Source organism: Providencia sp. (assembly GCF_003533305.1).
GTDB lineage: Bacteria > Pseudomonadota > Gammaproteobacteria > Enterobacterales > Enterobacteriaceae > Providencia.
On record NZ_DOEH01000009.1, the window covers coordinates 229,399 to 287,069 of the forward strand.

The 57,671-nt window shown below is 35.7% G+C and carries 46 protein-coding genes (2 of these 46 only partly in view); 27 read left to right on the forward strand and 19 right to left on the reverse strand.

Annotated features, from left to right (window positions below; all coding sequences use genetic code 11):
* Both ydeE and DD649_RS03795 read right to left on the reverse strand, forming a co-directional pair.
* Positions 1–971, reverse strand: the 5' portion of a protein-coding gene (gene ydeE, locus DD649_RS03790) for an efflux MFS transporter YdeE (RefSeq protein WP_294103767.1). Its footprint begins 223 nt before the window's first position; only the first 971 of its 1,194 coding nucleotides appear in the window; its start codon is at positions 969–971; its stop codon lies beyond the left edge, outside the window.
* 274 nt (positions 972–1,245) lie between these two features.
* Positions 1,246–2,052, reverse strand: coding sequence for a helix-turn-helix transcriptional regulator (locus DD649_RS03795; protein WP_294103769.1), 807 nt, complete (start codon positions 2,050–2,052; stop codon positions 1,246–1,248).
* 100 nt (positions 2,053–2,152) lie between these two features.
* Between DD649_RS03795 and DD649_RS03800 the strand changes: the two genes are divergently transcribed.
* The 3 genes from DD649_RS03800 to DD649_RS03810 all read left to right on the forward strand — a co-directional run bounded on the left by DD649_RS03800 (position 2,153) and on the right by DD649_RS03810 (position 12,678).
* Positions 2,153–3,547 (forward strand): MFS transporter, encoded by a 1,395-nt coding sequence (locus DD649_RS03800; protein WP_294103771.1) that lies wholly within the window; start codon positions 2,153–2,155, stop codon positions 3,545–3,547.
* 201 nt (positions 3,548–3,748) lie between these two features.
* On the forward strand, positions 3,749–5,935 hold the full coding sequence (locus tag DD649_RS03805; protein ID WP_294103773.1) for a C80 family cysteine peptidase: 2,187 nt from the start codon (positions 3,749–3,751) through the stop codon (positions 5,933–5,935).
* A 152-nt stretch (positions 5,936–6,087) separates the two neighbouring features.
* Entirely contained in the window at positions 6,088–12,678 is a 6,591-nt protein-coding gene (locus DD649_RS03810; protein ID WP_294103775.1) for a calcium-binding protein, read from the forward strand.
* An 84-nt stretch (positions 12,679–12,762) separates the two neighbouring features.
* Here DD649_RS03810 and DD649_RS03815 read toward each other — a convergent pair whose 3' ends face one another.
* Entirely contained in the window at positions 12,763–13,920 is a 1,158-nt protein-coding gene (locus DD649_RS03815; protein ID WP_294103776.1) for an iron-containing alcohol dehydrogenase, read from the reverse strand.
* Between the two features lie 327 nt (positions 13,921–14,247).
* Between DD649_RS03815 and DD649_RS03820 the strand changes: the two genes are divergently transcribed.
* From DD649_RS03820 to DD649_RS03830, 3 genes are all read left to right on the forward strand, one after another.
* A complete protein-coding gene (locus tag DD649_RS03820) occupies positions 14,248–15,513 on the forward strand; it encodes a M24 family metallopeptidase (RefSeq protein WP_294103778.1) in 1,266 nt (421 codons plus the stop codon).
* 22 nt (positions 15,514–15,535) lie between these two features.
* Entirely contained in the window at positions 15,536–16,198 is a 663-nt protein-coding gene (locus DD649_RS03825; protein WP_294103780.1) for a CerR family C-terminal domain-containing protein, read from the forward strand.
* Positions 16,199–16,376: 178 nt separating this feature from the next.
* On the forward strand, positions 16,377–17,261 hold the full coding sequence (locus tag DD649_RS03830; RefSeq protein WP_294103782.1) for a 4Fe-4S binding protein: 885 nt from the start codon (positions 16,377–16,379) through the stop codon (positions 17,259–17,261).
* 60 nt (positions 17,262–17,321) lie between these two features.
* On the opposite strand, the gene DD649_RS03835 is transcribed toward DD649_RS03830, so the two are convergent.
* Together DD649_RS03835 and DD649_RS03840 are read right to left on the reverse strand one after the other, a co-directional pair.
* Positions 17,322–18,215, reverse strand: coding sequence for an alpha/beta hydrolase (locus DD649_RS03835; protein WP_294103784.1), 894 nt, complete (start codon positions 18,213–18,215; stop codon positions 17,322–17,324).
* Between the two features lie 251 nt (positions 18,216–18,466).
* Positions 18,467–19,627 carry an MFS transporter gene (locus DD649_RS03840; RefSeq protein WP_294103786.1) on the reverse strand — a complete coding sequence of 387 codons (1,161 nt, stop codon included), beginning with the start codon at positions 19,625–19,627 and terminating at the stop codon, positions 18,467–18,469.
* A 94-nt stretch (positions 19,628–19,721) separates the two neighbouring features.
* Between DD649_RS03840 and DD649_RS03845 the strand changes: the two genes are divergently transcribed.
* The gene (locus DD649_RS03845) at positions 19,722–20,645 is read left to right on the forward strand and encodes a LysR family transcriptional regulator (protein WP_336429145.1); all 924 of its coding nucleotides are present in this window, start codon (positions 19,722–19,724) and stop codon (positions 20,643–20,645) included.
* Between the two features lie 11 nt (positions 20,646–20,656).
* Here DD649_RS03845 and DD649_RS03850 read toward each other — a convergent pair whose 3' ends face one another.
* The 3 genes from DD649_RS03850 to DD649_RS03860 all read right to left on the reverse strand — a co-directional run bounded on the left by DD649_RS03850 (position 20,657) and on the right by DD649_RS03860 (position 22,801).
* On the reverse strand, positions 20,657–21,286 hold the full coding sequence (locus DD649_RS03850; protein ID WP_294103791.1) for a helix-turn-helix transcriptional regulator: 630 nt from the start codon (positions 21,284–21,286) through the stop codon (positions 20,657–20,659).
* Between the two features lie 129 nt (positions 21,287–21,415).
* Entirely contained in the window at positions 21,416–22,384 is a 969-nt protein-coding gene (locus DD649_RS03855) for a threo-3-hydroxy-L-aspartate ammonia-lyase (protein ID WP_294103793.1), read from the reverse strand.
* Positions 22,385–22,411: 27 nt separating this feature from the next.
* Positions 22,412–22,801: a RidA family protein gene (locus tag DD649_RS03860; protein WP_294103795.1), complete on the reverse strand. Its 390-nt coding sequence runs from the start codon at positions 22,799–22,801 to the stop codon at positions 22,412–22,414.
* A gap of 396 nt (positions 22,802–23,197) precedes the next feature.
* On the opposite strand from DD649_RS03860, the gene DD649_RS03865 reads away from it, so the two are divergent.
* From DD649_RS03865 to DD649_RS03885, 5 genes are all read left to right on the forward strand, one after another.
* On the forward strand, positions 23,198–26,932 hold the full coding sequence (locus DD649_RS03865) for a DUF4132 domain-containing protein (protein ID WP_294103797.1): 3,735 nt from the start codon (positions 23,198–23,200) through the stop codon (positions 26,930–26,932).
* A 21-nt stretch (positions 26,933–26,953) separates the two neighbouring features.
* A complete protein-coding gene (locus DD649_RS03870) occupies positions 26,954–28,063 on the forward strand; it encodes an AAA family ATPase (protein WP_294103798.1) in 1,110 nt (369 codons plus the stop codon).
* A gap of 131 nt (positions 28,064–28,194) precedes the next feature.
* Positions 28,195–30,744, forward strand: a complete 2,550-nt coding sequence (locus tag DD649_RS03875) for a DUF5682 family protein (protein WP_336429149.1) — start codon at positions 28,195–28,197, stop codon at positions 30,742–30,744.
* Positions 30,741–31,904 carry a VWA domain-containing protein gene (locus tag DD649_RS03880; RefSeq protein WP_336429151.1) on the forward strand — a complete coding sequence of 388 codons (1,164 nt, stop codon included), beginning with the start codon at positions 30,741–30,743 and terminating at the stop codon, positions 31,902–31,904. The genes DD649_RS03875 and DD649_RS03880 overlap by 4 nt, the downstream gene beginning before the upstream one ends.
* A complete protein-coding gene (locus DD649_RS03885) occupies positions 31,901–33,970 on the forward strand; it encodes an SWIM zinc finger family protein (RefSeq protein WP_336429154.1) in 2,070 nt (689 codons plus the stop codon). The genes DD649_RS03880 and DD649_RS03885 overlap by 4 nt, the downstream gene beginning before the upstream one ends.
* A 45-nt stretch (positions 33,971–34,015) precedes the next feature.
* On the opposite strand, the gene DD649_RS03890 is transcribed toward DD649_RS03885, so the two are convergent.
* A complete protein-coding gene (locus DD649_RS03890) occupies positions 34,016–34,501 on the reverse strand; it encodes a MarR family transcriptional regulator (protein ID WP_294103803.1) in 486 nt (161 codons plus the stop codon).
* Positions 34,502–34,585: 84 nt separating this feature from the next.
* Here DD649_RS03890 and DD649_RS03895 point away from each other — a divergent pair, with 84 nt between their 5' ends.
* The 4 genes from DD649_RS03895 (at position 34,586) to DD649_RS03910 (ending at position 38,094) form a co-directional block, all read left to right on the forward strand.
* Entirely contained in the window at positions 34,586–35,476 is an 891-nt protein-coding gene (locus DD649_RS03895; RefSeq protein ID WP_294103805.1) for an EamA family transporter, read from the forward strand.
* 111 nt (positions 35,477–35,587) lie between these two features.
* On the forward strand, positions 35,588–36,175 hold the full coding sequence (locus tag DD649_RS03900) for a YiiX family permuted papain-like enzyme (RefSeq protein WP_294103907.1): 588 nt from the start codon (positions 35,588–35,590) through the stop codon (positions 36,173–36,175).
* Between the two features lie 100 nt (positions 36,176–36,275).
* The gene (alkB, locus tag DD649_RS03905) at positions 36,276–36,908 is read left to right on the forward strand and encodes a DNA oxidative demethylase AlkB (RefSeq protein ID WP_294103807.1); all 633 of its coding nucleotides are present in this window, start codon (positions 36,276–36,278) and stop codon (positions 36,906–36,908) included.
* A 160-nt stretch (positions 36,909–37,068) separates the two neighbouring features.
* Entirely contained in the window at positions 37,069–38,094 is a 1,026-nt protein-coding gene (locus DD649_RS03910) for an aminotransferase class I/II-fold pyridoxal phosphate-dependent enzyme (protein WP_294103809.1), read from the forward strand.
* Between the two features lie 62 nt (positions 38,095–38,156).
* Here DD649_RS03910 and DD649_RS03915 read toward each other — a convergent pair whose 3' ends face one another.
* A complete protein-coding gene (locus tag DD649_RS03915; protein ID WP_336429157.1) occupies positions 38,157–38,750 on the reverse strand; it encodes a TetR/AcrR family transcriptional regulator in 594 nt (197 codons plus the stop codon).
* 111 nt (positions 38,751–38,861) lie between these two features.
* On the opposite strand from DD649_RS03915, the gene DD649_RS03920 reads away from it, so the two are divergent.
* The 5 genes from DD649_RS03920 to DD649_RS03940 all read left to right on the forward strand — a co-directional run bounded on the left by DD649_RS03920 (position 38,862) and on the right by DD649_RS03940 (position 42,938).
* The gene (locus DD649_RS03920; protein WP_294103818.1) at positions 38,862–40,073 is read left to right on the forward strand and encodes an MFS transporter; all 1,212 of its coding nucleotides are present in this window, start codon (positions 38,862–38,864) and stop codon (positions 40,071–40,073) included.
* A 115-nt stretch (positions 40,074–40,188) separates the two neighbouring features.
* A complete protein-coding gene (locus DD649_RS03925; protein ID WP_294103820.1) occupies positions 40,189–40,680 on the forward strand; it encodes a GNAT family N-acetyltransferase in 492 nt (163 codons plus the stop codon).
* A gap of 176 nt (positions 40,681–40,856) precedes the next feature.
* Positions 40,857–41,609 (forward strand): DUF4184 family protein, encoded by a 753-nt coding sequence (locus tag DD649_RS03930; RefSeq protein WP_294103821.1) that lies wholly within the window; start codon positions 40,857–40,859, stop codon positions 41,607–41,609.
* 105 nt (positions 41,610–41,714) lie between these two features.
* A complete protein-coding gene (locus DD649_RS03935) occupies positions 41,715–42,176 on the forward strand; it encodes a YaiI/YqxD family protein (RefSeq protein WP_294103823.1) in 462 nt (153 codons plus the stop codon).
* 117 nt (positions 42,177–42,293) lie between these two features.
* On the forward strand, positions 42,294–42,938 hold the full coding sequence (locus DD649_RS03940) for a LysE family transporter (protein ID WP_294103825.1): 645 nt from the start codon (positions 42,294–42,296) through the stop codon (positions 42,936–42,938).
* 366 nt (positions 42,939–43,304) lie between these two features.
* Here DD649_RS03940 and DD649_RS03945 read toward each other — a convergent pair whose 3' ends face one another.
* Together DD649_RS03945 and mnmH are read right to left on the reverse strand one after the other, a co-directional pair.
* The gene (locus DD649_RS03945; RefSeq protein ID WP_294103826.1) at positions 43,305–44,432 is read right to left on the reverse strand and encodes an ElyC/SanA/YdcF family protein; all 1,128 of its coding nucleotides are present in this window, start codon (positions 44,430–44,432) and stop codon (positions 43,305–43,307) included.
* 344 nt (positions 44,433–44,776) lie between these two features.
* On the reverse strand, positions 44,777–45,865 hold the full coding sequence (mnmH, locus tag DD649_RS03950; protein WP_294103827.1) for a tRNA 2-selenouridine(34) synthase MnmH: 1,089 nt from the start codon (positions 45,863–45,865) through the stop codon (positions 44,777–44,779).
* Between the two features lie 258 nt (positions 45,866–46,123).
* On the opposite strand from mnmH, the gene DD649_RS03955 reads away from it, so the two are divergent.
* On the forward strand, positions 46,124–46,387 hold the full coding sequence (locus DD649_RS03955) for a DUF3811 domain-containing protein (protein WP_294103829.1): 264 nt from the start codon (positions 46,124–46,126) through the stop codon (positions 46,385–46,387).
* 164 nt (positions 46,388–46,551) lie between these two features.
* Here DD649_RS03955 and DD649_RS03960 read toward each other — a convergent pair whose 3' ends face one another.
* From DD649_RS03960 to DD649_RS03985, 6 genes are all read right to left on the reverse strand, one after another.
* Entirely contained in the window at positions 46,552–46,830 is a 279-nt protein-coding gene (locus tag DD649_RS03960; RefSeq protein ID WP_294103831.1) for a VF530 family protein, read from the reverse strand.
* A 333-nt stretch (positions 46,831–47,163) separates the two neighbouring features.
* Entirely contained in the window at positions 47,164–48,066 is a 903-nt protein-coding gene (locus tag DD649_RS03965; RefSeq protein WP_294103834.1) for a manganese-dependent inorganic pyrophosphatase, read from the reverse strand.
* Between the two features lie 12 nt (positions 48,067–48,078).
* On the reverse strand, positions 48,079–49,659 hold the full coding sequence (locus DD649_RS03970; protein WP_294103836.1) for an NAD(P)/FAD-dependent oxidoreductase: 1,581 nt from the start codon (positions 49,657–49,659) through the stop codon (positions 48,079–48,081).
* A 375-nt stretch (positions 49,660–50,034) separates the two neighbouring features.
* Complete coding sequence (gap, locus tag DD649_RS03975; protein WP_294103838.1) at positions 50,035–51,045, reverse strand: type I glyceraldehyde-3-phosphate dehydrogenase; 1,011 nt, start codon at positions 51,043–51,045, stop codon at positions 50,035–50,037.
* 80 nt (positions 51,046–51,125) lie between these two features.
* Positions 51,126–52,103, reverse strand: coding sequence for a helix-turn-helix domain-containing protein (locus DD649_RS03980; RefSeq protein WP_294103840.1), 978 nt, complete (start codon positions 52,101–52,103; stop codon positions 51,126–51,128).
* Positions 52,104–52,744: 641 nt separating this feature from the next.
* A complete protein-coding gene (locus DD649_RS03985; protein ID WP_294103842.1) occupies positions 52,745–53,665 on the reverse strand; it encodes a zinc-binding dehydrogenase in 921 nt (306 codons plus the stop codon).
* Between the two features lie 91 nt (positions 53,666–53,756).
* Between DD649_RS03985 and DD649_RS03990 the strand changes: the two genes are divergently transcribed.
* The 5 genes from DD649_RS03990 to DD649_RS04010 all read left to right on the forward strand — a co-directional run bounded on the left by DD649_RS03990 (position 53,757) and on the right by DD649_RS04010 (position 57,134).
* The gene (locus DD649_RS03990; RefSeq protein ID WP_294103844.1) at positions 53,757–54,140 is read left to right on the forward strand and encodes a helix-turn-helix domain-containing protein; all 384 of its coding nucleotides are present in this window, start codon (positions 53,757–53,759) and stop codon (positions 54,138–54,140) included.
* Between the two features lie 170 nt (positions 54,141–54,310).
* On the forward strand, positions 54,311–55,165 hold the full coding sequence (bla, locus tag DD649_RS03995; RefSeq protein ID WP_294103846.1) for a class A beta-lactamase: 855 nt from the start codon (positions 54,311–54,313) through the stop codon (positions 55,163–55,165).
* A gap of 499 nt (positions 55,166–55,664) precedes the next feature.
* Positions 55,665–56,414 carry a bifunctional NADP-dependent 3-hydroxy acid dehydrogenase/3-hydroxypropionate dehydrogenase YdfG gene (gene ydfG / locus DD649_RS04000; protein ID WP_294103847.1) on the forward strand — a complete coding sequence of 250 codons (750 nt, stop codon included), beginning with the start codon at positions 55,665–55,667 and terminating at the stop codon, positions 56,412–56,414.
* Between the two features lie 81 nt (positions 56,415–56,495).
* The gene (locus DD649_RS04005) at positions 56,496–56,861 is read left to right on the forward strand and encodes a DUF1283 family protein (RefSeq protein ID WP_294103848.1); all 366 of its coding nucleotides are present in this window, start codon (positions 56,496–56,498) and stop codon (positions 56,859–56,861) included.
* 39 nt (positions 56,862–56,900) lie between these two features.
* Positions 56,901–57,134: a DUF1161 domain-containing protein gene (locus DD649_RS04010; RefSeq protein ID WP_294103849.1), complete on the forward strand. Its 234-nt coding sequence runs from the start codon at positions 56,901–56,903 to the stop codon at positions 57,132–57,134.
* Between the two features lie 59 nt (positions 57,135–57,193).
* On the opposite strand, the gene bioD is transcribed toward DD649_RS04010, so the two are convergent.
* Positions 57,194–57,671: the 3' portion of a dethiobiotin synthase gene (bioD, locus tag DD649_RS04015; RefSeq protein WP_294103850.1), read on the reverse strand. The gene runs 200 nt beyond the window's last position; only the last 478 of its 678 coding nucleotides appear in the window; its start codon lies off the right edge, out of view — the gene reads right to left on this strand; it ends in the stop codon at positions 57,194–57,196.

The following is a 57,671-nucleotide window of genomic DNA, read 5'->3' on the forward strand; positions in this document are numbered from 1 at the left end:
ATTAGCATATATTCACCCGGCGCGTAAATGAGTTCTCCTAAGGTGAAAATAAAGGAAGCTAACGCCCATAAATATAAGTTTTCACCTGCATTCATAAACACCACTAAGCTAACAACAAAAAATAAACTGCCTAACGTCATCAACTTTCTAAGATTATCAGGATTAATACGTTTACCGACAGTATATTGTAAGGTAACAACAACAATCGCATTAACAGGCAATACGACTCCGATAACGGCTTGTGCAAATTCGCTATTTGCTACTGTGATGACATATTGAGAAATCCAAGTAATAAAGGAGCCAAAGACTAAAGAACCAAGAAAAGTCGATAAAATAAACCATGCTAAAACGCGATCATGCAGCATTGCTGCGGGATTCCATACTCTTACTTTACCATCTTCATGTTGTGCAGGTTTGATGCTTTGCACAAAGCGTTGAATAAAAAAGATCGGTATGGTCGCTGAAATTGCAGCAAGCCAGAAAGGTAAGTTGATGCTATACATCAATAACCAGGTTCCAAGTGGCGGACCAATTGTCCACCCGATATTAATAAAAGTATAATTGAGAGAGAAGATTTTGGCCTTAAGCGCGACGGAAAGTGTATCTGCAAAGTAGCCTTTTAAGACAGTTGAGAAAACAGAATAAGAACAATTAACCAAGGAAAAAAATACGACCACTAGCATTGCATTACTCATCAGAGGGATAGCAATAAAACCACTAATAAAAGCCATTATCGCTAATAACATGCAGCGTTTCTTATCAACGCGATCGGCTAAAATACCGAACCCCATACTAAATAAAATACCAATAGTTAAGGCAATACTCATAGCTATGCCAACAATATCAATTGCCATATGATATTCACGGGTAAGATAAATGGCCATAAAAGGCAAAGTAGCACCACGTCCTATCGTTAAAAGAAGAGAGGACACTAGCAATGCACTATTAGATATATTGGACTTTGACCACATAACTCACGACCTAAAATTATAATAGTTGTTATAGAATTAATAAATGCTACTCAAGGAATTTACTGCGGGTAGATATGATAAAATACATAAAAATAATGTCGCAAGAAATGGCTTATTGCCCTTAAAAATAAAAACAATATTTTGATTATGCCAATGTCCCATTAGCCACCAAATATCTGGTTATTGGAGGTCGTCTAAATTTAATTAGCGTAATCTGCTGTCACTATCTGTTTGATTTTTAGTTAAATAAGATGAAAATTAAAAACTAAGCCAATTATTCTATTGTTTCATGTCCTTTCACTGGTATATAAACTATTAAGCGATTACCTTTTTCAATATCAAAGGTGAGCGAACTGTAATCATAGATTTGCTGTTGATTTTGATAGTTGATTTCACGTATGCCAGTACAGGGCTGGTAAATTTCATGTCGATGCCATAAATCGTTAAAAAGAGTTGATTCAGAATTTAGGGTATTAATAAGTTTTTTAATATTAGGGTTATTTTTTGTTCGTGCATAATCTCTACGAAAACTCGCAAGTAATTGCTGAGCAACTAATGGCCATTGGTTAAATCGTGCACGGTAACGTTCATCAATAAACAATAAATAGAGAAAATTACATCGGTGAGATTTTGCTTGTGAAAAATGGAAATAATGATCTGCTTGTGTGTTAAATGCTAATACGTCCCAATGTAAATTTAAGACATAGCAAAGATAATCGTTAGGAAAATCTTTAATCATTCGTGATATTGCAGAGGGAACATTGCTTTCCGTATTTTCAGTCGCAATAGGTTCACGATTTTGTGTTAATAGATATAAGTGTTGGCGCTCAGCACTATTTAAATGTAACGCAGTTGCTAAGCTATCAAGAAATTGGGTTGATACACCAATATCTCGTCCTTGTTCTAACCATGTATACCAAGTTAACCCGACGCCAGCGAGAGTTGCGACTTCTTCACGACGTAACCCTGGCGTTCTTCTACGAGTTGTTCGAGGTAATCCCATAAGTTCAGGGGATAAACTTTCACGCTTATTTTTCAAGAAATCAGCAAGTTCAGGACGAGTTCTTTGTCTATCTTTCATATAGCCTATTGTATTTAGTAATAGTATAAGTAGTTAAATTGTAGCAGGATAATTAATTTATTATAGTCTTCATTTATTGGGCTGTCTAAATGAGAATTATATGAATAAACATCAAGGAATTGCCTTGTTTGTATTGCTGCTTGCAGGTTTCGTGACAATTTTTGATTTATTTGTCGTTAATGTTGCCATTGTGAGCATAGAAAAATCTTTAAATGCTAGTCTTACTGAATTGACATTAATTATTGTAGGATATGAATTAGCTTTTGGCTTATTACTAATCACAGGGGGAAGATTAGGCGATATTTTTGGTAAAAAAACATTGTATCAGGCCGGTATGCTATTTTTTATTCTCTCATCGGTACTTTGTGCTTTAGCACCTACGGCAATGCTATTAGTGATAGCACGATTTATTCAAGGGTTATCATCTGCTATTTTATTTCCACAGGTTTATTCAAGTATCCGCATTAATTTTGATCAGCAGCAAGCCAAAAAGGCTTTTGGTTATTTAGGTATGATGTTAGGGCTTGCCGCGATTGCAGGACAAGCTTTCGGTGGATGGTTAATAACCTTAAATTTGTTTGGATTAAGTTGGAGAACTATTTTTTTAATTAATATTCCAATTGGTATTTTAGCTATCGCTTTATCTCATTACTTATCTGAAGGAGATAAAATTAAGGTCAATTTAGATTGGGTAGGTGTTATTTTATCTAGCAGTGGGATTGGTGTAACACTATTACCTTTTTTAATGCTACCTATTTGGGGGTGGGCTTTAAGTAGTTCTTCCATATTAATTATGGGATTATTGTTGATAGCATTATTTGTTTATTATGAAATTAAATTAGAACAAAAAAGAAAAGTGCCTTTATTGAGCATAAGAATATTGAATAATCGTCCATTTGTGATTGGTCTGTTCATCGTTATGTGCGTTTATGCTACCTCGTCAGCGTTCCCATTGTTGCTATCAATACTATTACAAAATGGGTTAGGGCTGACGCCATTACAGTCAGGTTTAATGTTTGTTCCTGCCAGTATTGGTTTTGTTATTTCCTCTTTCATAACCCCAAGTTGGGTAAACCGATATGGCGATAAAGTTTTATTATGGGGGGCTGTATTATATGGTATTAGTTATATCGTTTTGATGATGAATATAAACGTTACATCATCTTTAATTCATTTCAATAAATTGATATTGAGTTTATTTTTTATCGGATTCACGCAAGGGATGATTATGACTCCAATGCTAAATTTAGTGCTATCAACCGTTCAGATGGAGTCTGCAGGCATGGCTTCTGGTTTTACGGCAACGTTACAACAAATTGGTGCGGCTATTGGTGCAACGGCAGCTTTAGTTATTTTACAATATAAACTACAACATACAGTAAGCAAAATGGCATTTGAGCAACTTAGTAATGCTGTAAGTTTTAGTCTTTTATTTAATGTCATTATGGCATTGTGTGCTGCGGGGCTTCTTTGGTTATTGATAAGGTTAAAATAAAAAATTTAATTAGCTTTAGATATACCTATATTAGCTACTCATAGAGCTAATAATTCGTACAATTTATATTATTAATGATTTTATTTACTTACAATGATAATAAGTCTCAATCTTTATTGTTTTATTTTAATTTAAATAGTTATATGTTATTTTTATTCTAAATGTGAACCATTAGTTATTTAAAATAAAAAGGACTTTTATATGCACAAGGTGAATTTAAAACAAAGTAAAATTAATTTTCAACAGCGAGATATTATCACATATATTCAAAGAAATATGTTTAATAAAGAAATAAAAGAAATATTAGCTAAGGAGGGAGAAAGGAGAGGGATTTCAAATGAAGGTTATTGCTATGGTTTTGTTAAATCATTCCTTCGATATTCTGCCAGTGGTCAAGGGGGAGAATATTTAAATAAGCTAAATACATATATGGATATAATAAATTCTAAAAATAATTCTTCAAATAAAATGACTGAAATCGAGATAGATGCTCAAAAGTATCATGCGAGAGAATCGTTACATAAGTTGATAAAAAATATTGTAAGTGACCAGCAGAGTATTGATAAGTTAGTTAGTATATCTATATTTTATTCGGAAAACGAATATCCAAAAATAACACCCGGAGGAAAATTTAATGAATACATTATAGAAACAATTAATTATAATAAAAAAAATAGTGAATATAGGTTTGATCGTCTTTATGATGATATTAGCAAAAAGCAAATTGATTTAGTAGAGCGTTATTATAGTGCTCTCTTTGAGAGTAAGGATTTTTTTAATACGCCAAAAGGAAAAATGATAGAGTTAGAACCCCAATTCATTACATTAAAAGAATATTTTTCGGATAGGTTGCCAGCATTAAATTACCAATTTTCAGATGATGATGCTGCTATTTTTATAGAAGCTATAATGCTAAAAATAATGGATGATATATCATTGCGTGAAAATGATATGGATAAAAACCATGGTATTATTTACAATGAAGGCTATAGTTCAGATGTAAAGAATAAAAGCTATTCTATTTCACTAGAAAAATTCATGTCCGAAATGAAACTATCAAAAAAAAATAAAAAAACTGTTTTTTATCAATTTAATAGTGAAGCTCATGCGATGGCTATCACAGTAAAATACGAGCCAGTATCGAATAGTTGGGTATATTCATTTTTTGATCCAAATACTGGACTGATGAAATTTCATGATCAAGATGATTTTTTCAATTATCTCAAAGAAAAGGTTAAAACTAACAGTAAAAACTATGAATTTTCTGTTTTAGATAATGGTGACTATGAAGTTAACATAACAGAATTTACAATTGATAAAAATGCTGTAAAGGGTGGTTATTTAACTGATTCATCTACGGAAGATATAGCAAGAACTAAAAATAGATTACTAAGTGAAAGAGCGGTATCCATTTTTTTGGATGTAAATAAAAAATATAAGCTCAGTTATGAAAGCTATGATCCTCAAAATCAGATAATGAGTTTAAAGTTGAATTTTGATGGTAAATTTATAAAGATACACACAAATTGTATTGATGGGGCTGACCTTTATGTGAAATTAAAAAATAATCTTTCATTGCTAAGTAAATTAGAAAATGACATTTTTATAAGTGAAGATAACTACCAATTATTTAATATAGATAATAATGTCGATCTAAGTAAACTTTCTACTGAAACTCGAATAATAGATAAATTATTAGGCAAGCCATTTGATAGGCTAGATGTTGGTTTTAATGATGTCTACCAGAGTTATATTAAAGAGCCACACCCCAAACCTGCAGTTGGGGAGCAAACACCTTTAACGAATTATATTGATAACTGGACAAATCCTTTTGATTCACAAAAAGAATTAAGTGCATTCCCAAAAGAGAATACTAAACTGGTTAATGCCTCAGAATTTGATCATAATGTTGTTATTCAAATTGGCTATGATGATACTATTGGTAGAACAACCGCTAATGCAATGTCGAAACACCCAAATAAAACTACAGTTATACAATTTGATGTTGCAAGCCAACAATGGAAAGTTTTACAGGGTGACTTGGATGCTAAAATATCAGGGAAAATTCGTTGGATTGTAACGGGTCATGGTCAGTATACATATACACAGAAAGAAACTTTGTATGAAGGTAGTACCTCAAAACAATTCTCTGAAGGAATGATTTATTTAAAAAATAGTGTATTAACACAATATCAACCAGATAAAGTCGTATTAATTGGTTGTAATTTAGCACGTGGGGGCGTTAATCAAAATTTCGCATTAAAAACGAGTATTGAATTATCGAAAAATGATTTTAACGTGCCTTTAGTTGCCTATAACCGATTAGTTGGAAATACCATTTCTGGAAAAAAAGTTTTCTGGCCTATTGGACGAGAGGGACATTATTAGAAACGAAAGATCATCGCCTACTTTTTGTTGTTGATAAATTAACTCAACAAGTATTCATTAATGATAAACCTGCTGTTGTCTATTTTATTGAACAATTACACAAAGGAGAATTATTTCTTTGGCAGTTACTGAATGAAAGTGAGTCTGATTTCATGCAGATCTTCAAAAATCCAAACAATAATAAAATAGATATTGAATTAATAAGGAAAGTTGCATTTAATCATGATGCTTATAAGTTATTTATTGATGAAGTTAAATTTAGCGATAAACTAGGTGATAGCACTTTTTACCAACGCTTTACAAAAATCTTAGATAGTTATGATATAAAAGAAGCTCCATTATGGTTAATGGTTGATAGCTCAAAAATTGAGAATAAAGTAGCTCATAGTAGTATTGACAGTGATATTGATAGCAATAATCTCATGGTAATTATCCGGTCTGGTTATGGCGATTTTGGTAAGTTACAAGCAGAGAAGTTAGCATCAACTAACCCAAATAACACACTAATTATTCAATTAAATCCTAATTCTCAAAGAATGATGGTAGAGTATGGAGATGTAGAAAAGCTATCTAAATATTCTAATCAAAACTGGGTTTTAATTGATAATATTACTGAAGACTTGAATTTTAAACAAAACTTAGCAAGTGGGCTAATAAAATTAAAACAACGCTATAAACTTAATGATCCAGGAAAAATTGAATTACATTTAACAGATAAAAAAGAAAAACTAACATTACTAATGAAAACCGAATTTCATTCTGAGTTATCTAGATTTTTAAAATTAAATGGTTTAGATTCAGATGTTAGATTAAATAAAGGTATAGGTAATGAAGTAATAGTGAGTGATAAACCATTATTACCACCTAAAAGAATAAGGCTTGATGTTACATCAATTGAATCTAGGGAGACAATAGAAACCAAAAATAATATTAGCGTTTTTCTAGAGGAAGTAGCAATAGGGAAATTAGTGCTTTCAGATTTAACTCTATCTGAGCATCCTTATTTAACTCAATATTTTTGTAAGGAAAATGGTGAGTTAGATATTAATAAAATAAACATTGCAGTTTATGACCCTATTGTAAATAGAAAGGTACAAGATTTTCTTAATATGGCAAGTCCATCTAATTCTTTTGATAAGTGGAATGATTTATTTCTTGATAATCAAGATATCACATTAAAACAACAGGCAATAGAAACTAAATATGTTTTGGATTTTTTAAGCTTACAACCTGAGAAAATAATACATTTAAGCCAGATTTCAGAAAAGCGATTGTATTCATTATTTCCTGCTGAGTATGGTTTTCATCGAGGAGATGTCCTCTCTCTAGTTAACGATCCACAAAGTCTAAATTTATATAATGAGCAAATTGATCGCTTTTTGGTGAGTTATAATGAAAGTAAAGTTATATTTAAAGGGCATTCACTAAAGCAAGCGTTACAGAAAATTGCCGATATCAGTAATAACCAACAGAACAATTTAATTCAATTATCAAGAGTTACCGAAAATATCGTATCGCACACAGATATAAGTGCGACCACTATTTTTTCAGTTGATCATAAATCAATTCATCACATTTATAGTCTACTTCATCAATCAGATAATCTCGATGGTAATGAACTGAGTTTTCAACAATTTATAATGACAATAAATGATTTAAAAAATAAGTATGTATATAATCGATTATCACCTGAAGAGCATGAGTTATTAGTAAGTTATAATGATTTTTATCAGCGAAAACTATCTGTCCTAGATACAATGGGAATAACTTATAAAGATCAATCTATAGCTAATGTTTTACAAAATTTACAGAATAATCAAATTACGTATTTAAAGAATGAATCAGCTATTTATACCATAACAAGCTATTCGAGTGATGGGAAATATTACTTAAGTTTACTCGATAGTACAGGAATGGAATTTAAAGTTTCGAGTCATCACTTTAATGATGTACGATCACAGTTTTCGTCTATTTTTCAAAAGCATATAATGCAGACGATTAAACAACCAGATGGTTCTAAAATTTCAATTGCTCAAAAAGTGGGTTTTCAGCATGATAGTGTAAGCGATTGTAGGGCGACCGTTCAACAAATAGATACTGATAGTCCTATTTATCGTGAATTTAAACAAATAAGACAAAATGAATTACAGCATATTAATCATATAAATGAACGATTATTACTGTCTTCAAGTATGAAGATTAGCTTTGGAAATACAATAATTACGGTTGAGCAATTAAATAAATTAGGAGCAACCATCGATGGGGTACCATTAAATGGTGAACATATAAAGCAAGTTGACTGGAAAAATAACATTCAGTTCGACGCAAACCAATTAGCTAGTAGACTTACTATTTTGGGAGGCAATCAAGAGGATATTAATCTTATTTTAGTGCTGAAAAATATTATTTCAGATAATGAAATTCAAACTTTAATTGCCAAAGGAGCGACATTTCAAGAACGTGCTGTATTGAAGAAGCAACTCAAATTAATTCAACATAGTAATATTATTAAAGATAATGCAGTGCCAGAGATAGTTAAATCGTTAAATAAAGCCGGGACTAAATTACCGGTTTATTCTCGTATCGCTAATCGTTTTGGACAAGGAATGGGGGCTGCTGGTATATTAATGACGATAAATAGTATTTATCAATTAATAGATATGCTCCATGACCCTAATTTAAGTGAATATGAGCGGTTAGAGGCTCAAAAAAATCTATATATGGCATGTTCTAATGCTTTCTTTAATTACGGTGATATGGTTTTACAACCAATCTTACTTAAAATAGCCTATGGTAAAGCTGGTTCTTTTCATGCGGCAAATCAATTAGCTGCCCGATTAACTATTATTTTTAACCTTATTGGGATGGGGTTAGATGTTTATCAAGCTTATGAAACTTTTAAACAGTTAGATAAAATAACTGATCCTAAAATACGGCAAGATTTAATTGTGGCAGGCTCATTATCAATTGCAAATATCGTAGTTGCTGGATTGACAATAGTTGGAATTATTCTTAGTTCATCTGTTATTCCTGTTATAGGCTTAGTCATTGGTGCAACATTACTAGTTGGTGGGTTAATCTACAATGGTGTGCGAAATGTTGAAAGAATTGAAGAAGAGTTGGGTGAGGAATTAGTTTTGTATGATAGGTTAGAGGAAGGTCTAAGAGGTGCCTTCGGAATATCTCCATCTAATAATATTTTAAATCGTTTTAGTTATAAACAGCATATTACTTACTTTAAAAACAGAAATTGGCAACAAGACTTAGATGCATTTAAAGCATCTCAATTATTTTCTGGTTTTCAAGAACATTTACAGTTTGTTGAAAATCCAATTCTAGAGGTTGAGCATAAATATTATATTTATTCAAAGGATAGTGGGCGGATTATTACTGATACCAAATTTACCAAAAAAATAAAATCAAATATTTTTTCTCATATTGATATGGATGATAAAGGCCCAGTTTATACTCAAAAACAAATTGATTTTATTAGCACAAACTTAAATTATGATGAAAAAGCAAATCGATGGCGTACAGTTACAGGAAATTATGATTTTTTATTTCATTTTCATTTTAAGCTTAAATTTAAGTTAATTAAAAAAGTCGCACCTCTATCTTTTAAACAAGTTGGAAGTGAGAGTATGAATGAAGTTTTAATTTTAAATTCTAGTTATGAGAACCAAACACTCTCTGTTTTTTCTCGAGAGTTCTTACTTGATGATATGTATCGTTCACAAAAAAATAAAAATTTAGTTTCACAACTTACTGACTTACCAACAAGTGAAGTACGTTTTTTTAGACTAAGAAATAGTCATTCAAATATATATCACCCTGACATTACTGGGGAAGTTGATATCAATGATATGGGCGACGAATACATAAATGAAAGTGAAGAAATTAGTAAGAGAATATTAAGTGAAAAGCCAGAAATTATTTATGAAGGTATGATAAATATTGGCTATAAGTATGAGGAAAAACCGAGGTCTAAAGATATAAGTTTTAACGCTGGTGGCGGCAATGACATCATCATAGGAAAGAATAATTCGAGCAACCATTTTAGCTACGTTTCTGGTAATAAGTTTTTTGTAGGTGGCGCTAAAAATGATATTTTCAATATTTCATTAATCGATAATCAATCAAAATTCGGAGTAGCGAAGTTATATTTTGATGGTAATGGTGGAAACGATACCCTAAATATAACAAATATCCCAATAAACAGTCTTATAGAGATTGATTTAAATAAAGAAAAATCAAAGTTAGTATTGAACTATGGTGCTTCTAAAGAGCTCTATTTAAGTGATATTCATAATGTCATGCTAAGTAACTCGCGCTCAACTAAATTTTTTATTACAGGAAATAATTCAGATAATGTGATTGATGCCGGTTCGAGTAACGCCTTTATCAATGGTGGGCGAGGTAATGACCAGTTGATATTTGAGTCTGGTATTATTAATGGTGGTGATGGAAATGACAATTACTACATGCGCCGATTTGATTGGAGTACTTATCTTAATGAGACTAAAGGTCCAACAGATTTTATTTATTTAACTGCGAATATTTCAGAAAATGATATCGGTTTTAGTGAGGTTAATTTAGGCTATTCTCTTGACGAAATTAAAGATATTCAATTTTCTGGCAATAACTTAGTTGTCACTATTTATTCTCAATATACTGCGAAAAATAGCGAAGTTGTAAAGTATAATTTACAAGCTAATTTAACATTGGGAAATGTTTATCGTGAGGTGAATGGAACATTAAAAGTTAATCATCAATATAGACTACGTACACTAGATGGGTTTATCTTAAATAGCCAATTAAAAGATATAGAAAAAGGTAAGTTTATAGATAACAAACAAATTTATGAAGTCACATATCACCAAGACAGTGATTCCTTACATAAGAAGACAGGTAAATCGACACGAATTAATATGCCTGAAAATATAATCGCTATTGGGGATGAGCGATTATACAGTGCTCCCCATTGGGGGAAATTCAACTTTATTGGTTTGATCAATAAGTTAGATTATGAAGGCAGTAACACGAATGACCAATTATTAATGGTAGACAGAAATAGTCAAATCATGGTGAGTAAAGGCAGTGATCTTTATCAAATTAGCCCCGAGCAGTTTGTGCAAGGAAATCTTACATTCGACTTTTCTAATGTACAGGGTAATTATACCGAAAATGATCGTGTTATTATTGCATTACCCTTTGAGAATGGCTATGAACTGCAATCTGACCGGCAATCTTTATATCTAAAGAACCGTTTCGGTGATAAAAAGTTGACGCTTAATTTTATTAATTATGATGAATCAATGTCAAAAAGTGTTGTTATTCAAGATAGTAACAGTAATCTATTTCAACTAGAACTAAATAAAGGTGGTCACAGCATTGTATCTGTATTAAATGTTTCTTCAGCTACTGATAATGACGACTACCTTCGTATTCCTACTGGCTTTAAAATACCAAATTCTATTATTGCTGGGCTTAATGGCCATGATGTTATTGAAGTAAATAATAGTGATGGCGTTATTGTCGATGGTGGTGAAGGGAATGATATTATTAAGGTAACTCAAGGTTACAATGTACTTTATGGTGGTGGAGGTAATAATTTCGTTTATGGTGGGATTCAAAGTGATCTCATGTTATCAGATATTGGTAATGATGTATTGGTAGGTGGGGAAGGTGATGACAATTACCTTATCGATGGTAGCCGTGGTGATGGGATGACGACAATTGTCGATGAAATCGGCAATAATCATGTACATTTATGTCATTTTTCAACTCAATATCAAGAAATTATTGAGGATGGGGTAAGTTTCCGTGTATATAGTGCGATATCATCACCGCGTAAAGTTAGAATAAAGTATTCTAAACAAACTGATAGCATTCAAATGAGTATTAATCACTATCAATCATTACCTAGCCATATTCCCATCTCAGCGCAGTCTAATATGGATAAGTTAGTAAAACATTTAAGTATACAAAAACAGAAAATAGAACAATTAGATCCATTGATTATTTGGCGGCCAATGGATGAATTTAAAAATACGCTTGTTGGTAGTGATTTTACACCTATAGATCAAAGCTCGGAAAAAGTTTATGTTAATGAGCATTCACCGTTCAGACAATTAGTATTAAAAAATACAGGGAAAACCCAAAGGTTGTGGGATAAAAGTGGTCATGGCCGTGTATTGATGGCACAAGCTCAAGAAGGAAGTGTTTCAGTAAAAGATGGCAATAATGTTCTTTACAGTGACCGGGGGGAAAACAATCTATACGGCGGGAAAGGGAACGACATATTGATTTCCAATGGCACTGATGGAATGCTAAATGATGAGGGAGGGAAAAATATTTTTATTATTAATGGTGATAAAAAAGGTGGTGCATATATTAGTAATTTTGGTGGGCAAAATACGATTCACCTTATTAATTTTAAACCATCCTGTTATCGAGAGGCTCCTAATAATATCGAAAATAGTACGACGTATACCTATGAGTCAGAAAATGGCAATAGAGTGAAAATTTATCAATATCCAAACATGCAAGCGCCGACAGTCGTTCACCATAAAATATTAACTGATATCAATGACAATTCTGTAGAACAACAATTAGATTATTTAGTTAATTCTTTAGCATCAATACGTATGCAGGATGAATATAGTAGCGTTGAGGTGGGGGAAACGAAAATATCTTGGGACCCTATAAATTATGTTGAAAATTTTATGCAAAAAGTCAGTTAGTGTTAGGTGGGGATAGTTAAATTTTAATTTAAAATAAAGGGCCAAATTAATTACAGTCTGATGTTGGCCCTTATTTACGTTTAACTATAATGCAGCCATATAAACTCGGCGGCTAACTTCTGGTGTAATATCCTGATGTTCACCTAAGGTGACCATGTTGTGTACTTCTAAGCTTTTTACCAATGGTTCAATAACATCTTGCGTTAAATTATAGTCAATAAAGCGGGTTCCAACCTGCATTTTTTCGAAGAACTCACGCGTTAACTCAATAGCTTTGAGAGCTTTTTCTTTTTCAGTGCCTTGTGATATTCCCCAAACTTGTTCAGCATATTGAGCAAGTTTGGCTTGTTTTTGCGGCAATTTTTCAATCAACATCGAAGGCAATACAATCGCTAATGTTTGAGCATGGTCTAAGCCATAAAGTACGGTAATTTCATGGCCTAGCATATGTGTTGACCAATCTTGCGGTACACCAGCACCAATTAAACCATTGAGCGCTAATGTTGCTGTCCACATCAAATTTGCTCGAATATCATAATCTTTTGGCGTTTCTAATGCTTTGGGACCAATTTCAATTAATGTCTTGAGTAAGCCTTCAGCAAAAACATCTTGCACATTAGCATTTACTGGATAGGTTAAATACTGTTCTACGATGTGAACAAAAGCATCGACTACACCATTGCTTATTTGGCTTGGTGGTAATGTATAAGTTTTGACTGGGTCTAAAATTGAAAATTGAGGGAAAACTTTATCACTCATAAATGCTAATTTTGACTGTAATTCTGTACGAGTGATCACTGAACCTTTATTCATTTCAGAACCGGTAGCGGGTAGAGTTAATACCGTACCAAAAGGAAGTGCTGTTTTAATTGTTGTGCCGCCACTGGTAACAACTTCCCATTTATCACCTGGGTAATTAACTGCTGCCGCAACAAATTTAGTGCCATCAATAACCGAACCTCCACCTACAGCCAGTAAAAAATCAAATCCTTCCTGTTCTATTTTATCGACAGTCTTTATCAGGGTTTCATAGCGGGGGTTAGCTTCAATACCGCCAAATAGCCCAAATTCTCTATCACCAAGGGCATGCTCAACCTCATCTAATGTACCTGTTTTTCTTGCACTTTCACCACCAAATAAAATAAGAACTTTGGCATTTTTAGGCACCAATCGATTCAATTCTGCGACTTTACCTTCACCAAAAACGATACGTGTTGGGTTGTAAAACTCAAAATTATTCATATACAGACCTTCGTTTAATGTGGAAATTGAAGAATTCAGTTACACCGTTTAATAACAGGCATTGAAGTGATAATAGATTATTGAATAATTATAAGGGAAATAATTGATTCTATATACTATAGAGTTTTATATTGAATTTTTTGAGGGATTAAAAGCAAAGTATCTTACTGATTAATATAAATTACTTCTTGATTTTTGTTATTTTAAAAAATAATCGGGGTAAATTTATGAAGTAAGATTCTATGAATATATTTGACATTCTTTTTTTTTGCGCCTAGATTTAATTCATTCAAATGAATTAAATTCAATAAACACGTAGAGGTAACCATGAAAAATATATCGATTCCTGCGGCATTTACATTAAGTGAACGTGATAGACGATGGGCGTTAGCAAGGCAAATCATGCGAGAAAATAATCTCGAAACTTTGATGATTTATGGAGATAGAGAATCAGCAGCACCTGCTCCATTTTGTATTGACCACTATTTTACTAACGACAGATTAGGTTCAGTTGTGTTGTTTCATCAAGAAAAAGACCCCATTGTTGTTACATTTGCGCCTATGATGGTCGCTGATCATATGCAAGCTTCAATAAGAGGGGATATGCAGTGGATATCTCCAGAGCAAATAATGGTTGGTAAAACAGGGCGAAATATTGGTCAAATTCTAATTGATTTAGGTGTATCTGCTCATGCAAATATTGGTGTTATTGGGTTAGAGCCTTACCCACCATTTTATTTCGATGGAGCTATGCCGTTCAATACACTTTCAGGCATTAAAGAAAAACTCCCTAATGTAAATTTCATTCCAGTTTATAAATCTTTTTTCCAACTCGCATCGATTAAAAGTGAAGAAGAAATCTTACATATTAAGCATGCCGCTATGATTGGTGAAGCAATGAGCGAGGCCATGAGGATCACTGCAATACCTGGAAATACAGAAGCTGATATAGCAGCAGCAGTGACCGCAACGTGCCTGTCAATGGGGGGATTTACTGCTGAAATATTAATGGGGTCAGGACCTGAATATATTGGTTGGGGGCAGCCCGCTTGGCAATATCGATCACAAAAACCTCGTGAAATACAATTGGGCGATATTGTTCTGACTGAAATATTTGCATTGTATGGCATGTATGAGACACAGCATCAAGCCGCAGTTGCTGTAGGAAAAATCCATCCAGAAATTGAGCGAGCTGCACAAGTATCTAGAGAATGCTATGAAATTGGCGTGGAAAATTTAAAAGAAGGGATCACATTCGGCGAATTGGTTGATAAAATGGAGAAACCGCTTTTACAGGCAAAAGGGTGGCATGTACATCCACTTATCCATAGTATTAATCCATATGGTCCTATTGGTTTTGGGACAGCACCGGGAATTGAGGTTTTACCATTAGCTCAAAAGTATGGTCATGTGAGTCGTCTTCCTAATCCTGGACGTGAGTTGATATTAAAAGCAGGGATGACATTTGCATTTGAACCTAATTGTGCTTTTGATTACCATTTGTGTAATCTAGGCGGTACTGTGATAGTCGGAAAAGACAAAGGTATTGAACTTAATAATAATTCAACTCATCTAATGCGTGCAGATGTGTAATTAAATAGGATAACGGCTGTATATGACTGAAATAAATAAAAATATACTTTCATCTGAGTTGACTAAAGAAAAACTGATAAATGAAGGGATCAAATTATTTGCTCTTCATGGTATTAATGGCGTAAGAACACGCCAACTTGCTGAAAATGCGGGTGTAAACCAATCGGCAATTCCTTATCATATGGGTGGAAAATTGGGCGTCTATACAGCTGTTATCCGTAAAATTGCGACTGAACTGGCTAGGGAGAGTAACGTTGAAATTTTTGATTCGCAATTTACACAGATACGTACACAATCACAATGTGACGCTCAAAAGGCAGAAATGTTAATTAAGTTATTAATGAATGGGCTAAGCCGTGCATTACTTGCACCTGAGCGTGAATATTACTCAGTATTGATTCTTAGAGAGCAACTTGAGCCTACTGAAAATGCAGAAATTATTTTTAATGAATTTATTGCCCCGTTCCATGTAAGATTGTCAGATCTTGTTCAGTTTATTACTCATCACGATAAACAAACTGCAATTATTATTGCTCATGCCTTGATAGGACAGATATTAGGTTTTGTCATTGCTCGAAAATCTGTACTAAAAAGATTAGAAAAAAGAGAATTAGACCCTTCGTTGATTGAACAAATTTCGGAACAAATAAATATACTCGCGTGTAGAGCCATCATAACTCAATAGAAAATATTATTTTTTTTGTATCATGTGGTGATTAATCGCATTGTTTTTAGCTTAAATCATCTTTGTTATAGGCTTTTTACGTTAATATATTTAGGTAACTTGTATAGGTTTTCGATAAAGATTCTAACTATACGACTTATGGCAAATATATTTTTATTAAAAATGGAGCGGAAGAATTATGCAGCGTTTTATGAATCTAGATCTTCCCCCCGAACCTGTTATTAATAGTAACTGTGTTAGAAAGCGCTTAAAAAATAGTGTTTGTGATAATTGTGCATCCAGTTGCCCAGTTGGGGCAATTTCATTTACACAGATGAATGCCAAAATTGATAATGAGCTGTGTTTTCAATGTGGTAACTGTTTATTTTCTTGTCCAGTTGATGCGATTGAAAACATTACTCCTCACGAGCGCACATATCAAAATAATTATCTAATGATTAATCACGATGAACCATTAGCAACAACGGAAGAATTAATTGTTTGGCATCGTCAGTATCAAATTCGTGGTATACAAATTGCCTCGCCATTGGTTGATAAGTGGCTTCCAACCCTTGCAGCTTTGAATATTAAATTAAAAACCTTACAAGAACCTATTTGGCAATTAATAATTGTTCAACCGCCAGAAGTTGACAGTGGGCGTCGTATGATGTTATTTCGTCAAAAGTTAGATCAAAAACCTTTAGATAAAGGTGTAGTTAAAACAGGATTAAATGCAAGAAAACAATTTTATCCAGAAGATAGTTGGTTTCATATTGAATTAGATGTAGCAAGTTGTATTTTATGTGGCGCATGTGCCAAAGTTTGTGATGAAAATGCGATTGAAATTGGCGATAACCAATTTAATTTGGATGATAAACGTTGTACAGGTTGTATGAGCTGTCAAGTTGTCTGTTTTCCAAAATCAATTCATGTACATGAACATGTCGCTAAAAATAGTGAACCCCTGATTTTTCAATACTATGACGCTAAATGTCATACTTGTCAGTTGCCATTCTTTTCATGGACAGCTGATAATAAAACTTGCCCAATTTGTACTCAACATAAGAAACAAGGTTGGCTATAGAGTGAGTAATTTAGCTTTTCTATATTGATTTTAAAGGCCCTGAATGGGCCTTTTTAATATTTATGAATGTGACGCATTTTGTAGATGAGTAATAATTAAATTAGCAATATTAGAATTTAAAGCAGGCGGGGTTTCATGTCCCATTCCATCAATAATTTCTAGTGTTGCATTCGCAATATTATGTGCAATATCTTGACCCGCAGCTAAAGGAAATAGCGGATCAATAGAACCATGAATCACTAATGTAGGTGCCGTAATATTCACTAAATATGGGCGAATATCACCAGTGACTATGACTGCAACTATTTGGCGTGTAGTTCCTTGTGGCGAGTAATTTCGAGCCAATGCTTGTAAAATATAATCACGATAATATTCTTCATCAAATGGACAACTTGATGAACTAATTCGGCGATAAAATACTAATTGGCCATTTAAATAGCCATCAATGTCTTCTTTTGGATTAATACTTGGCCTGATTAGCATATCCAGAACATCTGGTTCACTTTGCGGTAAGCTTGGATTGCCCGTTGAGGACATAATTGGACATAAACTAATAATACGCTCTGGCGCTTTTGCAGCGACTAATTGCGCGATTATTCCTCCCATTGAGCGACCAATTACATGGGCTTTGTTAATTGATAAAGAGTTTAAAAGGTGAATAACATCATCAGCCATATCAAATAGAGTATACGGAACCTCAACTTTTTCCCCATTTTGTAATTTTTGTACCAATTCGTTTAAATCAATAGGAGGGGAATCGTTGAAATGTGGCGATAACCCTGCATCACGGTTATCAATGCGAATAATATAAAACCCAGCCTTGGCTATTTGTTGGCAAAAATCTTCGGTCCAGCTAATGTTATGCCCACCTAAACCTGGGATCAAAACAACAGCAGGGTTTGTCTCGATACCAAAGGCATCATAGAAAAGCGAGATTTGTTGGTTAGTAGTCATTTTTCATCCATGTTCTAAACAGTTATGTTATTTATCCAATAAGTTAGCCTAAAAGTTAATCATAATAAACAAGAATAGTGACTATTTTTTAGTATAAGTTTGAGCTATTTTAATTATTATAACAAATAAAATTATATTAAGTTAAATAATGAAATATTATTATCAATAAAAGAGCATGAATATCATAATGGATTGATAGATTACCTATAATTAATATTTTTAAACCCCTGCTGTTAGTTCTCATATAGATGTTATTTTGTACATAAGAATGCGATAGAAAGTAATACTATAGCAATGATTAATACTGTATTTATTCCAGAAAGTGCAATTAGTAAGCTTCCTAATACTGAGCCAGCAGCAATTCCAATATTGAAAATGGAGATATAAAGAGAACTCGTAATTTCAATGTTTTTTGAACTGTTAACGATCATCCAAGTCATTAATGCTACAGAAACACCTCCATATGAAATACCCCACAAGATCATATTAATGCTAGTATTAATAATATTTAGGGGGGCTATAATAAATATTATTAGTGCTAAAATAATACCTGTAATAATTAGTCTTATAGATAAGTGCAACCGTGAGTTTGAACTAATTCCAAAAATAAAGTTACCCAATATACCTGAAACTCCATACAGTAATAAAATAATACCGAGTTTTTCGCCAGAGATATCACTGCTTAATAGTAAAGGTCTAATATAAGTAAATACTAAAAAATGACCAGAAACTAATAAGAAAGTTATTAATAATGCGATATAAATAATTGGTCTCTTAATTTGATATATAAAAGCCTTTATTGTAGGTATTGATTGCACAGGAAGAGGAGGAAAATAATACATTAATAATAATGTCAAAGTAAAAGATAAGCTACCCATTAAGAGGAATGCTTTACGCCAACCTAACCATTCGCCAATGAAAACGCTTAGAGGAACACCAATAACAGATGCGGCTGCGACACCGCCAAATATCAATGAGGTTGCAAGACTTACTTTTTTTGGCGGAACAAGGCGTGGCGCTATTCCACCCGCAATTGACCAAATAATTCCAATACATATACCTACAAAGGCTCGGCTAATAAGCAATAGACTAAAATGAGGTGTAAATGCAGCAATTAAATTGCATGCCATTAGCAAAAATGCGCCAAATACTAAGATTATCTTTCTGTCTAAAGTTCGAGTAAATAAGATAATAATTGGAGCACTGATTGCTGCAATTATTGCGGGTAGTGTCATTAATAGGCCAGCAGTGCTGGTTGATACTAAATATTGTGCTGCAATTGGATTTAATAAACCAATTGGGAGCATTTCTGTGGTCACGACTGTAAAGGTGGCAAGTGTAGCAGCAAGTACTGCTTTCCAAGAATGTTGATAATTATTTGATGAAGACCCTATGGATGAATTTAAAGACATCTTGATTCCAAATGTAATTTGACTTGTCAGCTGATCATATATGGGAGAGTATTGTTTATAAATATGCTATTCATTGCTTCATTGGGGACAAATCGTGTCAAATAAATCATCATTAATTATGGATAATCTATTCGATTTAAAAGTATTTGTAGATGTGGTTGAAACCAGTAGTTTTACAAAGTCATCTGAAAAGTTAGAAATCTCTCGTTCCGCAGTGGGAAAATGTATTGCACGATTAGAAACACGGTTACAAGTACGTTTATTAAATCGTACAACCCGGAGTATAAGTCTAAGTGATGAAGGGCATACAGTTTATGAGTCTGCATTAAAAATATTATATGAGGTTGAAAATGTTGAAAATATATTAAGCCAAGGTCAGTTGGAGCCTAGAGGGCTATTACGTATAACGGCACCTATTGTTTTGGGGCGACAATACATATTGCCTTTAATACAAATTTACCTTCAACGTTGGCCTGAAGTTCAAATTGACATGGATCTTTCTGACAATTATTGCGATCTTATTGGCGAAGGTTTTGATATTGCGATCCGAATTGGTGGTAATGATGATAATAGGTTAGTCCGAAAAATATTGGCACCTCATCGTTTTATTACCTGTGCATCCCCTGAATATATAAAAAATTACGGAATTCCAACGAATATTAATGAGTTGAAAAACCATAAAACTCTTTCATTTCGTCATCGGGGTAACTCGGTACCTTGGCAATTCAATACAGAACAAGGCTACCAACGTTACTTAACAAAAGGGCGATTATTGCTTAATGACACTGAAGCTATACTGGATGTCGCTTTAAAAGGGCATGGAATATGCCAGCTAGGTGCATTTTTAGTGGGTAAATATATTTCTAGAGGTGATCTCATACCTGTGTTAAGCGAGTATTCCAAGCCAGAATATCCTATTTGTGCACTTTATCCTACGAAGCGTTATTTACCCCCTAAAGTTCGTCAATTTTTGAATTTGTTTGACGAATACTGGGGAGGTAAGGCAATTTGGGACTGATAGTTTTATTTTTAACTTTCTTTTTTTGCATACAAATAAACAGATGCACGAGAAACCCCTAAATGTTGGGCGACCGTTTCCATTGATTTTTTAACATCTAGTAAACCTTCATTACGCAGTACTTCTATCAATACTTTTCTATCTTCGGCTTTCAAGGTTCTAGGCGTTGCCGCTAAAGCGGCAGCAAATTGGTCAATGCGTAATCGAATAGCTTCGGTTCCATTAGGTTCAATATGCTCTTTGATAGGGCTTGTGCCGACTTGAGTAAATTGAGACAACATACTTTGCATTCCTCTAAATAACGTCATATCTAAATTTAAGCAAAGTGCTGCGATGTAATCGCCATTATCATCTTTTATCCCAATAGATGTACTTTTAACGGGACGTCCATCAGAAAATTGATTGGTATAATTAGCGATGATGTTAGGAAAATCAGAAGACTGAATTCTAGCTAATCCAAGCTCGGTGGTAGGTTCACCTACAAGTCGACCGGATAAATTGTTATGAATAGATAAAATTGAGTGCTCAGGATTTTTTAAATCATGAACAACAACTTCACAAAACGGGGCTAATGTCTCACTGAGTCCTTTAGCAATGGTATCTATTTGTGCAAGTAACGTATTTTCTTTATCATTTGGCATTAATAACCCCTTCATCTAACAGTCTTTGTTTAATTTTAACCTATTTTTATATTTGCTAATAGATGAAGGAGAAACCGTTCGTTATTAACGACTACTATTTACATATTATAAGCCAGCAATAATTCGCCGCTATTGTGAGATTAGTTGTGCAAAATGTTTGATGTCAACATTACCACCGCTAACAATAATACCCACACGCTTACCCTGCAATTGTTCCTTTTGGGCGATCGCCGCAGCAAAAGAAAGGCATCCTGTAGGTTCTACTACCATTTTCATTCGCTCTGCATAAAATTTCATACATTCAATTAACTGCTCATCTGTTGCGGTAAAAATGTCATCCACATTTTTTTGAATAAGGGCAAATGTATATTGGCCTATATGTTGTGTTTGCGCACCATCTGCAATGGTATTGGGTGTATTGATATGAATGATTTTTCCTGCGCGGAAGGATTGCTGAGCATCATTCCCAGCTTCCGGTTCTACGCCATAAATTTTGCAGTTAGGAGAGAGTTTCTTCGCAGCTAATGCACAACCCGATAATAATCCACCGCCACCTAAACAAACAAATAATGCATCCAGCTCACCGACTTCCTCAATTAACTCTTTTGCTGCGGTTCCTTGTCCTGCAATAATATGAGGGTGATCAAATGGTGGAATCAGGGTATAGCCGTGTTTTTTAGCTAAGGTTTGGCATAATTGTTCTCTATCTTCTGTATAACGATCAAATCGAATGACTGTCGCACCATACCCCTCAGTTGCTGCAACTTTAACGTCAGGTGCATCAATTGGCATTAATATAGTGGCAGGAATATTAAGAAGTTGCGCTGCAAGTGCAACGCCTTGTGCATGATTGCCAGAAGAGAATGCGATAACGCCCGCTTTTTTTTGTTCTGGGGTAAATTGTGATAACGCATTAAATGCACCGCGAAATTTAAATGCACCCATACGCTGAAAATTTTCACATTTGAAAAATAATTCAGCTCCAAATTGTTGGTTAGCCGTTCTTGATGTCATGACGGGTGTTTTAGTTGCATATGGTTTAATGCGTTGTGCAGCGGCTTCTACATCTTGATAAGTTGGTAAAATTAAGTCTGTCATGTTTATACCCCATAAAGTATTGAATATCTAAGCTATTATTGCAGTTGCCTCTATCTCAATAGCAGATCCAAAATGTAATTCTGAAACACCTGCGACGGCTCGTGCTGGTCGGAAATTACCAATCCACTGGGCATAAATTTCATTGAATACAGGCCAGTTATTCATGTCCGCAATATAAACACGGACTTGTACTAAGTGCTGTGTTGTTATTTCAGCGGCAGTTAGACAAGCCGTTAAATTTGATAATACGAGCTTTGCTTGTTCTGCAAATGAACAGTGAGCTTTTACTACACCTAGTGAGTCGACAGGTAATTGCCCAGAAATAAAAACAAAACCATTTGCGCTAACACAATGAGAATAATGGCCTCGTGGTGAAATAAGGTCAGGAGCATTCGTATATAAAATAGACTGACTCACAGATTACCTCGTCTTATTAAGTTGATTAGATTTATAGTCTATTATTAGACTATATGTTTAGTCAAGTGCCTTTCTGTCATAAATTAAACAGCAGAAAAATAGTGCTTTGAGCAGAAATATTCTATTTTAGGTATATCAATTATCACTAAAAGCAGTGCAAATTGTGATATTAACTCTTTGAACATAAATGTTATTTTGTGTGTGAGCTTGAAGTTAATAATCGATATCAGCTGATTTTTAGGATTAAATTACAATTAATTTCAAAATTGTTAGAATAAAAATCCACGAGTTATGGTATGGAAACTTCTGATTAAAAAACGATTAAGAATAATCAAATTGTGACGATAAATAATAAATGGTAAGAAGTTGTTATATAAATACTTTCAGGGATCTAACGTGGCTAAAATTACCTTTAACTTATTGTCTATTTTTGGCAAAAAAGAGTCTAAAATCGCCGAGCAGGCTATACAAGAAACACTTTTACCTTTTTGTGTATTTGATGAAAAGTTACCTAAGGAAATATTGGAATATATTATTGAAGGCAAATCGCCTGAAATACTGGTTAAATTAAGCCAATTAGATAATGAAAAAGCAATTCAATTACTGGATAAGCCAGGGACAGTTGATTGGTGGTGGGGAAGTAATAACTTTGATACTAATCCGTATTCAAAGGTCATACGTCAAGGAATGAATGCTCGTCACAAAATGTATGCAAAAGTTGGTGCTGAAATAACAGCATCTCAGGTTGCTAGATTTGCCAAAGTACTCGCCGCTGCCTGCCAAGACTTGAATATTAAGTTATTTACTCAAGAGCTTCCATCATGGGTTATCTATCTTTTAGGTGATGCTTTTGCGAAAACATTTGATAATTCACGAGAGAGTAAATTAGAACATCGCAAATACTGGAGTTTTAATTTATTGGCAGAAATTATTGAAAAAGAAACGGATAAGCCCGCGAATAATATTCTATATGCCATTTTTGATAGACAGAACCTATCTGATTATCATTATGATAACCTTAATCGTTTATTTGTTATTCCAGGATTTAAAGAATATCTTTTAGCTGAGCAAGATTTTATCAAGCAAACGTTAATTAAAAATTTATCCGCAGCAGGACAAATTCAACTTATTAATACGTTAAAAAAGGATAAAGACCTTTATTCCGCCTTTGCGGATATATTAGTTATTTTTGCTACGAGTGCATTAAAAACAGTGCGTTCGGCCGCTGAACCTATTATGGCTATCTTACCTGAAAATTCAGTTAAAATTCATTTAACTCATGTCTTACTAGAGGGAACGCCAAAGCAGCGAACTCAGGCAGCGGATCTATTTGCGCGTATTGGTAAGTACAGAGAAACACTGGAACAGGCGCTTAAGGTCGAAACAAATAAAACGGTTATTAAAAGCATTGAAAGTGCCATTTCTCGCTTTGATGTGATGGATACTGCGAGTGAAGTTAACGAAATTGAATTACCGCCAATTATTGAATTGGCAGATACGCCACTTCCCGAAAGCGCTAGAGAATTATTAGTTAATAATTTCAATGAGATGTTATTAAAAGCAAAAGAAAATGCTGAGCGTGAGATTGAAGAGAATAAAAACCAAAAACATAATTATAATTGGTCTCAAAAACATTACAAAGAATTCCAAAAAAATAGCATAAAAGAAGTCAGTAAAATTCTTGATAAGCTAAATTTAGGTAAAGAGCCTATAACGAATGATGAACACAATATCGTTAAATATAAAGAGCGCATTACCAATCTTCCAGAATTTACGTTGTTTCATGCATTACGTCTGATTAATAATAATCGTTCTCAAGTTGAGTTTTTATCTCAATATCAAGTGAGCCAAGGGATACCTCCACGCATTATTGGCCAATTGGAACTACGCCAATTTGAATTAGTGCTCGAATGTTGTCGTTTTAAAGATGCAAAACGTTTGATTGCAGATTTATGTTTACGTTCTTATGCGGATGGTTTATCACTATTTTCTCGTTCAGAGCAAGTTTGGCCATTCTTTACCCAATACCCTGATTTTTTAGCGGAAGCATTAGGTTTAATTCCTCAGCAACAGGTTCAGCGTTCATATCAAGAATATGATGCAACTAATGCGATTAAAGTTTTAGCTATGTTACCTAAAATTTCTGCGAGATTTATACCTCGAATCATGGAGCTTGCTCTTGGTGAAAATAAAACGCATCGCTTAAATGCGCAAACTTTACTTGAAACTTTACCTAATATTCATCTCAATGCAGCTGAAGGATTAGATTCAGGTAAACAAGAAATTCGTGTCACTGCTATTGAGTGGCTAGCGCGTCTGAAACACCCTGATTCTTTAAAGCCACTGTATGATTTATTGAAAAAAGAGAAAAGGGAAGTTGTTCGTGCGGCACTGTTAACCGCGTTAGAACAATTTGATGAAGATATTTCAAGTTATTTGTCGCCAAAAGTCCTATTAGCTGAAGCGCAAAAAGGATTAAAGGCCAAAGCGCCAGCTAGCATGGCATGGTTTAATTTAGACAGTATTCCTACGCTGACATGGCAAAATAATAAGCCCGTGGATGGTGATATTATTCGGTGGTGGATCATTCTAGCGGTGAAATTAAAAATGCCTGCTGGGAATGGATTATTACAACGTTATATCAGTTTATTATCAGTCGAAAGCCAACGTCATTTAGGTAACTTTATTTTAAATAGTTTTATCTACCAGGATACGGCAGGTCCATCATTGGAAGAAGCAATGGCGGAAGCTGAACAAAATGCACCACAAAGACTAGCTAATTACCAAAGTAGCCTTAAACGCTGGCCTGAATATTATGCTAAATATGAAAATTTCACGCTTGAACAAACTATTAATGAAATTAAAGGTGAAGTGCTGCGTCGGTATTTAGGTTCAGCTATCAGCGATAAAGGAATGTTGGCATTAATTTGTGGTATTGAAGGACATATTGCTGTTACTGCATTGCGTAATTATATGCGTGATCACTATCAACGACGCGCGCAAATTGAAGCAATGATTGATGCTATTGCAACGAGCAATGATCCACTGATTATTCAATTATTACTGTCATTATCTCGCCGTTATCGTACGGCTTCAGTTCAAGAAAAAGCGCGAGGTTTGGTCACTCAAATTGCACAGCGTAATGGTTGGAGTGCAGATGAGCTAGCCGACCGTACTATTCCAACCGCAGGAATGGATGAAACGGGTACGCTGCTTCTTGAGTATGGCGACCGCAACTTTACGGCAAAACTAGATGCTCAGCAAAAATTGGTGCTCTTCAATCCAGAAGGGAAAGAAATCAAAGCATTGCCGGCAGCACGTAAAACTGATGATGAAGATAAAATAAAAGAATCCAAAAAACTTCTGACCTCAAGTAAAAAAGAATTAAAACAAGTCATTGAACTACAAACTGCGCGCCTTTATGAAGCAATGTGTGCGGAGCGTCTTTGGACAACATCAGACTGGCAGGAATATATTCAAACTCACCCAATAATGCGTGGTCTGATTGAAAAACTCGTTTGGATGGAAGTAAATGATGACAAAGTTATCAATGTATTTCGTCCTTCAGACGATGGTTGCTTGCTTAATATTGATGATGATGAAGTGACATTAAGTGCGAATTCTTTTATTAAATTAGCGCATGCGGCGTTAATTTCTGAAGAAGAAAGTAACGGATGGATAGCCCATTTTAAAGATTACAAAGTGAAATTTTTATTTTCACAAATGGTACATAGAATTCCTGATTTAGACCTAACGCTTAATGAAATCGAAGATCGAAAAGGCTGGATAACAGATACGTTCACCTTACGTGGTGTACTCACGAAAATGGGTTATCAACGTGGTCAAGCCGAGGATGGCGGTAGCTTCTGTCATTATTATAAGCATTTCCCAAGCTTAGATTTTTACGTCTATATTGAATTTAGTGGCAGCTATGTACCGGAAGAAAATATTCCCGCTGTTTTGTATTCATTAAGTTTTGAACAGTCTCAGCAGAGCTCTTGGAATAGACGCTATATTGAATTAAAAGATATTCCATCGATTTTATTAGCGGAAAGTTATGCAGATTATTTAAAAGTTGCTGAAGCTTGCGCCGGCTTTGACCCAGAATGGGAAAAGAAAACACCTTGGTAAGGGTTAATTTAGGGTATGGAAATGACGAATGAAAAGACAATGAGTGCGAATGTACTACGTGAAAGTGCAGAAGTCCGCTTTGCTGATGAGTTAGAGCGACTGACTCAAGCGGATACACTCAACCCAAAACCTCAAGGTTGGTTACGTTCACCTCGTGCTGTTAGGCAATTTATTTTGGGTGATGATGCTCTACAAATTACGCCGAAATTCTTTGGTGACGACGCCCTTGTTGATAGGGCGATAGTGACATTACTGGGTAAACAAGGACTGATGTTAGTCGGTGAACCAGGTACAGCAAAATCGATGTTATCGGAATTATTGGCAGCAGCAATTAGTGGTGATTCGGGTTTGACGATCCAAGGAACTGCTGGCACCACTGAAGATCATATTAAATATTCATGGAATTATGCGTTATTACTGGCGGAAGGTCCGACAGAAAAAGCATTAGTTAGCTCCGCGTTATATCAGGGAATGCTTGAGGGTAAAATTGTTCGGTTTGAAGAAATTACCCGTTGTCCACCTGAAATTCAGGATGTATTGGTCAGTTTAATGTCAGAAAAACAGATGATGATCCCTGAAATGAAAGATAACGCTCGCATTAGTGCAAGGCAGGGATTTAACCTAATTGGTACGGCAAACTTACGTGACCGTGGTGTTCATGAAATGTCATCGGCTCTTAAGCGTCGATTTAATTTTGAGACAGTTAAACCGATTCAAGACCCCGCTTTTGAAATAGAGTTGATTAATAAGCAGCTTAATGCCGAATTAGGTGAGTTAAATACGCAAGTGACTATACCGGCCAATGTGATCGAATTACTTGTCACGACGTTTCAAGAGCTTCGTTCTGGTAATACTAAAGATGGCGGTAATATCAAGACGCCTGATGCGGTGATGTCGACTGCCGAAGCGGTAAATATTGCTTATGCCTGTGCATTAGAAGCACATTACCTAGGCGATGGCACGCTGAGTGCAGGTGCCGTTGCTCGTCAACTGATTGGTGTGGTATTGAAAGATAATGCTGATGATATTAAACGAATGCGTTATTACATTGATAATGTTGCAAGAGAAAGGGCGAAACAAAGTAAAGAATGGAAAGCTTTTTTTGAAGCCTCTCGTGAATTTTGGCGATAATTTTTAAAGTAAAAAAGTCTTAAAAAATGACCCCAAATAGGGAATAACCTAAATAAGTATTCGTTTTTGAATCACGCCATCAATGAGTAGGAAATATTTCTTACTCATTTTTTAGATTAGGGAATATTACGGTGAGTTTGCCATCCATATTTTTACCTGAACGTCTTAAAAGTGCACTTGAACAGTGGCAAGCACTTAGTTCTCATCAGCTTTATTTTGCACCTATTCGCCATCATAGCCCTGCATGTTCTTATAGTGTGTTATCCCTAATTGAACAAGTTAAACCCGATTATGTTTTAATCGAAGGACCCGACAGTTTTAATTCGCTCATTTCTGGCTTATTGAATGAAGAAACTAAACCACCGGTTGCGATTATGGCACAAACAGAAATTAAAAATGAGCAAGATGAACACAATAAAAGTGACCCTGTCACACGATCAGCTTATTTTCCGTTTTGTGAGTATTCACCGGAATGGCAAGCGTTACAGGTAGGTCATCAACATAATGCTAAATTAAGGTTTATTGATTTACCTTGGACCGGGCAAGTCAATGTAGATGAAAGTACAGAAAATCAAAGTTTACAAAAAGAACGCTACTTAGCTCATAGTCTGTTTATTACACAACTTGCTAAGAAATGTGGTTGCCGTGATCATGATGAACTTTGGGAACACTTATTTGAATTACGTACAATTGAATCTTTAACTCATTGGCAATCATTTTTTCACGATAGTTTTATTTGGTGTGCATTAGCGCGTCTAGATTATGAGCCTGAAGTGCTTGAATCTGAAGGTTCAACTCAGCGCGAAATACATATGCAATCACACATTCAAGCAATCAAAACACAAGAGCCTAATGCAAAAATTGTGATTGTTACGGGTGGTTTTCATACCTTAGCCTTAATCGAAGGGCTAGCGAATAAGTTGACTGAGAATTTTGAATTATCATCAATCGAACAGAAAAAATTTTCTCAAAAACAGCAATTAGGTGAAAAAGATAAAGCTTGGCTTATTCGTTATAGTTATGACCGGTTAGATGCTTTAAATGGCTATGCTTCTGGGATGCCATCACCGGCATTTTATCAATGTGTTTGGGAAAGCTTGCTACAGCAACGAGCCGATCAACTTAATAATAAAATTATTCCAACTCTTAATTATCGTAACCAATTAGGTATTCATTATTTATCGAAAGTTGCAGGAATATTAAGAGTCAAACAATTTGATGCTGCTCCTGGCTTTTTATCAGTCAAATTAGCGGCTGAACAGAGTTTTCGTTTAGCCATCTTTCGGGGCCATACGGGGCCAGGACGCTATGATTTGCTCGATGGATTACAAAGTGCCTTTATCAAAGGCAGCTTAGATGAAAGCCAAAATGAATTGTGGCATGAAATACAAACCTGTTTTTCTGGGTTTATCTTGGGGCAGATCCCCAAAGGAACCATAACGCCGCCGTTAGTTGCTGAAGCCTATGAAATAGCAAAATCCTTTCGTTTTAAACTTGAGGATACCTTAAGTAAAGTTAGCCGGTTAGATGTATACCGTAATCGCCAGCACCGTATGCGTAGCCGCTTTTTACATTTGCTCGCTTTTTTGGATATTCATTTCGCTAAACATATCACTGGACCTAATTTTCTTTCTGGTAACCAAATGGATTTGTTGTTTGAGGAATGGCGGTATGCATGGACACCTAATGTAGAAGGCGAGTTAATAGCTTTATCTGAAAAAGGCACCCAGCTTAAAGCGATTGCTCTGAATCGATTACTTGAGATGGAAAAAAACCTTGAAGAGCAAGGTATAAGCCGCTCAAGCCAGAATGTTGTGGTTTTATTAATGCAAGCGGCCTTAATGGGATTGCATCAACGAATTCCAACATTATTTATGCTTCTTGACCGTTATATTCAGCAAGATGCTAAATTTGAGTCACTGATTACTTGTGGTCATAAATTAGTACACTTATGGCGAGGTCGTAGTTTCTTTGATATTGATGAAGATCTTGTTATAGAACAACGATTAGATAAAGTTCTTAAACAAAGTTTTTATTGTTTTGACCAATTATCACAAGGGGATGAACAACAACAAGAGTCGTATTTTAATGCTCTGCTTTCATGCCGAGAGCTAGTTACTTTCATGCCTGAAATTAATCCTAAAAGTGATTATTCCTCTGATTTTTACCATCAGTTAGCACGCTTAGATGGAAAGCTAAATCATGCACCATTACTCAAAGGTGCCGTTGATGCATTACGATTTTTAGGTGGGAAAATTGATGATTCAGTGCTCACAACATCAATTCAACGTACTTTTAGCGCCGGTAGCGATCCCGAAATTGCGATTGGTTACTTTATTGGCGTTATGCGTGCTGCGCCTGAATTAGTTATACGTATACCTTTGTTGGTGGAATTATTAAACCAATTATTGAGCGAATGGGACGATGAACGGTTTATTCAAGTCTTGCCTGATTTACGATTTGCATTTAGCCAATTAACACCAAAACAAAATGCTCAGATGGCACAATGTATTGCGCAAAATTTATCAATTAAAACACAAGATTTAACGCTTCATCAAACTGAGTTCAGTGAAAAAAATATGCTACAAGCTATTCAACTAGAAAAAAAAATACAGCAACAGTTGGTTGAGCAAGGTCTACGAGGTTGGTTTGATAATGCAATGGAGGGCAAATCATCATGAGTCAAAAAAAGACTGAGAACGAAGCGTTAACGGAAGAACAAATTCAATTAGCTAAGCGTTGGCGTCTAATTTTAGGACAATATGCAGACAATGCGTTAGGGCAAGCGACACTCAATGCGAATGAACTAAAAATTGAACGCTCACTTGATTTTTTATATCGACGTGAATATCAACGACGTGGATTACGCCAGGAAAGTGGACGTCATGGCTCATTAGATGCATCTCAATTAACGGCTGTAAATTGGTTAAATCAAGCGCGAAAATTATTTCCTAATAATACTTTTGAGCGAATGCAATCACAGGCTTTAGAGCGTTATGAAATCAGTAGCCTATTAAAAGATCCTCAAGCTCTCAATGCGATGGAACCCACTAAAGTGCTAGCTAAATCGTTACTAAGCTTACGGGGAAAGATGAGTGAAGAAACTCGCGATGCAGTTAAAAATATTATTCGAAAAGTTGTCGATGATATTTTAAGCCAGATGAAAAATCAGTTTAGGCAGGCATTAACGGGTCGTCGCAATCGTTTTAGTCGTTCATTTATTCCTAATAGTCGAAATTTTGATTGGCGAGCAACTATTGCTGCTAATTTAAAAAACTATGATCAACAAAACCAACGTTTAGTAATTAAAACACCTCATTTTAATTCAAGACAGCAGCAACATTTACCCTGGGATGTCATTCTGTGTGTTGACCAAAGTGGTTCGATGGCAAGTTCAATTATGTATGCGGCTGTTTGTGCCAGTATTTTAGCTGCATTGCCAACGGTGAGAGTTTCACTCGTCATTTTCGATACTCAGGTTGTTGATTTAAGTCATTTAGCGAATGATCCCGTTGAAGTTTTAATGACAGTGCAACTTGGGGGCGGCACGGATATCGCTAAAGCCATGCAATATTGTGAAAGCTTGATCCGTAATCCAAAACGAACCGTTATTTCTTTAATTAGTGATTTTGAAGAAGGAGGGGCATTGAATAACTTGCTCAATTGCACCCAGCGACTTCATAGCCAACAAGTCAAGCTACTTGGGCTTGCTGCTCTCGATGACGAGGCATTACCCGTTTACGACACTGAAATTGCACAAAAACTCGCAGATAGAGGAATGCATGTAGCAGCGTTGACACCAGAACACTTTGCTCAATGGCTTGCGGAGGTGATGCAATGAGTTGGAAAACAGTTTATTTCCACTATGACGACGATGCACTTGCGGTATTTGCTAACGTCGGGTTACTTCGACGTGCTCGCAAAGATATTGGAAATGAGAAAGTGATACCAATCGATTTAACTAATGGCAGCTTTAATAGTGATGGTCAGCAAGTTAAATTGGATGAGCAGGGAGTGCAACAGGCGACTTGTGATTGTACTGCTTCTGGTTGCTGCAAACATATATTAGCGGCAATACTGTGGTTGCAAGCTAATATAAGCGACGATATATCTGCCTTAAATAAACCCCTTCAAGATAATCACGCACAAATACCGGTAGAGCCAGTGCCTTTACTACATGAACTGCTAGCGTTAGAGACGGGGTCTTTAGTTAAGCAAAATTCTAAAGCAGATTGTCGATTAGCCATTCGGTTATTACAAGCTTGGGACAACATTGAATTACGTACTGATGACCAATGTACGCAATTTAAGATTTTTTTACCTGATTACGAAGAGCCGATTATCTATCTTCGCGGTAATGGTTTTCAAGGAATGTTGTCATCATTACCAGAAAGGCAAAAAAAAGCGCTACATTTGGCCGCTATGGCTAAGTTGTTTACTCAACAAAACCAGCAATGGTTGTGGCCAGATGATTTGGTTGTTGCAACAGAGACTAAGCAAACATTAAATAATGATGATAAAGCGGTTATTGAATCAATACAGATCTTTATTCAAAATATGCTGCGTCAAGGCTTATCCCATATTAGTCAAAGTAGTGCAGCTCAATTACAGTTATTAAATATGTCCGCTCGCGCGGAAGGATTGCCTAGACTAGGGAATTATTTAAAACGATTAAGTAGCCAAGTTAAGTTATTAGCGAATAAACATTTTACGATGGATGAAGGGCAAGTATTGCGTCTGATTGCACGAATCTCGGCCTATTTATATCAATTACTTCATGCAAACGAAGACCAACTTATTTTATTGCGCGGGCGAGTCAGGCAGCAATATGAAGGTAAAAATACAACGCTAAATTTAATGCCTATTGACGCTCAATGGTGGCAAACTCAAAGTGGAGCAATTGGGGCAACTTTCAGTTTTTGGGATACCAAAGATAAGAAAGTTATTCAAACTACTCAAGCAAGGGCCAATAGACTGGATGCTAATTTTAATCGTACCAATGTTTGGCAAACGTTAGCTATCTGGAAACAAACTGCTGATAATCTTATGCGAAATTCATTTGAATTACATGAACCTAGGTTATCAGATGAAGGCAAACTGGCAGCCAGTGGAGAGAGTTACGCACTTAATCATTCAAATAAGTTTATTGCAATAGCCGATTACCAACAGCTTCAAACGGAATATGGCTTTAGCGAGTGGCCTAACGCCGTCGAATATCTCTCTAACTTACAAGAGGATAATATCTATGAACCTGTATTACTTCATATTGATAGTTATGAGCAACTCTATTGGAATGAAACTGAGCAATGTATTTTATGGGCAATATCAGATAAGAATCACAATACCGCCTTTTTGCGTTTAAATTGGCAAGGTAATGAAAGCAATAAAATTGAAGAATTGCGTTTTATTACTAAACAAAAACTTCCTATAGCTGCGATAGCAGTACAAATTGTTTATCATCAACAAGAAATCCAGTTAGTACCAAAAACTTTATGGTTTAAAAAAGAAAAAGGGGTCGAGTTATTTTATTTAGACTTTGAGTTTATTCCTCGAAAAAAGAAGCCCTCGAATTTTATTAATCATATTTTAGAGTATATGGCGAAAAAACAACACACGAGCGCTAATTTTATCCCTGTTCCAACCTTAACTCAGCAACTGACAAGGCCTATTTTTTCAGTGATTGAAACTCAAGCTTGTACAGGCAGACAGCAATTATCGCAAAGTCAAAAAAATGAATTAATTTATGTTGTAGGAACACTACGAGAGCTTGGTATGGAGTGGTTTGCCAAACAAGTTGAGTGTTTTGCTAACTCTTTGGATCAAGAGTCAGAAGCGCTTTTAAAGTTAGTCTACTTATGTGAACAATTTGAGCGTTCGCAAATGCCACTACCATTTGATATACATTGATGATTTTTATAAGTGGATGACGTTAATATGTGTCATCCACAAATTCTAAGATTCAAATGACGCTAAAAATAAGCGTAAAATTTGGTCGAGAGATTGTTGTTGCGCTTCAGGAAGACTGGAAATAAGACGTGTTTGATTTTGTGTGTGAGCCTCTATCGCCTTATTAATTAAGGTTAACCCTTCAGGCGTTAAAGTAACTAAAAAACCTCTCCCATCTTCAGGGTTCACATATCGTTTAACATATCCGACTTTTTCTAACTGATCGATACGATTTGTCATCGTTCCAGATGTAACCATTAACGTGGTGAGCATATCGCTTGGGCTTAAGGTAAAAGGGGAGCCGGCTCGACGCAAAGTAGCAAGCACATCAAAACTTGAACGATTAAGACCAAATTGCGCAAATACTTTTTCCATTTCGCGAGCTAAGTGGTGCGCTACATTCCCTAAACGACCAATGAGCCCCATAGCACTAGTATCGAGGTCTGGACGCTCGCGTTCCCACTGTTGAGTGATTTTATCTATTCTATCCATAGACAAATAATAGTTTGAATTTATCTTGACGTCAAGGTAAGTTAAAACTATCTTGATATCAAGATAAATTAGTGGGTGTTTTATATGAACGATATTAAAAATAGATATGTAATTTTATTATTAACTGCATTGGCTCCTATCGTTTGGGGAAGCACCTATTTGGTGACAACCGAAATGCTACCGAAGGGAATGCCTTTAATGCTGGCTGTATTACGTGCATTGCCAGCCGGATTATTATTACTATTATTTATACGAAAGTTACCACAAGGCATTTGGTGGGGACGTGTAGTGATGCTTGGGATTTTAAATTTCTCACTTTTTTGGTGGTTATTATTTATTGCAGCTTATCGCTTGCCTGGTGGGGTTGCGGCTACAGTAGGGGCAATTCAACCATTAATTGTATTGTTCCTTAGTCGATGGTTATTAAATAGTCAGTTGTCTTTTTTATCTATATTGGCTTCTTTTAGTGGAATTATTGGAGTGGCTATTTTATTACTGACACCTAATGCAATGCTTGATATGACTGGAATAATTGCTGGGTTTTTAGGCGCATTTTCGATGGCCGCTGGAACTGTGCTGAGTCGTCGCTGGCAGCCGCCAGTTAATGCTATAACATTTACTTCTTGGCAACTAACTGCTGGTGGATTGGTATTGTTACCTTTTGCATTATATTTTGAACCTGCATTACCACCGTTAACATTGATTAATTTTATAGGTTTAAGTTATTTAACTATTATTGGTGGAGCTTTAACTTATGCTCTTTGGTTTAGAGGTCTAGCTATATTAGGACCAAGCTCAGTTGCTTCGTTGGGGTTTTTAAGTCCAGTCAGTGCTGTATTATTGGGATGGATAGTATTAGATCAGCAATTAAGTATGTGGCAATTCATCGGAATGCTGGTGATATTAGCCAGTGTATGGGTAAGCCAGCAATCAGAGAGAAAGCTAGCTTTAAATCAATATAAAGAATCGATATAACTGCATTGATAACTATCATATTTATCTCAATGTCTTATTAATAGAAATAAGGCATTATATAATTATGTATTTACGCAGTTTTTCAAGTGGATGATAATTATGTCGTTGTTTCTGAAGTTTCATATTTTAATGCCTATTTTATTTGCTTCGTTATGTTATGGATATGAACCTGAGCAAGGAGATATTATTTTCCAAACGTCAAAATCAACACAGAGTTTAGCTATCCAAAAAGCAACAAATTCACCATACAGCCATATGGGAATTATATTATTTAATAACGGTAAACCTTATGTTTACGAAGCATCTAATGTGGTTAAATTTACTTCATTACATATCTGGATTAACCAAGGTGTCGCCAATAAGTATGTTGTTAAAAGAGTAAAGAATAGACTAAGTGATTCGCAAAAAGATAAATTATATCAACAGGCTATGTTATATAAATCTAAACCTTATGATTTAGCTTTTTCTTGGTCTAATGATAAAATGTATTGTTCTGAATTGGTCTGGAAAATTTACTACCATGGTATTGATGTAAAAGTTGGTAAGCTAGAGAAACTGAAAGATTTTGATTTAAGTTCAAAAGCAGTTAAAGCTAAGCTTGCGGAACGTTATGGATCGAAAATACCTTATAATGAGACTGTAATTTCACCTCAAGAGATGTTTGAATCACCATTATTGGTATTGGTAGATGAAAAATAGCCATAAAAGTAAGAAGATATATTTTTACATTATACCTAAATGGTCTATTTATTGAAAAATCATTGATCAAAAATCACCTTAATACTGCGAAATTGAAATCATGCTATTTTCTGACGAAGAGAACAATATTGTAATTGCTGAAGATGCTTATTTGTTAAAAGGATTTCTTTTAGGACAAGGGGAACCGTTATTATTAGCATTAAGCAATGTTATCTTGCAGGCTCCACTTCGTCATATGGTGACGCCTGGTGGTTATAACATGTCAGTTGCAATGACTAATTGCGGGGACTGGGGATGGGTGACAGACGAAACCGGCTATCGTTATTCTTTACGTGACCCTGTCACAAATAATCCATGGCCCGTTATGCCTGAAATATTTAAAAAACTGGCTATCGATGCAGCAAAAAGCGTGGGATTCAATCACTTTGAACCAGACGCATGTCTTATCAATCAATACAGTGTAGGTTCTAAATTATCTCTACACCAAGATAAAGACGAAGTTGATTTTTCACACCCCATTGTGTCTTTTTCGTTCGGATTACCTGCAATGTTTGATTTTGGTGGTATAAAGAGAGAAATGCCGAAAATAGCTATCTTACTCGAACATGGTGATGTATTAGTCTGGGGTGGCCGCTCGCGCTTAAATTTTCATGGGGTACGAAGTATAAAAGCAGGCGAGCATCCTTTATTAGGACCTTTTCGTTTTAATATAACCTTTCGATGTTCTCATTAGGTCACTGCTTAAGCTTAATTATATGGTTAGCTATAATAAGTTAACTATATAATTTTTATATCATTCATAATTTAAAATAGTATTGAATAATTAATTAGATACGCATATAACTATGACATCTTTGAATGAGAAACCAACAAAGTAACGATAGGTAGATTCCATGTATAGTTTTTTAAATGATTATAACGAAATAGCACATCCTGCAGTAATGAAAGAGTTGAATGGCTTGGTTGGGCAGCGTTATGAAGGTTATGGCACAGATAAACTTTGCGCGAGTGTTGCGAAACAAATCAAAGAACGAATTGGAAGAGCAGACGCAGATATTCATTTTTTTAATGGCGGAACGATCACCAATTTAACGGTGATTTCACATGTACTAAGGCCTCATCAAGCTGCGATTTCTGTGGATTCAGGACATATCTCAACTCATGAAACGGGGGCTATTGAAGCGACGGGCCATAAAGTCATTACTGTACAGTCTGAGTCAGGAAAACTTACCCCACAACATATTCAAAAAGTGTTGAGCGAGAACGGGGATGAACATACGGTTCAAGCTAAATTAGTCTATATTAGTAATTCAACAGAGATTGGTACGGTTTATCGTAAAAGTGAAATAGTTGCTTTACGTGAAATTTGTGATGCTAATGGTTTATTCCTATTTATGGATGGCGCTCGTTTAGCATCCGGTTTGATGTCCAAATATAGTGACTTAACTATTGAGGATATTGCACAACTTACTGATATTTTTTATATCGGTGGAACTAAAATAGGTGCTTTTACTGGTGAAGTTTTAGTTATTGCTAATAGTGCGTTGAAATCTGATTTTCGCTTTAGCCTTAAACAAAAGGGCGGTTTACAGGCAAAAGGCTGGTTGCTTGCTGCACAATTCAAAGCTTTATTTGAAGATGATTTATACTTTAAATTAGGTCAACATGTGAATGATATGGCTTCACAGATTGCTATTTTCTTTAAAGATAATGGATTTGAATTTTTAGCACCAACAGAATCAAATCAAGTATTTGTGATCTTACCTAATGAATTAGCAAAAAAATTATTATCAAAATACGCATTAAATAAAATATGTGAACCAGAATCAGGTAAAACTTGTGTTCGTTTTTGTACGTCATGGTCAACTCGCCAACAAGATGTAGACGATTTTATTTCTTCATTTAAGTTATTGCGCTAATGATACTAAGAGTGAGCTTAGTATCGATTTGAGTTCACTCTCTTTTAAATTTGTCTTTCACATCAATCCATAGGTTTAGCGATTAATAGTCCGCTTAGTAAGATATTCACAGTTTCAATACTTTGGTTAAGTCTACGATCACTATTTCCCTCAGCTATCCAGCAAGCTGCCTCTGACAATCCCCCATTAATGAGTAACGATAGCGCTCGAGGATTAACGTCAGCAATGTATTTTTGGTCAATAAGTTGGGTAATAATTTTTTCGACTTGTTCAATACAACGAAGATTAGATTTTGCCAGTGTTTCACCAAGTACGGCTTTGGCATCACGTAATACAATTCTTTGATATTCAGGCTCTAATGCCATTTCCAGATAGGCGTAACAGCGTTGACAAAAACTTGCCCATATATCAAGTGAACCATGGGTAATCGCATATAATCTATCATTCATTTCAGTATCAATTTGTTCCACAACCGCAGCTAATAAGCCTTTTTTATCGCCAAAATGATGATAAAGAGCGCCTCTAGTTAGATCAGCACTTGCGGTTAAGTCATCCATTGAGGTTTCTGCGTAACCAAAACGGCAGAAATAATCACGTGCGGTTGATAATAGAACAGCTCGTGTTTCTTCCATTTGTGCTTGAGTTCTTCTTGCCATGAAACCTCTTACATACGTTATGTATAATTGTTTACATTCATCTCGTATCAATATATCATTTTTATACATACACTGCGTATATAAAGTTTAGTATTAACTATGGAGATATTAATGATAAGCCGTTACCAAGAAATTTTTCGAGCACCGGGAAGTAACCACTTTGTTATTGCTGGCTTTTTAGCGCGCTTAGCATTACCTATGATGGGAATTGGCATTATTACAATGTTATCTCAATTAAGAGGAAGCTATACATTAGCAGGAGCAGTAGCTGCAACTTTTGTCTTAACTTATGCCTTATTATCTCCAGCAATATCTCGTTTAGTGGATAGGCATGGACAATTTTATATATTACCTCGAGTCACTATTATTAGCGCTGTAGGTATCAGTATTATATTAATGGCAACATGGTTTGAATTATCAAACTTATGGTTATTTATAGGTGCCTTTGGGGCAGGTTTTATGCCAAGCATGTCAGCAATGGTGAGGGCAAGATGGACTGCTATTTATAAAGGTCAGCCTATTTTACAAACAGCCTATTCGTTAGAAACCGTTTTTGATGATGTGACATTTATTACAGGGCCGCCTTTATCTGTTGGTATAACAGTCGCGTTATTTCCTCAAGCAGGGTTACTTGTTGCTATGGTTTTACTTATCATTGGGGTAGGACTTTTGGTATTTCAACGTAGTACTGAACCCAGTATCTTAAAATATGTTGGCATGGAGTCAGATAATAAGTCGATTTTACGGATAACCGGCTTACAACTATTAATTGGGCTAATGATCTCTCTAGGCATTATTGTTGGGTCAGTGGATATTCTCAGTGTTACATTAGCGGAACAGCAAAATCAACCCGCTGCAGCTAGCCTCGTATTATCTGCTTATGCAGTCGGCTCTTGCTTTATGGGACTTATTTTTGGTGCGCTCACGTTATCGACGCCATTGCCTCGCTTATTATTTATAAGCGGATTATTAACGCTATTATCTATCGTCCCGTTACTATGGGTTGATAGTATTATCTCTTTATCCATCGTTGTTTTTATTTCAGGATTATTTTTTGCACCAACCATGATTATTGCGATGTCATTAGTCGAAAATATTATACCTGCAAATAGATTAACTGAGGGTATGACCTGGTTACTTGCTGGTTTAAATATTGGTGTTGCGATAGGCGCAGTTTTATCAGGGAAAGTGGTTGATACTTTTGCCATAGACTACGGTTATTATGTTGCTATTGGAGGAGGAGTATTGGTATTAGTTGCCTCCACGTTTAGTTATTTTCAATTAACTTGTCATTATCATTCTGTGTCTAATCTAGGTGAATAAGATTTAAATTGAATTTAAAAGACATCAGTACAGCTAAAGTGCAGTTAATTACCTCATAACCTAAGGCAAAAATGTTAGTATATCGCCATATTAATTTAGTGAATGAGGTAACCAGATGCACTCCCCAGTATTTAGACACGCAACATTAAACGATGCTGAGCATTGTTATGCGATTGAAGTAGGATCTTATGAAGGTGACGAAGCGGCAACGCTTGAAAAAATAACGACACGTATTCACCAGTATCCTGAAGGTTTCCTGTGTATGGAAATAGATGATGAAGTTATTGGCTTTATTAACGCAGGCTGCGCATGGGATGTGGTGATGTCTGATGAAGAGTTTAAAGAACTTATTGGTCATGACCCCAAAGCACCTAATGTAGTGATTATGTCGGTGGTCATTCATCCTAAATACCAAGGAAAAGGGTATTCATCATTGTTAATGAAAGAATTTATTTCATTGATGCAAAAAGATGATAAACAAACGATTCATCTCATGTGCAAAGAACAACATGTCGACCTTTATAAACATTTTGGCTATGAATATGTCAGACCTTCAGCCTCTGACCACGGCGGCATGGTATGGCATGAAATGGTAATGAAGTTTTAATTATTAGTTCAACAGTCTTTCAGGAAAAAGTACATTAGTTCGGGTTTTCTAATTAAATTCGTCGTGTACTTTTGCTGCTTTTACGATTTCTCGTATATCTTTATTCTTTCTTCGTCTGCAAACTGTTTATTAATAACTAAGTCGTTTTTGAGAATTAACTCTATTGAGAACTAACTATGCCTTGGACTTTCTCCCATCCTGCGATTGTTTTCCCATTAAAGCACTCTAGGTGGGGACAGTTTTTGAATTTACCCGCTCTAATTTTAGGTAGCTTAAGTCCAGATTTACTCTATTCGTTCGGGTTATATCGTTTTGCGAGTACAGCTCACCATGTCGTTGGTTGGTTTTATACTGCATTTCCATTGTGTATTTTTATATATGTTATGGTTTATTTACTTATTGAGCCGTTAAAGCAAATCATTCCGTTTCCTATGCAAAAGAATAAGTTATGGAATAGACGCTATTTTTCTATCTTAATTGTATCTTTATTTCTCGGAGCTATGACTCACATTATTTGGGATTCTTTTACCCATGAATCTGGCGCTGTTGTGAGAAATTTTTCACTATTGCAATTTAATTTTATTCATATGAGCGATAAACAAGAGATTGCGATTTATAAGCTACTTCAGCATATGGGGTCACTGCTAGGATTGATTTATCTTTGTTTTAAATATTATCAGTATCATAAAACGCAGCCAAATGTCACCCAGAAAGAAAACGCTATCAAACTTAAAAACTTATCCTATATTGCCGTAATTTCGGGGGGATTAGCGCTACCAGTGGCTTATCATTTGACACCAAAGGTAACAAGTTTCCATTTTAATCGATTTGTTTATCTTGAACTGACTTTAACCGTACCTTTTTTCTTTGGGTTAGTCGTGATATTGGCACTTTTAAAACATAATCAATTACTCGGTCGTTACCATTAGGGAAATTATCTAAAAAATATTTTAAGACTAAGGTAACGGCAAACTGTCAATGCACAATCATGTTATCATAACGGTAGATAGCATTAATAAACATGGAATAATAATATGTTGATATGGGTAGATGCGGATGCATGTCCTAAAGTAATTAAAGAAGTTTTATATCGCGCCGCAGACAGAGAAAAAGTGCAAATTACTTTGGTAGCAAACCAGAGGCTCACGGTTCCACCTTCACCGTTTATTCGAACATTACAAGTCCCAGCAGGTTTTGATGTTGCAGACAATGAAATTGTTCTACGCGCTCAAGCAGGGGATTTAATTATCACCGCAGATATTCCGCTTGCTGCTGAAGTCATGGAAAAAGGGGCTATAGCACTTAATCCGCGAGGAGAACGTTATAGCGAAGCCACAATTAAAGAGCGACTCACTATCCGTGATTTTATGGATACGATGCGAGCAAGTGGTGTTCAGACGGGCGGCCCTGCAACGTTAAATCAACGCGATCGTCAGCAATTTGCCAACGAGTTAGATAAATGGTTATTGCATAGAAAAAAAACATTAAAAGCTTAGTGTTACTAGGTTCCAAAAAATTTTAATTTTGTGCAGTAAATGTGTATTTGCAAATAGAGTTACAGATAATTTCATGCTTATAATGGTCTTCAAATAAATTTGATGAAGAAAAAAATCATGGATCCAATACACAGTATTATCGTGACTCTTTTTTTATTTATTCTCACTTTTTTTAACCCAGGCGCTAATTTATTTATTGTTGTACAAACAACATTAAGCTCAGGTAAAAAGGCTGGTTTAACATGTGGTTACGGCGTTGTGTTAGGCAACGCTATATACTCTGGTCTCGGATTGTTTGGCTTAGTCACTTTAATGTCAGAGTTTGGCTATTTATTTTCTTTAATTAAAATTTTAGGTGGTTTATACCTTCTTTATTATGCTATTAGTGTGTTTAAAAATAGGACGCAACTTAATTTATCTACACAAAATTCGTTAGAATCTTTTCCCGTAGTCACGTATTTTCGTCGAGGGCTCATTTCTGACCTTTCGAACCCTCAAACTATTTTGTTTTTTATTAGTATCTTCTCAACCACCATTACCCCAACGACACCACTTTGGACCAAAATTATTATTTGGTTAGGGATTGTTATTGCTTCTTTAGTGTGGCGTATTATTTTATGTCAGACATTTTCATTGTCATCAGTTAGGCGAACATATTCTCGTATTCATAAGGTAGTTGGAAAAATTGTTGGTTTCATTCTTGGGGGGCTAGCAACGCGATTAATTTACCAAGGGATATCTGAGTTAGTTTTCAGAAAATAGATTTTAATATTAAGTAGTTTGACGTTTAAGTTCTATCTGTTTGAGTATACTTATCTCGATGTCTAGTTCACTACTTTAATAGGGATAAATAGCGGTAATATCCATTTTTTCTTGCTGTGTTGTGATGTGAAAATTCTGATAGTACCAATTGTAGTCGCTATAATGGTCCATAGAAATAGCCCATTAGTAGGGGCGGTGATATTTTAATTATGCCATCCTAGGTTTAAATAGAACGCACTGATAATGCTATTTATTTTCTTATTAAACCTAAATGAAGAAAGCACTTCACTATCAACTGATAAAGAAGTGCTTTAGCGGTATCGAATATAAGATTTTTATATTAAAACAGCACCTTTAATTCTGGTTTTAACGTTCTTCAAGCGGATAGCTACGGAAACTCCATAAACCTAAAGCTTTCAGACCATCGCGGTAAATTCCTTGAATATCTTTTTGGCTAACCTTTTGTAATTCAGCCAGTGGTTTATCTAAAGCAACAATGCCATAGAATTGAATATCACGTGGACCAGTTTCCCAGCTCGCTAAAGTAAAAATAGCATCCGCTCGGCGAATATGGCTGCCAGAGCTAATAAGTACCGTATTTTTTATGCGGTGCTTAGCCAAAGCATATCGACTATAAAGTGCATTTTCTACTGTTGTGCGAGCATAGTTATCTTGATAAATACGTTTTCCATCGATACCATTTTTTAATAACCAATCCGCCATAAGTTTTCCTTCAGTTTTATTATTCTGAGGCACACCACCCGTGACTAATATAATTGAATCAGGGAGTTCTTTAGCGATTTGTAACGTTTTTTCTAATCGTTTTATTAAAATGTCATGCATGCTTCCGTCTGGATTAAGCGCATACCCTAATGTCACAATGGCTGTGTTATCACCGCTTTCACGTAGTTGTTTTTGCAATTCAGGAGAAAGATTATCGGTAATTGGCATTGTAGTAACGCGATCGATAACTTTATAAAACTCAGCTAACTCCAACGCTTTATTTGGATTTAATTCATTTAATTTTTTTAGATAACTTTCACTATCTTGAGTTTTACCGGCAAATCGGGACCAAGCTGATAGATAAATTAGCGCATCAATATCATCAGGAGCAACGTCAAGAATATCACGGTAAATAGTCAGTGCTTTTTCAACATCATTATTGTAGATATATGCACTTGCAGCACTGAAGAGTAGATCTACGCGATAAGGTTCAAGCTTATGAGCTTGTAACAGTTTTTGTGCCACAATTTCAAGGTTAGATGGTAGCTTTCCGGTAAAACCAGCATCAGAAACTCGTGATGGATTTTTGAATGCTTGTAGTGCTTCATTCACCAGTAAATCAACTGTTTGGCGCTGAGTAACATAATCCGTATAATTTGCTTGCGGTGCAATAACTGTGGGCGCTGCGATACCTTGAAATGAAAGTGCTAAGCCAACAGCAAGTGCTGCGATTGTTTTCACCTGAAAGCGATTCGTAAAAGGTTTATACATGGTTATTTTCCTTTTAAAATTAAGTTTCTTTTTATATGTGCTTGCAAAACAATATGATAGTAACAAAGGTTTTATTGAATTAGGAAAGTAACAGTGAGAAATCAAATACAGATCTCATTAATTCTTATCGAAAAATAAGATAGGATACTTCGATAAAGGAAAGTACCTACTGAAATCATAGGTAAACGCAGTTTACCCTTACAATTTCATTGTAAGGGTTTTGATAAAGAATTCTTTGAATGGTAGGTTAACTAGTAAGAAAATAAGTCATGACGTTTGAAGATCTGTCTCTGCTTGCATTGATCCATTGACCGTTAATTAGATCAAAATAGATACTTTATACATTAGCAGCTAATGAGCCACTGCATAACTTCTTCATAAGTGCCCTTGAATACGATTCGGTCTTCTTTTTTACTCAATTGGTAGCGATACATCGGGTCATAATATTCAATAAGTAAAGGGCATAACCATGCAAAATGAGCTTCCGTATTACCATTTGTTTTTTGTTCTGCGAGGGCGTTATCTAGCAAATTAGTTAATTCGACGGCTCGTTGTGACCCCAAACGCTTACGGATCGCTGATAATCCGTGGTGGAGATATTCACTATAAGCAGCCCATCCTTTTTCATCACCATAGGTGATTAAAAAATCATGAGTCATTCGGTCAAAATATTCTTCTTTTAATCGTTCAATTCGACGTTCAAAAGGATCTTCAACAACAGCAATAGTCGCTTTTTCCATTTGAATGCGTAAAGGATCGGGAATGCTATTGGCTCCGATAGCGCGACCTTCATCTTCTAATATCCAGTGAGTTTGTTGGTCTGCTTTTTTAAGCATTGCAATCGCAAGATGATTTTCGAAAGTGGCTTGGCGAAACTGTTCTTCTAGCGTACGGCCAAAAGAAGAACCACGATGCCGAGCAATACCTTCGAGATTAATACCATTAGCTAGGTCTCGAACAAGTGTTGTTTTTCCACTGCCAGTACATCCACCAATTAACGTAATCGGGCGCTGTGATAAATTATTTATCGCATCAATTGTTGTTTGGCGTAAGGCTTTATAGCCACCAATAATGAGAGGGTAATCAATCCCAATGTCTTTCAACCATTGCTGAACAATATGCGAACGCATACCGCCTCTAGCACAACAAATATATCCTTGGGGAAAGCGATGGCACGCTTCACGCCATGCCGCTAGGCGGTTATCACGAATATCACCCTTAACCAATTGGTGACCGAGAGCCACCGCTTTTTCCGAACCATGCTGCTTATAGCAAGTTCCTACCGCAGCACGCTCTTCGTCATCCATCAACGGTAAGTTGTAAGCGGAAGGCATTGAACCTTGATAAAATTCAATTGGTGCTCGCACATCGATTAAAGGGGTGTCTAAGGTCAGGATTTGACGAATATTTTGAGGCGATGGGACTAATTCCATAATAAAGGCTGTGATATCAATTCAGATTGTAATGGGCTTTATTATACTCCGAATCCTATTTGATGGCACGCAGCGATGATAGTGGTTACCATTTTATTATGAAAAAATTTTATGTCTAACCTTATATTCTTCATAATTAAATGATAAAGAATTGAAAAATAAACCGAGTTTCATGTCAAATTTGTATTAAAAATTTCGTTAGTAATTTCAAAAGTGTTATATTGATTATAGACATCTCAACATGAGTAGGGTAATACAATGAAAATGCTAACGATTCAAGAAATGACCGAAGCTCAGAAGATGCAAGTTAAAACACGGCTGGGCCAGGAAAGGAAAAGACTAGGACGTGAATTAACAAACGCAGAAAACAATAAAGTTAAAGATCAAATAATCCTCGAAATCTCAACCGAAGTTGAAAAAGCCGCTAAAAAAGTTAGAGCTCAAAAGAAAAAAGATAAACTAGTTTCTAGTGATGAGACCTTTAGTTGGTCATCTAAAAATCATAGTCGAGGGTATCGTTAAAACAACCCGCTTAAAAGCCCTGAGAAGGGCTTTATAGTTTCCATGACCCACGCTGCAAGTAATATCAAACAAATTATCCGTAGTGATTTTATATAGATATTCATACCCGATAATAATTAACCGGCTCTCTAAACTAGGACTAAAATTTTCAGAAACATTGCTTTTTACTTTCTAGGTAAGCCCCAAGGGTCAAAATCATTTCCATTTGATTTATCAATAAGATCATCCTCAAGGGAATCGAGATAAAGTGCTTCGACTTCTGCGCGAGCCCATGGTGTACGGCGAAGAAACTTTAAACTTGATTTAACACTGGGGTCTTTTTTAAAACAATTAATATTGACCAATTTCCCCAGCTCACTCCAACCATATCTTGCCACTAAAGCATTGACCTGCATTTCAAGCGTTACGCCATGTAAAGGATCTTTATTTAAATGTTCGGTCATGGGTAGTCCTGTCTTCAGGTTATAAAATAATGGGATTTAGGCGGGAAGGTTACAAGAAAGAAAGATAAATGACAATGGAAGGTCAGATGCAAACGTATATTAATTATTTACGGTGTAAAACATCTTATGTGAAACTTCAATAATGAATTTAACATAACGACCATCGAGATTAAAAATGGTGCCTGCCATAGCACCGTATAATGGATTATTGATTAATTTCACGCCGATATTTTTAACCATTCGGGGTCAATATCTGGGCTACCCGCTGAATCAACAGCGGGATTAATATTTTTTCAAGAATATCAGTATCTAAAAACGTCACTTTTGCTCTAATTAGTCCGAAGACGTTAAAATAGTCCTCGTAAGCCAAGGCAATATATCTTTTTTCCTACTAATGAATCCAAGTAGGGAAACACTACTGAAGTGGAATTGATTGTCTTGTGAAAAATATAATGTTGAGTTTTGCTTAAAAATATCCGTGACTACCAATACGGCAATATCAAAGTTGCCTGTTTGATTTTGTTTGGCTAATTGAGCTAGAACCTCAGGAAGAATAGCTTCAATTGCAGACATTGAGGTGAGCTCAATTTGGGAAATCAGAACTGAAAAACCGCTGATTTGATAGCGTTTAGCATCTTTCATAAGAAGATAATCAGCCGATAATCCATGAATATCAGTTTTAGCGGCAAGCAAACCTTGAACAAATTCATCATAGTTTAGTTGGCAAATAGCAGACAGAGATTTTACCGCAGCGATATCATGGCCAGTAGTTGTCGATGATGTAAGGTTGACGGTATCACTCAGTATCGCGCCTAACATCAAAGTAGCTTGAGACGCGGAAATAGGCTGTTGGTTTTCGAGAGTAAGTATTTGCCAGATGATTGTGGCACAACAACCAACCGAACGTATCCAAACGTCTGGTGGATTTTGTGTCATTACGGTTCCTAGCCGGTGATGATCAATAATACCAATGATATTACTGAAAGCTAAAGAGGGAGGTCCTTGTTCTGCATCGGTAAAATCAACGAGCCAAACTGTTTTTTCATTCAGTGCTATATTGAGAAGTTCGGGTTGAACTACATTAGCTTGCTGTAAAATAAAAGCGGTTTCCGGCGTGATTTCACCTAGACGAAATGGCGTTGCTAGCTTTCCTTGGCTGTTTAACCAATCAGCTGTAACAATTGCACTACAAATACTGTCACTATCGGGATTTTGATGACCGAAAACGTAAATCATATAAGGACCTAATTAGTGGTTTTTTAAAATATGTTTAGCGACAAGGTAACCTGATATTGCATTTAACCCAGCACCAGGCCATGTTGCTGCGCCGATCACCCATAAATTTTTAATCGGTGTCTTATAACGGGAATATCCGGGAAAAGGTCTAAATATATAATTTTGATTAATATGATGGCTTCCAGAAACACTATCACCATTGACAAGATTTCTGTTATTTCGCATTAGATCTTCAGGTGAAAGAACTGAATAATCTAAAATTTGTTGTTTAATATTAGGGGCATATAATGAGATTTTATCAATAACACGTTCAGCGTATTGTTGTTTCATAGAATCCCAATTACTAATTTGAATCTCATTTAAAGCATCACTGTTTGGTGCGTATGGCAATGCTCTCACCTGAACCCAAAGCGTTTCTTTACCTTCTGGCGCTCGAGTTTTATCATGTCGGCTTTGTTGACCCACGACAAGCATTGGATTATGAGGCAATATTCCATTCTGAGCTTGATTAAATGTAGTCGCTATATCCTCAGTATAAGGTCCGATATGTACATATCCAAAATTAGAAAAATCCTCTCCAGCATTCCATTCTAAATGGCCATCTAAAGCAAAGTGCAGCATCATCGTGCCAGCACCATACCGATATTTTTTTGCTTTTTGTATATATTCACCGGGCAAATGCTCTTCTTTTATCAACGTATTGACTATTTGTGTTGGCGCTATATTGCCTATAACCGCTTTTTTAGCCCCGAATGATTGCCCATCTTCTGTTTTTACTCCAATTGCTTTACCTTTTTCGACGATAATTTCAGTAACATTCTGACCCGTTAATATTGAACCATCATTATTTTCAATAATTTTGGCTATACTTTTTATCAAGTTACCCACGCCACCTTTACTGATGGATAATCCATGTAAATGGTCACTCATACCTTCGACAAAAGAGAAAGTAGCTCCTCCTGAAATATCGGGACCATAATCTAAGTGAAATGCCCATGGAATAAATAATGCGCGGACTTTGGGATGAGAAAACCAGTCTTCTGAAAATTCACGAGTAGATTTGAGTAGTAATTGAATTAGACTAAGTGAGTCGGATAGGCCAAGATGCCGAATCATTGACCATAGCTGGCGTGCTGCTTTAAAAGAAGGGAGCTCCATTTGCATCAACGGAGTAAAATGTTCTGATGTTTTTTGAAAATAGTTAAGTAATTTCCAGAAAGCGTCAGCATCATTATTCGAATACTTTCGAAGCATGGCATCTGTTCTATTATAGTCTTGATATACGCCAATACCATCACCATCGGGAAAAACATTGGAATAGGGTTTATCACTGGTGACAATTTCAAATCCGTTGTTATGTAGTTCTTTTTGATATTCTTGATAAAAAGGTGAACCTAAAAACATACCAATATTGGTTGCATAAAGGTCATGATGAAATCCCGGTTGTGTTATTTCAGCGGTACGAGAAGCGCCGCCAATATCATTTTCACTTTCTAAAACAACAACTCTTAGTCCTGCTGTCGCAAGCACTGCGGCAGCCACAAGTCCATTATGTCCACTACCTATGATGACTATATCGTATTCAGTATCCATTTCATTCCCCAGCGATTAGTTTTTGTTATATTTAAGTACCTATAAAGTAATAGATACTGTTTTATTAGAAATGATGTATATAGTGTAGGCCGATATATGTGTTTATCAAATAATTAACATATCAAAATATGTCAGTTATTCAAGGGGCTGAAAACACACTTGAAGCTTACGATATGAGTAAAAGAAGGGCAGTTCAATCCTGCTGTCGCAATGAATATAATTTTAATCGATTTGCTAATTACAGGGCTAGGAAGTAGGGAGGAGCTTTTCAATGCATCAATAATGAAAGAACAAAAGGGCGTGACCTTGTCCATTTATAGAAGGTGAGTATGGACAAGGTTAATGTTGGTTTTGCCGCTTCAGCTGATTAAAAGCTTATAAACCACGTTTTTCCATTAATAAAGCTAAGTCGATCAGGCGGTTCGAAAAACCCCATTCGTTATCGTACCAAGCTAGTATTTTTACCAGTTTCCCGCCAATAACTAATGTAGAGAGACCATCAATAATTGATGATCGAGTATCACCACGATAATCTGCTGATACCAGAGGTTCATCATTATAACCTAAAATGCCTTTTAATTCGCCAGATTCAGCCGCTTTACGAAATGCAGCATTAATTTCTTCTACCGTCGTTTCGCGTTTAAGATTCACAGTTAAGTCTACAATAGATACAACAGGGACTGGAACACGTAAAGAATAACCAGTCATTTTGCCATCTAATTCAGGAATAACTTTACCGATAGCCTTTGCCGCACCACTAGAATAAGGAACAATAGACATTGCTGCGGCGCGTGCTCCTCGTAGGTCTTTTTCAGGCTGGTCGTGCAAAGACTGGCTATTAGTATATGCATGTGTCGTATTCATAAGACCATGTTCAATACCAAACACTTGGTGTAAAACTTGTGCAGCAGGTGCTAAGCCATTAGTTGTGCAACTGCCATTACTGACAACTTTGTGCTTAGTGGCATCATAATATTTATCATTGACACCCATTACGATAGTGATGTCTTCATTTGTTGCCGGAGCAGAAATGATGACTCGCTTTGCACCACCTTTCGTGATATGAAGTTCAGCTTGAGCTTTATTGGTAAAAAAACCAGTAGATTCAATAACAATATCAACACCAACGCTACTCCACGGGATCATTGCAGGGTCTTTTTCTGAAAAAACACTGACTATCTCCCCGTTTACTAATATTTGATTTGTACCTGCTTTAATATCAGCGTTTAACGTACCTGAAAGTGAATCATATTTGAGGAGATGAGCAAGTGTTTTGCTATCGGTAAGATCGTTAATAGCTACAACTTGAAAATCATCGCGGCCTAAGGCGGCTCGAAGAACATTGCGGCCAATTCTGCCAAATCCGTTGATACCAATTTTAACCATGATAGATACTCCTGAATTTATTGAACTGGGGCAATACTAATCCCGAACGGGTTTGGCGTAAATGACAACAAAGAATCAATTTATGCCATATTGCGTGAATGAAAACGTTCACGATATTCCGTTGGCGTCACATGTAGATTGCGCTCAAAAACCCTGCGAAGATTCAGGCTTGTACCAAAACCTGTAATATCCGCAATTTTTTCAATATGATAACTTGTTTGCTCAAGGTACTGTCGGGCTGTAGTTAATCTAATTGCTTCAACATACTTTGCTGGAGTAATCCCCGTTTTTCTAGTGAAGACTCGAGTAAAATTACGAGGGCTCATTGCGATTTTTTCAGCTAAATTTTCAACAGACAAATCATTACTGAGATTATCTGTTATCCACGTTTGAAGGTCTTTGATAGGTCCGCTATCAGCTTGATTTAGTAAGTATCGGCTAAACTGTGCTTGCCCTCCAGGACGATGTAAAAACAGAACGAGATCTTGAGCAACGTCTCTAGCCAGATTAAATCCATAATCAGTTTCAACCAACGCAAGAGTAAGATCTAAACCTGAACTAACGCCACCGGATGTCCAAATCATTTCATCTTGAACATATAAAGGGCCTCGTTCAACCGTTATTGACGGATAATGGGATTGGAGAGTATCAATTAACCGCCAGTGTGTCGTAGCATGGCGGCCGTTGAGTAAACCTGCTTTGGCAAGTAACATTGCACCTCCACAGATTGAAACAATTCGTTCTGTATGTGGAGCCGCCTGTATAAGCCAATTAACGATATTGTTATCTTCCTCTTCACTTTGTCCTCTTCCTGTGACCATTATAGTATCGCGGGGAAGGCTAGGTTCTAGATCACAGAGCCGCTGATCCGCAAGTAAATTAAGCCCAGAAGCACCATTAATTACGTGATATGGTTGCGTAGTCGCAATAGTGACCTGATAAAGTGGGAATTGAATATCTGCTGGGCGCAAATTGTTAGCGTGCATGAGAATATCAGCGATACCCGTTGCTTCAAATAATATTCCACCGTCAGGTATAATAATTAAAAAGTTATGCATAGCGTTAATAGTCTTAATTTATATAATAAGAGACAACTTTAGTTTATTGATGAAACTAAATCATTAAATTTTCCAAATTAATTAAATAGGGCTTTGAAGCGCTAAATCATTGAAAGACATCTCATGAAGTTATTGGTTGTTATTTTTCATTTAGATGCTACAGGTGCCTACCATAGAGAAATGGTGCGCCAGATGGGACAGGGGGAAGAACATGAAATTAAGTCTGTAATCTATATGGATATGAAGTAAGTGTACTATGCACCTAATGCAAGAAACGGGAGGAATATCAGAAATTACTAATACATTGATTTATCGAGGGATGGATCTGGAATATGGAGTTATTTACCGTCACAGTCAATTTAACTTCTACGGAACTCAAGTTTGTTCATGATGATTTTTCTTAAATAATCAGTAAATTACATCTCATGAACTAAAATTTACTTCACGAAATCATCCATTCTAATATCACTTCATGAAGCTTCAACTTTATTAGAGCTAATATTCAAGTTAACTAACTATTTTATCGATTAACTACAATGTCATCAGAGTGTAGAGGCTTGATTGAAAGAGTTAACTTTTTAATATTGTTTACATAATAAGTTCTGCCTTCACGCTTAAATTATGGAGGTGACAGACTGATTTTATTCCACCATAAATACCGCTTTACGTCTAAACTGTCCCTCTTTTATTTTTTGCAAGATTTTTCCTGTTTCTGACCAATTATTCACTTCAATATCTAGATGTAATTTATCATCAGATACGAGTTTTAATAATTCTGAAAGATCAGCTTTATCATCTATATCCGGAAGGTCGTTATACACAAAATGCTTTAAAGTCATGCTTTCATGTCCCCCGAATAAACTGAAAAAATCGAGTTGAGCAGGTTGACCACTTGCTTGACCAAACCAAAGAATAAGACCGTTTCTTTTAAGATTTTTAATTGCTTTAGCAATAATTTCCCCGCCAACAGATTCAAAGACTACATCAAACTGTTTCGATAGGTTATCAAGTGATGACACTATATCCGCACCTAATTCGCGCAAATATGTAGCAGTTGATATATCGCGAGTAAGTACGGTAACGTTCACTCCAGCTTGTATAGCTAACTCAGCTGTTATAGCGCCAACGCCACCAGTTGCGCCTGTAATTAATATATTTTGACCAGATTTTATTTTTGCTTCACGAAGCATTCTTAAAGCCATTAGGCCTGAAAGCGGTAATGCTGCTGCTGTTGATATATCAATATTACTTGGTAATTTAATTACATTATTCACGTTGACGGATGCTAATTCAGCGCCACCACCGCCAATGGGACTATGTGCCATGACTCGAGATCCTATAGGAATGTCTTCAATTATAGAGTTCGATTTAATTACTGTACCAACAAAATCAATGCCTACTGTCCAATCTATTTCAGGCATATTTAGGTAGAGATAATCAGCTCGATTTAGTGAAAAGGCCTCTACTTTAATTAATAGCTGATCATCAGATAAAATAGGGTCTTGTTTTGAGCCAATGGTTAAGAAACTATTGCTAAAATTATTTTTTATTAGTGCGCGCATGATTAATTTCCTTGGGTTACGTTTTCTCGGTTACTATAAGAGACCATGCTATAAATAGGAAGTAGGCACTTTTTTCATACGGAGTTTCTCGATGGAAACCATGAAGATTACAGATACAAACTCTCGTTCACAATTATTGGCTCGTGAGGTAATAGATAGAATTGCAGATAAATGGACATTACTCGTTATTGATGCGTTGGGGAAAAATGAAAAACTTCGTTTTACCCAATTACGTAAGCATATTAATGGTATTAGCCAAAAAATGTTGACACAAACATTACGACGATTAGAGCGAGATGGTCTTATATCTCGTCATGTCTATCCAGTTGTACCACCTAAAGTTGAATATAAATTGACGGAACTAGGGGGGAGCTTATTGGTCACTGTTAAGGCTATTTGTGGCTGGGTCGATCAGAATCTACATAGTATTGAAAGTGCCAGACAAAGGTATGAAAGTAAAAATGAGGAATTATAAATAAAAGTGGGTATTTCTAATGGGGTAAGCTTTATAAACTTAAACATCAATCCTTTATGAACGCTAAGTATAAGTTTTTCTATAAGGAGCTAAAAGTTAAGATCATTTGTTAACTATATAGAAGAAAATATAATCGTGATTCAAATAATCCGTCCACATTAAAGGTTTCTATGAACTTACGATTTAAAATGCTTGCTACACTGGCTTTAAGTATGCCTATTGTAACTTCTGCTTTTGCGCTAAATTTACATGATCAAGTTAAGATATACGAAAAAGAAGGTTGGAAAGTAGGTTTGTCAATTCTATATTCAGATAATAGTTCTATCTCTATAAATGGAAACCAACGTTTTCCTTTAGATAGCACTGTAAAATCTATTGCCTGTGCCAATGTGCTAGCAAAAGTTGATGCCCAAAAGATTTCATTAAATCATTCTATGATAGTGACTGAAGAGAATATTGTGACATATTCACCAGTTGCTAAGAATTATATAAATAAACCATTTACCCTAGAAAAGGCCTGCAAAGCCGCAAATGAATACAGTGATAATACAGCGGCAAATTTTGCTATTTTGTCAGGTGGAGGGCCAGAAGGACTTACCGCATTTATGCGATCGATAGGAGATACGGTAACTCGTTCTGACCGGTATGAACCAGAATTAACTACTAATCCCGTAGATGATTTGCGTGATACAACGACTCCGAATGCGATGAGCCTAAGTATAAAGAATATTTTGACTGGAGAAGTACTCAGTAATGCATCCAAAGATCAATTAAAAGAATGGATGATGAATAACAAAGTCGCTGACAATATGCTTAGAGCATCTCTGCCTAAAGGATGGAAAATTGCAGATAGATCAGGTGCAAGTGATTATGGGATCAGGGGTATAACATCGATGGTCTGGTCAAATGATCATGAACCTGTATTTATCAGCATTTATGTTAGAAAAGGGGATACCTCCTTAGAGGAGCGCTCAGAAGTGATTCGTATCCTAGGTTCGCATATATTTAATGAGTACTTAAAATAATAGGTTGAGACTTCATCTTATTTAGAAAATGTTTTTCTAAAGCTAAGTCAAGACAATGAGCCCAAAGAACATATTGGGGATTTTACGCAGATCCCCAATATAATGGTTATAGCATGAATGTTCAGTAATTCATTTAGTCAATTTAACATAATATGCATTATGCGAACCTAAGTGTGGAATGGCGAAATCTAGTATTCTGGCAGATTAATCATGTTGCTATTTTTAGGCTTTAAAGTCAGATCCTATCCATAAACTGAATGTGTTCTAATCAATATTTAGTAAGCCCACTATTTTCTTCGCACTTAATCGTCACTACATCTTTACTTAATTGGATTTTCTTAACCAACCGTATATTGTCGACTTTCATTTATAAAGTTACACCGGTAACGGATAACCGTAAGTTCAGATTATTTGGTTTTTGTAGTTAAGTCGAGATAGCGTTAGAATGGATTTACTATTGAACTTATGATTGAACAACAATAAAAACCTTGAGGTATTCATGATTATACTAGTGACAGGTGCAACTTCTGGCTTTGGTGAAGCAATCGCACGTAAATTTATACAACATAACTTCACCGTTATTGGCACAGGCCGAAGAACCCAAAGGTTGGATGCTCTACGTAATGAATTAGGTGAGAATTTTTATCCTTTAACTCTTGATGTGCAAGATAGGAAAGCAATCCAAGATGCGGTGGCTAATTTACCGGCTAATCTTAAAAAGATTGATATATTAGTCAATAATGCAGGACTTGCATTAGGTCTAGAGCCTGCATTTAATGCGAACCCTGATGATTGGGAAGTCATGATAGATACCAATTCTAAAGGTTTGGTTAATATGACCTACGAAATTTTGCAAGGAATGGTCGAAAATAATCACGGCCATATTATTAATATTGGTTCAACCGCCGCAACTTGGCCATATAAAGGTGGCAATGTGTACGGTGCAACCAAAGCCTTTGTGAAACAATTTTCTTTAGGCTTACGTGCTGATCTACAAGGTAAAAAAATTCGCGTAACCGACATTGAGCCTGGTTTAGTCGGAGGTACTGAATTCTCAAATGTTCGTTTTAAAGGTGATGATAGTAAAGTAGAAAATATCTATAAAGGTGCAGATGCACTAACGCCAGATGATATTGCAGAAACAGTGTTTTGGGTGGCAACCCTCCCTGCCCGTATGAATGTAAATACATTAGAATTGATGCCCGTATGTCAAACTTTTGCAGGTTTAACTATACATAAAGAGCAATAACTTTCGTACTATTCTATAAAGACGAAACTGGCTACTTTTAGCTATACTATGTTTAACTATCTAGGTCAGTAAGGAATTGATATGAGCTCATCACAAAAGTTTTTAAAAAATAGTTTCGCTGCAATGTGTTTTTGCCTACCGTTACTTTGGGTATCATCGGCGCAAGCAAATACCTCTTGTACTGCGGGTAGCACTTGTGTTTCTGTGGGTAAAGGTGACGATTCGTTAAATAAAGAACAAGCTCGTCAAGAAAAGCAGCAATGGGATGAGACACGAATGCTACGTTCTAAAGTGAATACGCGTACCGAAAAAGAGTTTGATAAAATCGACTCAGCTTTTGATGCAAAAGATAATTGTGAAAAAAGCGTTAACTTGAATGCATATTGGGAGCCTAGTACTAAACGCTGCCTTGATGTAAGCACCGGTCGCCCCCTAGCAAGACCATAATACATTGATTTACAATCTATTCATTAATCGGGAGGTTTCATGTACAAGAAAATTTTAATACCATTATTTTTAATGGTACTTGCACCTGCTTTCGCTCAAGCATCATGTGAAAGCGTAATTGAAGAGATTAAACAGAAAATTATTAATAATGGCGTACCTGCGGATAACTTTAGCTTAGTCGCTGTCCCAAATGATGAGGTCGACCCATCAAAAGGACAAGTGGTAGGTCATTGTCAAAATGATTCTTATAAAATCATTTATACTCGTCATTAATCATTTTTTACTTTTAAAGTACACTAAAGGGCGCTAAGCGCCCTTTTCTATTAGACATACTACTGAGCAGAACGCCTTATGGACTTTTGCAGTTTTTCTGAATCTAGATAATGACCTAAGTCTCTTTCTTCAGGCCTTAATAGATAAGGGATCTCGCCTAATAATGGAGCTTTTATATGTTGCTGTAGTCTCTCAATGATTTGTGCGTAGTGAGCTAAACCCGGGTTAATTCTATTCGCAATCCACCCTGCAATCGGTAAGCCGTCAGCTCTAATAGCATCAGCGGTTAATAGCGCATGATTCACACAGCCATTTTGAATACCAACAACAAGGATCACCCCAACGGTTTCTTCTTTAAGCCAATCTGCATAAAAAGTATTGTCATCTAACAAATAACGCCAACCGCCATTACCTTCAATTACAACAACATCACATTGGTCGTTAAGATGTTCTAACCCATGTTTGATTTTACTAAAATCTATGATGTTTTTATGATTATAATTATCAACAATCCTTACTGGATTAATTTCATCATAA

Coding starts and splice junctions, on each gene's coding strand:
- DD649_RS03985 (WP_294103842.1), bottom strand. CDS start 53,665: ATGCGCGCACTAATAAAAAATAATTTTAGCAATAGTTTCTTAACCATT.
- DD649_RS03960 (WP_294103831.1), bottom strand. CDS start 46,830: ATGACCGAACATTTAAATAAAGATCCTTTACATGGCGTAACGCTTGAA.
- DD649_RS03820 (WP_294103778.1), top strand. CDS start 14,248: ATGAAAAATATATCGATTCCTGCGGCATTTACATTAAGTGAACGTGAT.
- DD649_RS03930 (WP_294103821.1), top strand. CDS start 40,857: ATGCCTTGGACTTTCTCCCATCCTGCGATTGTTTTCCCATTAAAGCAC.
- gap (WP_294103838.1), bottom strand. CDS start 51,045: ATGGTTAAAATTGGTATCAACGGATTTGGCAGAATTGGCCGCAATGTT.
- DD649_RS03895 (WP_294103805.1), top strand. CDS start 34,586: ATGAACGATATTAAAAATAGATATGTAATTTTATTATTAACTGCATTG.
- DD649_RS04005 (WP_294103848.1), top strand. CDS start 56,496: ATGAGCTCATCACAAAAGTTTTTAAAAAATAGTTTCGCTGCAATGTGT.
- DD649_RS03970 (WP_294103836.1), bottom strand. CDS start 49,659: ATGGATACTGAATACGATATAGTCATCATAGGTAGTGGACATAATGGA.
- DD649_RS03965 (WP_294103834.1), bottom strand. CDS start 48,066: ATGATTTACGTTTTCGGTCATCAAAATCCCGATAGTGACAGTATTTGT.
- DD649_RS03945 (WP_294103826.1), bottom strand. CDS start 44,432: ATGTATAAACCTTTTACGAATCGCTTTCAGGTGAAAACAATCGCAGCA.
- DD649_RS03850 (WP_294103791.1), bottom strand. CDS start 21,286: ATGCCAAATGATAAAGAAAATACGTTACTTGCACAAATAGATACCATT.
- alkB (WP_294103807.1), top strand. CDS start 36,276: ATGCTATTTTCTGACGAAGAGAACAATATTGTAATTGCTGAAGATGCT.
- DD649_RS03825 (WP_294103780.1), top strand. CDS start 15,536: ATGACTGAAATAAATAAAAATATACTTTCATCTGAGTTGACTAAAGAA.
- mnmH (WP_294103827.1), bottom strand. CDS start 45,865: ATGGAATTAGTCCCATCGCCTCAAAATATTCGTCAAATCCTGACCTTA.
- DD649_RS04010 (WP_294103849.1), top strand. CDS start 56,901: ATGTACAAGAAAATTTTAATACCATTATTTTTAATGGTACTTGCACCT.
- DD649_RS03800 (WP_294103771.1), top strand. CDS start 2,153: ATGAATAAACATCAAGGAATTGCCTTGTTTGTATTGCTGCTTGCAGGT.
- DD649_RS03855 (WP_294103793.1), bottom strand. CDS start 22,384: ATGACAGACTTAATTTTACCAACTTATCAAGATGTAGAAGCCGCTGCA.
- DD649_RS03920 (WP_294103818.1), top strand. CDS start 38,862: ATGATAAGCCGTTACCAAGAAATTTTTCGAGCACCGGGAAGTAACCAC.
- DD649_RS03915 (WP_336429157.1), bottom strand. CDS start 38,750: ATGGCAAGAAGAACTCAAGCACAAATGGAAGAAACACGAGCTGTTCTA.
- DD649_RS03835 (WP_294103784.1), bottom strand. CDS start 18,215: ATGACTACTAACCAACAAATCTCGCTTTTCTATGATGCCTTTGGTATC.
- DD649_RS03840 (WP_294103786.1), bottom strand. CDS start 19,627: ATGTCTTTAAATTCATCCATAGGGTCTTCATCAAATAATTATCAACAT.
- bla (WP_294103846.1), top strand. CDS start 54,311: ATGAACTTACGATTTAAAATGCTTGCTACACTGGCTTTAAGTATGCCT.
- DD649_RS03955 (WP_294103829.1), top strand. CDS start 46,124: ATGAAAATGCTAACGATTCAAGAAATGACCGAAGCTCAGAAGATGCAA.
- DD649_RS03805 (WP_294103773.1), top strand. CDS start 3,749: ATGCACAAGGTGAATTTAAAACAAAGTAAAATTAATTTTCAACAGCGA.
- DD649_RS03795 (WP_294103769.1), bottom strand. CDS start 2,052: ATGAAAGATAGACAAAGAACTCGTCCTGAACTTGCTGATTTCTTGAAA.
- DD649_RS03940 (WP_294103825.1), top strand. CDS start 42,294: ATGGATCCAATACACAGTATTATCGTGACTCTTTTTTTATTTATTCTC.
- DD649_RS03815 (WP_294103776.1), bottom strand. CDS start 13,920: ATGAATAATTTTGAGTTTTACAACCCAACACGTATCGTTTTTGGTGAA.
- DD649_RS03870 (WP_294103798.1), top strand. CDS start 26,954: ATGACGAATGAAAAGACAATGAGTGCGAATGTACTACGTGAAAGTGCA.
- DD649_RS03880 (WP_336429151.1), top strand. CDS start 30,741: ATGAGTCAAAAAAAGACTGAGAACGAAGCGTTAACGGAAGAACAAATT.
- DD649_RS03910 (WP_294103809.1), top strand. CDS start 37,069: ATGTATAGTTTTTTAAATGATTATAACGAAATAGCACATCCTGCAGTA.
- DD649_RS03890 (WP_294103803.1), bottom strand. CDS start 34,501: ATGGATAGAATAGATAAAATCACTCAACAGTGGGAACGCGAGCGTCCA.
- ydfG (WP_294103847.1), top strand. CDS start 55,665: ATGATTATACTAGTGACAGGTGCAACTTCTGGCTTTGGTGAAGCAATC.
- DD649_RS03810 (WP_294103775.1), top strand. CDS start 6,088: ATGCAGATCTTCAAAAATCCAAACAATAATAAAATAGATATTGAATTA.
- DD649_RS03935 (WP_294103823.1), top strand. CDS start 41,715: ATGTTGATATGGGTAGATGCGGATGCATGTCCTAAAGTAATTAAAGAA.
- DD649_RS03980 (WP_294103840.1), bottom strand. CDS start 52,103: ATGCATAACTTTTTAATTATTATACCTGACGGTGGAATATTATTTGAA.
- DD649_RS03830 (WP_294103782.1), top strand. CDS start 16,377: ATGCAGCGTTTTATGAATCTAGATCTTCCCCCCGAACCTGTTATTAAT.
- DD649_RS03885 (WP_336429154.1), top strand. CDS start 31,901: ATGAGTTGGAAAACAGTTTATTTCCACTATGACGACGATGCACTTGCG.
- DD649_RS03925 (WP_294103820.1), top strand. CDS start 40,189: ATGCACTCCCCAGTATTTAGACACGCAACATTAAACGATGCTGAGCAT.
- DD649_RS03990 (WP_294103844.1), top strand. CDS start 53,757: ATGGAAACCATGAAGATTACAGATACAAACTCTCGTTCACAATTATTG.